A 57,671-nucleotide genomic window follows, 5' to 3' on the forward strand; every position below is an offset into this window, starting at 1 on the left:
GGATGTGTTCGGCCAGGGCATCCAGCATGGCGATGACATCGCGACGGGTGCCGATGTCGAGGCTCGAGGTCGGTTCGTCGAGCAGCAGCAGGGCAGGGGTCATGGCCAGGCCGATGCCGAGGGTCACCCGCCGCTGCTGGCCGCCGGACAAGGTGCGGCCGTCCCGGTCGGCGAACTCCGTCAGCCGAAGCTGTTGCAATACCCGGTCCACCAGTTCGGTGGTGCCCGGCCGCTTGCGCTGCGCGGGGAACATGGCGATCTCCTGCCGCACCGAATCCTTCAGGAACATCTGCTCCGGATGCTGATACAGGTAGCAGACGTGCTCGGCGAGTGCCGCAGGCCGCGCCCGGCGGGTGTCGATGCCGTCGACCTCGACGGTGCCCGATCGGGGCACGACGATCCCGGTGAGCAGCCGCAGCAGCGTCGACTTCCCGGCCCCGTTCGAACCGACCACCGCAATACGTTCCCGTTCTCTCAGGGTCAGGTGCACATCGTCGAGAACGGTCGATACCCGCCCGTGCACATCACGGTAGCCGTGGGTGACGGAGCTGAGCCGTGCGACCGGGACGGTCGGCGAAGCTACCGTACTGTCCAGCCGTAGGCCACCACCCGGGAGCGCAGTCCGGGGCGCTGAACGGGAAGAACCGGACATGGCGCGGGGGCCGGTCGTCGCCGATGAGTCGATCGTGGGATCCGGTGGGGGAGTCGCTGTGGTGCGGTCGAACGTGGGGACCGTATCGATGGCGGTAGCTGCCCGGCCGCCGGACGTTTCCGGGTGCGGTGCTCGCCCGGCGGCGACCAGTGCCTGCCGGGCTTCTGCGACGGTGAGTGGCACCGATGCCGCCGGCGCCAGCCGGGTGACGGCGTCGATGATCTGCGGTGCCGGAATGCCGTGTTCGGCGAGTTCGTTCGTGCGCGCCAACGCTTCCCGAACCGGCAGCTGCCAGCGTGGTGCGCCGTCGGCCATGAGAACCACGCTCCGTGCATAGCGGGCGATGAACTCGGCATGGTGCTCGATCACGACGATGGTGGTGCCGCGCTCGGCATTGATCCGGGCCAGCATCCGGTACGTTTCCTCGGCGCGCGCCGGGTCGAGTTCAGCGACCGGCTCGTCCACCACGATCACCGCCGGATCCATCGCGAGCACCCCGGCCAGTGCGGTCAGATGCTGCTGACCGCCGGACAGTTCCCACACGTACCGCGCGGCCAGGTGATCGATACCGAGCAGGCTCATCGCGTTCTCGGTGCGGTTCCGGTAGTCACGCAGCCCGAAGTTGATCGGCCCGAAGGCGATGTCGTCGCGCACCGTGGGCCGGACCAGCTGGTTGCCGAAATCCTGGTACACGTAGCCGACCCGGTGGGACAATGCCGCCACCGAAGTGTCCAGGGTGTTCAGCCCGTCCACGGTGACCGTTCCGGAGAAGTCGCCGGACCAGAAATGCGGGATCAGCCCGTTGAATGCCTTGCACAGGGTGGTCTTCCCGGAGCCGTTGCTGCCGATGACCGCGACGAAATCACCACGCTCGATACACAGGTCGACATCGTGCAGGCTGTCGGTGTCGGCGCCCGGGTATCGGAACGACAGCCCCTCGACCCGAATGACCTCCGTGGTCATCGGTCGTCCTCCGCATCGGAGGCCGCGCGGCCTTCCCGGGCGACGGCGCGGGCCGCGATCACGATGCCGACGAACACGATCGCCACCGCGGCGACGCTGATCCACAGGAACCCGGGGCCGTAGCGATCGAGGAAATCCGGTTCCCAGACACCGAACTTCACGTCGGCGGCCTCGAGCAGTGCGAACACTGCCGAACCCAGCATCAGGAAGATGCCCAGGCCGATGAAGGCGGCGCTGGGGCGGGCGGCGCCGGCGAGCGGGGTCTGCGGGTCGCGGGGCCGCATCCCCATCAGGGGTTCGATCTTGCCGTGCAGCCGTGGTGCCAGGTAGGCGGCGGGAAGGGCGCCGAACAGGATGCCGCTGATCACGAAGTCCGAGGCGAACGCGAAACCTTCCAGCAGCAGAATGGATTCGGGCAAGCCGTCGACGTACTCGGCGTCCTCCACGCCGACCCACACCTTGGTGATGTCGACCATGCCGCCGATGCCCTTGTCGATCAGCACCGCCACCATGGCGGCCACGGCGACCTGCCACCTGCGGCGCGGATCGCGCACTAGCGAGCCGGCGACGTACAGGCCGAATGCGAGCTGCAGGTACCCCTCGATCTCGCCGATTCCGGAGAAGTCGCCCATCAGCAGATCCACGAAGACGATCTCACCGAGCGGTGCACCCAGTGCGGCGTAGAGCGGGTTGAACAGGCAGACCATCACCACCGGCACGAAGGCCAGATAGGACACCGACAGTTCGACGGGGCCGACGGTGAACTCGGGCAGGACCTCGGTGACGATGTTGGCCAGGCCGAACATCGTCATGGACAGGACGAAGACCATCAGCTTCTGCGCCGAGGTCAGGTCGTTGGGGCGGGGCAGGGTGGTCGTGCTCATGACGAACTTTCTTCAGCAGGGTCGAGCGGACGTGGCGGGAGTCAGGGGATTTCGAAGGCGGCGCGCAGCGCCGCGTGGACAGCGGTCATCGAGTCGGTGAGCAGATCGGGCCGGTCGGCCGTCAGGCCGGCGGTGAGCGCCGCCGGGTCGGTGGCGCCGCCGCGGACGATCACCGCGGTGCCGACACCGGCGGCCCGGGCTGCCGCGACATCGCGCCAGGGTTTGTCACCGACGAACCAGCAGTCGGCGGGGTCGATACCCAGCGCCCGGGTCGCGGCGAGTACCGGAGCGGGATCGGGTTTGCGGTAGCCGACTTCGTCGGAGTACGCGAAAGCGCCGATCAGGTCTCCGACGCCGGCGTCATCGAGGCGGCGGCGGCCGCTGCGCCCGCAGATCGTGTTGGACACGATGGCCACCGGCAATCCCGTGTCCCGGCACCAGTGCAGGAGTTCGCGGACGCCGTCGCGCAATCGGCAGTCACTCTTGGCCCGGGCGTAACCGAAGGTCAACTCGGTCGCCTCGGCCAGTAGCCACGGCGCCGCCGATGCGGGTAGTTCCGGCGCGACGAATTCGCCCCAGAAGCGGTGCGGGGTCACCTCGGGGAAGCGTCCCTGTGGGTGTGGCTCCTTCTTCGACGCCTGATAGGACCCGCGTGCCCGGTCGAGAGCGGTGCGCATGTGCTCGTCGCCGACCTCGTGGCCTGCGGCGCGCAGCCGGGCGGCAACCGTGTCGGCGAAGGTGCGGATCGCCTGTGGCGTCTTCTGCGAGGAGGTGAGAACGCCACCCTGGTCGAGCAGCAGTGCCCGGGGCCGACGGCGCCGGACGCCTGGGCTGCCGGGAACCGATGCCGGCTCGGTCCGCATGCCGGAGGCGGCCGGTTCCGGGGCTTCGGTGGCCGGATGTGCAGCGGTGAGCAGGTCCAGCAGCCCCTCCGGGGTGTCCAGGATTGCGTCCGGACGGTCGCTGACCGGGAAGGGCGGCGAGTCGGTGTGCTTGCTCCGGGTGAGCAGCACGGCGCCGACTCCGGCGCGCCGGCCCGATTGCACGTCGCGGTCCTGTGTGTCGCCGACATACCAGCAATGCTGTGGCGTCGTCGCCAATGCAGCTGCGGCCCGGGCGATCATGTCCGGATGCGGTTTGCGGATACCGGCCTCGTCGGAGTACAGCTGCACATCGACGAGATCGGCCAAGCCGAATTCCCGCAGCAGCGTCCGGTGCGCGAGTCCGGAGTGTGCGTTGCTGACGATGCCCACCCCGATGCCGAGTTCGCGGGCCCCGCGCAGCAATTCCGGGATGCCGGGCCGGACCAGGTGGTCGTTCATGAGCGGGTTGATCGCCGCCATCAACCGCACCGCATCACCGGCGGCGGTCGCGCGGATCGGTTCCGGCTGGTCGGCGAGCAGGAAGTCCTCCCACAGTGCGCGATGGGTGAGCTCGCGGGGAGCGTGGGTGCGGCTCATGGCGTGCTTCCAGTGCTTCAGGGCGATCAGGCCCGCGGCGACCGAGGTGTGCAGCGAGGCCGGGCCGGGCCGATGCCCGGCGCGACCGAGCTCGGCGTGCAGCAGGGCGGCCACCTCGGCGATCCCGTCCTCGCGTTTGCGCGTTTCGAAGACGACCCCGCCGAAGTCCAGCAGCAGTGCCTCGGGCCGCTGGGTCAGCGCGGCGGGCACGTCGTCGAGGACGGTGCCGGTGTGGGGCGGGGCCGAGGTCATGTGATGTCGCTCCTGGGTAGCCGATGCTGGGACGCGACCAGCTTGGGGCGGGGAACTGAACGGTGACCGCTGACTCGGTGGACAGCCGGTGAACCCGGCTGGAACGTTCCAGTCACGGTCGTAAGGTTCCGGACCCCGCCGCGAGACACAGCGGAAGGGGCCCGCAAAGATGGGTGTATGAGTACGCACCGATCGCGGCGCCCCACGATCGTCGATGTCGCGGCCGCCGCCGGGGTATCGAAATCCCTCGTCTCGCTGGCGCTGCGCGGGGACCAAGGCGTCAGCGACGCGACCCGCGACCGGATCCGGCGGGTCGCCGCCGATCTCGGGTACCGGTCCAATGCCCTGGCCCGGGCCCTGGTGCAGGGGCGTACCGGCCAGATCGGGGTGATCGTCACCGATCTGCGCAACCCTTATCACACCAAGGTCGCCCTGGGTGTCGAGACGGCGGCCGAGACCGCGAATCTGCGCACCGTCCTCGGTAACGGCCGCCGGGACCCGCAGCGGCTGGCCGACCATGTCAACGCCATGCTCGGCATGCACGTCGAGGGCATCATCGTCAGTTCCCGGATCGACCCCGCCGCGCTGGCCGCGGCCGCCCGTGAAGTGCCGATGGTGGTGGTCGGCCGGCCGGAGACCATGCCCTCCGGAGTGGATTCGGTGGCCAATGCCGACGAGGCGGGCCTCGGGATGGCCGTCGACCACCTGACAGCGCTGGGGCATCGGCGGATCGCTTTCGTCACGGCCTCGGACCGCCCCGCTGCCCGCGCCCGCCGGCGCGGATACGAGGCCGCCATGGGGCGTGCCGGCCTGGCGCATCGCGATGTGCGGACGATCGGCGACGACGCCGAACGCACCGGAATCATTGATGCCCTCCTGCGTGACGACGTCACCGCAGTCGTCGCCAACAACGACCTGCTGGCCATCGACATTCTGGACCGCGCCCACGATCTGGGCGTCGACGTACCGGGTGAGCTGTCCGTGGTCGGCTACGACAACACCGAACTGTCCGCTCGGGTGCGGCCCCGCCTCACCACGGTCGATCAATGCGGGCCCACCCTCGGCGAAACCGCCGTCGCTCTGCTCACCGAACGAATCGGCGGCCGCACCATCGATCGGCACGAGGTGATCGCGCCGCGCCTCGAAGTGCGCGCCTCCACTGCGGGACCCGCCGGCCCGTCGGCGGCCACGGTCGGCGGTCGAGGGACGGTTGCCGGTGAATCCGGTCTCGCGGCCGCCCGGCGGAGCCGCACAGGCAGTAGCGACCCTTCGAAGGAGGGCTGCGCGTGATCGTCCGGGCGTAGCCCGATGGTTCGCAGTGCCCGCCGCGTGCGCAACGGGTCGAATGTGGGCGTCGCGGAAAGCAACTCCGAAGTCGGCGGCATCGGTGCGGAAGTGTCGACGGTCACCGGTCTGTCGGGTCGCTGTGCCGGAATGGACGGTCGGGTACCTGCATTTTCGTGATCGAGCATTGCCGGTGGGGCCAGGCGGTGCTATCGTCCAGACACCTGTCCAAACGAGTGGACATGCATGTGTATGGCAGTGGTTGAGCCGGGTCCTGTCGACTCCGGTTCAGTCTCGACCTGTTCGGGGCGGACTGCCGACAACGTGGACTGCGAGGTGCGTCATGCGGGTGATCGTCGATCGGGACCTGTGCCAGGGGCATGCGGCATGTCAGGTCGAAGCGCCGGAGGTGTTCACCGTCCCGAAGCGGGGACAGGTCGAGATACTCGCCGAACACCCTGCCGCCGAATACCGGGTGGCCGTGCGGGATGCGGTCGCGTATTGCCCCACTCGGGCGTTGTCGATCGTTCCCGGCGACGGGGGCGAGGACGAAGGAGAAGGACTGTGAGCGGATTCCCGCGGAGCGAGCTGGAAGAGATGGTCGAGCGGTGGCTGGCCGAGAACAAGCGCTGCGAGCGGCTGGGTGACTGGCGCCCACTGGCCGAGATGTACACCGAGGACGCGACCTACGGCTGGAACTACGGTCCCGACCACGAATTCATGGCGGTGGGACGCGACGAGATCCGCGATATCGCGGTCGGTCAGGAAATGGACGGCCTGGACGGGTGGACGTACCCCTATCAGCACGTCGTGATCGACGAGAAGACCGGTGATGTCGTGGGATTCTGGAAGCAGGTGTCCAGCCGGACCCGCGGCGACGGCAGCCACTATTCGGTGCAGGGCATCGGCGGCAGCTGGTTCCGGTACGGCGGCAACTTCCAGTGGAGCTGGCAACGCGACTTCTTCGACTACGGCAATGTGTCCAGCCTGTTTCTCGAGATGATCACGAACAACGCCATGACACCCGGAATGCAGGCCCGGATCGAGAAGGCGACCACGCAGCAGCCGCTGCCGGGCTGGTACCCGATCGGGAAGTCGCCGGTGCCGCTGTGGTGACGAAGGATGCGCAGTCTCCGTTCGCCGCGCTGAGCCGCAGCGATCTGGCTGCGCTGGTTCCGGAACTGCTGCTCTGCGGCCATCTGATCGACCGGGCCGGGATGCCGCATACCATCGGGGCGTTCGGCCGGGCCGGGATGACGGCGGTGGCGATCGAGGAATGGCAGGTGTCCAGCCCGGTCTACACCCGCCGGATGCAGGATGCGCTGGGTTATCGCGGCGACGGCGTCGACACGATCTTCAAGGGCCTGCAACTGGATATCGGCGCACCGCCGCAGTTCCTCGACTTCCGGTTCCGGATCGACGATCACGACCACGGTGAGTTCTGGCTCGACCACTGCGGGGCGCTGGCCGATGTGGAACCGCTCGGCGAGGAGTACGTACGCGCGATGTGTCACGACATCGAGGACCCGACCTTCGATGCCACCGCACTGGCCACGAATCCACATGCCCAGGTCCGGCCGATCCACCGGCCACCCCGGACACCGGCCGACCGGCACCCGGTCTGTGCCTGGCGGGTGACGATCGACCCCGCCCATGAACCGCCGCCGGTCCCGCGCAACGCCGATCGGGTGGCGGCCTCGGCGGCCGCCTCGGTGCGCTTGTCGCCGATCGATCCGGCAGATGCCGGTGCGGCCGACTATTCGGGACCCGTGCTGAGTGACCTCCGGTTCGCCGACTTCTCCCATTCGGCCCTCGTGCGGATCGCGGAGGAAGTGTGCTTGCAGCAGCACCTGCTGGCGGCCGGGTTCCTGATCGCCGTGGGGGAGCGGGCCGACCCGGCGCGGACCGCCGAGATCGGCCGCAAGCAGTTCGCCGGTGTGGCCGGCCTGGCTTCGGAACGAATCCGGAAGGTGCGAGGGCTGAGCGATGATCTCGTGTCCCTGGAAGCCGTCCTGAACCTGCATCCCGCACTGAACCCCCGGCAGTACACCGGCATCCGGATCGAGCGGGCCGACGACGCGGTCACCGTCGGGCTGGATCGCGGCAGCGGCGGCGTCACCGACCGGGTGTGGCCGGGGCTGCTCGACCCGGACCACCTCGAACCCCTCGATGCCCTGGTGCGCGGCGTGAGCCCGTACTACCGGTGCGCGACCGCGACGGCCACCGATGCCGAACTCACGGTGCGGATCACCCGGGGCACCGAGCCGGCCGCGGAGGCCACCGAGGTGGCGCTGACCCGGATCAGCACCGGCGCGAACTTCGCCTTCGCCGATCGCGGAATCCCGCTGCCGCTCACGGTCGTATGACGGCGAACCCGAACTGGATGGAGTGCCCTGTGAACGTCGATATGGAAACGCTGGTGCCGTTCGATCCCTACGACTATTCGTTCCACGAGGATCCGTATCCGACCTACGCGCGGCTGCGCGCCGAGGCTCCGGTCTACCGCAACGCCGGCATGGACTTCTGGGCACTGTCCAGGCATGCGGATGTGCGCACCGCGCTGAAGGACAGTGCCCGCCTGTCCAACAGCTGGGGCGTCTCCATCGACCCGGCCTCCTACGGTCCGGAGGCGCACCGGTCGATGTCGTTCCTCGCCATGGACAACCCCAAGCACGCCCGGATCCGAAAACTCGTCTCCAAGGGGTTCACGCCGCGCCGGGTCCAGGATCTGGCCGGACGGATCACCGAACTGACCCGGCGGCATTGGCAGCAGTGCCTCGCGCGAACGGAGTTCGACTTCATTCGCGACTTCGCCGGGCTGCTGCCGATGGATGTCGTCTCGGAACTGCTCGGTGTCCCGGAATCGGACCGTGCCCACCTGCGGACGCAATCCGATCTGCTGCTGCACCGCGAGGAAGGCGTCCTGGACGTGCCCGAGGGAGCGATCTTCGCCTACCTGGAACTGACCCGCTACTACCGCGAACTCATCGACGAGCGGCGCCGCAACCCGGGCGACGATCTCGTCTCGGTACTGCTCGACGCCGAGATCACCGACGAGACGGCGGGCGTGACCCGCCTGTCGGACGAGGAGATCATCGGGTTCCTGGTGCTGATGGTGGTGGCCGGTAACGAGACCACCACGAAACTGCTCGGCAATGCGATGTACTGGGGGTGGCGATTCCCGGACCAGCTGGTGAAACCACTGCGCGATCCCGCGGCGGTGCCGGACTGGACCGAGGAGACGCTGCGCTACGACAACTCCACCCAGATGCTGCTGCGGCGGGTATTGACCGACACCGAGTACGGCGGCCTGACCATCCCGGCCGGTGATCGCGTGCTGCTGCTCCTGGCGTCCGCCAACCGGGACGAGACGGTGTTCGAGGAGCCGGAGGCATATCGGATCGGGCGGGACAGCTCCCAGACGTTGCTGAGCTTCGGCCTCGGCGTGCACTTCTGCCTCGGTGCACATCTGGCCAGGCTGGAGGCGAATATCGGTCTCGGCGAGATCGTCGGCTCGATCCGCGGGTACGAGATCGACGAAGCATCGGCCGAACGGGTCCACTCGGTGAATGTGCGCGGGTTCGCGAGCCTGCCCATGACGGTTCGTGCGCGGTGACCCCGTGTCCCCGGAAGGAACAGGCTCGGCATGAAGACCAAGGGTGCACTGCTGTGGGACACCGACCGGCCGTGGTCGGTCGAGGAGATCGAGATCGGTGCGCCGCGCCGGCACGAGGTCGCCATCCAGGTCGAAGCGGCGGGTATGTGCCATTCCGACCACCACCTGGTGACCGGCGGGATCCCGATGGCCGGGTTCCCCGTCCTGGGTGGTCATGAAGGGGCCGGGGTGATCGTCGAGATCGGCGACGGGGTGGAGGATCTCGCGGTCGGTGATCATGTCGTCCTGTCGTTCGTCCCGTCCTGCGGCCGATGCCCGTCCTGTCAGGCCGGCCACCGCAACCTGTGCGACCTCGGTGCGTTGCTGCTGGCCGGGGCCTCGGTCGCCGATGGCTCGTTCCGGGTGCGGGCCCAGGGCCGCAACGTGTATCCGATGACGCTGCTCGGCACCTTCGCCCCGTACATGGTGGTGCACGAGAGCTCCGTGGTGAAGATCGATCCGTCGATTCCGTTCGAGGTCGCCTGCCTGGTGGGCTGCGGCGTGACGACCGGGTACGGTTCGGCCACCCGCATCGCCGATGTGCGGCCGGGCGAGGACGTCGCTGTCATCGGCCTCGGCGGAGTCGGCATCTCGGCCCTGCAAGGCGCGGTGAACGCCGGGGCCCGCTACATCTTCGGCGTGGATCCGGTGCCGTGGAAACGCGAACAAGGGCTCGCCTTCGGCGCCACACACGTCTACGCCTCCGTCGAGGAGGCGACTGCCGCCGCCGCGGAGATCACCGCCGGCGCAATGGCGTCGAAGGTGATCGTCGCCGTGGGTGCCGTCGACGGTGCCGAGGTCGACGACTGGCTGGGCATCACCGCCAAAGCGGGGACCTGCGTGCTGGCCGCGATGGGCGACCTGGTCGACACCGGCGCCACCCTGAATCTGGCCATGCTCGCCTTGCTGCAGAAGAATCTCCAGGGCGCGCTGTTCGGTGGCGGCAATCCGCACCACGACATTCCCCGGCTGCTGTCGCTGTACCGCGCGGGCAAACTCGAACTGGACGCCATGGTCACCCGGCAGTACCGCCTCGAGGAGATCAACGACGGCTATCGGGACATGCTGGCGGGTAGGAACATCCGCGGCGTGATTCGCTTCACCGACACCGACCGATGAGGTGACCGATGGTGGATTTCAACTTGTCGAGCGTGTTCGCCACGGTGGCCGAGACGATTCCCGATCGGGAATTCCTCGTCCGTGGCGAGCATCGGGCGACATACACCGAAACGAACGCCCGTAGCACCGGTTTCGCACATTTTCTGGCCGTCCGCGGGCTCGGATGCCGTATCGAACGTTCCGCGCTGTCCGCGCACGAGTCCGGCCAGGACCATGTGGGGATCTACCTGCGCAACCGCCCCGAATACCCCGAGGCCATGATCGGCGCCTTCCGGGCCCGCACCGTGCCCTTCAACATCAACTACCGGTACGTCGAAGCGGAGTTGCGTTATCTGCTCCGGGACGCCGCAGTGAAAGTCCTGGTGTACCAGGCGGAGTTCGCACCCCGCATCGCGGCGGTGCTGCCGGAACTGGGGTGGCCGGTGGTCCTCGTGCAGGTCGCCGACGACAGTGGCCACGCTCTGCTGCCGGGCGCCGTCGACTACGAACAGGCCCTGTCGACCCCGGCGCCGGACGGCGGCTTGCCCGAACCACGGGGTGACGACCTGTACCTGCTCTATACCGGCGGCACCACGGGTATGCCGAAAGGAGTGCTGTGGCGGCAGGACGACATCTATGTCGCCGCCATGGGCGGCACCCGCTTCGGGACCGAGGACCAATTGCGATCCCATACCGAACTCGCGGCCACCGCAGCCGCGACGAGCGGTGCGTACCGGCTCGTCGCCACGGCACCGTTCATGCACGGTGCGGCGCAATGGTTGCTGTTCCAGACGGTCACCAACGGCGGGACGCTGGTGCTGCCCACCGTGACCGACCGCTTCGACGCAGCGTCCGTGCTCGACGCAGTATCCCGCGAGCGAGTGATCGCGCTGCCGCTGGTCGGAGATGCGATGGCCCGCCCGATCGCCGGTGAACTGGAACGCAGGGCCTACGACCTCACCGGACTGGCGGCAGTGCACAACGCGGGCGCACCGCTGACCCCGGCCGTTCGGCAGCGTCTCGTCGCCGCGCTCGGCGGTACGGTCCTGGTCGTCGACTCCGTCGGATCCTCGGAATCCGGGATCCAGATGACCCGGATGTTCGACGCCGCTGCCGGCGGCAGCCACGGCAGTTTCACCCCGCAGAGCAGTGCCACGTCCGTCCTCTCCGACGACCTGACCCGGGTGCTCGACGACCCGGGCTCGTCCGGCTGGCTTGCCCGGACCGGACGGATCCCGCTGGGCTACCTCGGCGACGAGGCCAAAACCGCCCGCACGTTCCCGGTCGTCGACGGCCGGCGCTGGTCGATCGCGGGGGACCGCGCGAAGCTGCTCGTCGACGGCGGGATCGAGTTGCTCGGCAGGGACAACCTCACGATCAACTCCGGCGGGGAGAAGATCTTCGTCGAAGAGGTGGAGCGGGCGGTCGCCGCACATCCCGGTGTTCTCGATGTGGTGGTCGTCGGACGGCCGTCGCAGCGCTGGGGCAGCGAGGTCGTGGCCCTGGTGGTACTGGGTGACGAGGCGGTCACCGATCGCGAACTGCTCGACGAATGCGCGAAACACATCGCCCGATACAAGCGGCCCCGGGTCATCCTCCGTTGTCCGGAGATCCGGCGCTCACCGGCCGGGAAAGCGGACTACCGATGGGCACAGCAGCTGGCCGCCCGACAGTCCGGTGCCGCAGACTTGGCCCCCGGCCCGCTGGACCGGCACAGGAGGTAACCATGACATCGACAGCACTGCCCGCCGGGCTGGATCTCTCCGACCCCGGACTGTGGGCCGACCGCGCGCCGGTCGAGGAATTCGCGATTCTGCGCCGCACGGCACCGGTGTGGTGGAACGGTCAGACAGACGAGATGTGTGCCCCGTACGGTGACGGCGGATTCTGGGCCGTCACCAGGCACGAGGACATCCGGGCGATCTCCCGCAATCCCGAGGACTTCTCGTCGAATGCGAAAGGCGCGGTGTTGCGGTTCCCGGGCGATATCACCGCCGACGCCTTCGAAGTGACGAAGACGATGTTGCTCAATATGGACCCACCCAGGCATACGAAGGTGCGCCGGATCATCTCGCGCGGTTTCACTCCCCGCGCGGTCGAGGCGCTGCGTGGTGCACTGACCGACCGGGCCGGGGCGATCGTGCGGGCGGCGCGGGAGGCCGGCGGCGGTGATTTCGTCGATCAGGTCGCGCGGGAGCTGCCGCTGCAGGCCATCGCCGAACTACTCGGTGTCCCACAGGAGGATCGGCTCCGGCTGTTCGACTGGTCCAACCAGATGCTCAACTTCGACGACCCCGAGTTCGGTGATCCGATCACGGCCACCGCCGAGATTCTCGGCTATGCCTGGCAGATGGCTGAAACGCGGCGCCGCGATCCCGGATCGGACGTGGTCTCGAAACTGGTGAACGCCGATATCGACGGGGAATCATTGACGGCTGACGAGTTCGGCTTCTTCCTGATCCTGTTGACGGTTGCGGGCAACGAGACGACTCGCAACGCGACCACCCAGGGAATGAAAGCCTTCGTGGACCATCCCGAACAGTGGGAGTTGTTCCGCCGGGAACGTCCCCGTACCACGGCCGACGAGATCGTGCGCTGGGCGACACCGGTGATCGCCTTCCAGCGCACCGCCACCCGTGACGTCGAACTGGGCGGGCAGGCGATCCGCCGGGGTGAGCGGGTGGCGATGTTCTACAGCTCGGCCAACTTCGACGAGGAGGCCTTCGACGACCCGTTCACCTTCGACATCCTGCGTGATCCGAATCCGCATCTCGGGTTCGGCGGCACCGGGCCGCACTACTGCATGGGCGCGAACCTCGCGCGATTGCAGCTGGAGCTGATCTTCGACGCCATCGCGGAGACGATGCCGAACCTGCGGCAGGTGGCCGAACCGGTCCGGCTGCGCTCCAGCTTCGGCAACGGCATCAAGCGCTGGCAGGTCCGCTACGAGTAGACCGGGACCACCCGAGGAGAGAGATGGCCATAGTTCGATCGCTACCCGAGACCGCCGACGGGCGGCGCCGACTCGCTCTGTCCGGACCGCTCGACGGGCGACGGGTCGGTGCGATGGTGGTGAGTACGCCGCAGGACGTCGAACAGGCGGTGGCCCGGGCGCGGGCCGCGCAGCCCGGCTGGGCGGAGCTACCGGTGCGGGAGCGAGCCCGGATCGTGCGCGGTGCACTCGATGTGCTGGTCCGGCGGCGCGAAGAGATCATCGACACCGTCCACGCCGAAACCGGCAAGCCGCGGGTCGAGGTGCTGGCCATGGAGATCGTTCCGTCCTGCGACTTCCTGAACTACTGGACAGCACGTGCCGAACGGGCACTGCGCCCGTCCCGCCGGGCGCTGCACGGCTATCTCCGGCCGGTCAAGAAGCTGTTCCTGCATTATCAGCCGCTGGGCGTGGTCGGCGTGATCACGCCCTGGAACGGCCCGTTCGTGCTCTCGCTCAATCCGGTGGTGCAGGCGCTGCTGGCCGGCAACGCCGTGCTCCTGAAACCGTCCGAAGTGACGCCGTTCTCGGGGGAATGGGTGGTTCGCCTACTACACGAGGCGGGTGTGCCCGAGGACATCGTGCAGGTGGTCCACGGTGACGGCGAGACCGGTGCGGCACTGGTCGGCGCCGGGCTGGACAAGATCAGCTTCACGGGTAGCGTCGCCACCGGTCGGAAGATCGGGGCCGTCTGCGGGGAGACACTGACCCCCTGCACCCTCGAACTGGGCGGCAACGACGCCATGATCGTCTGTGCGGATGCAGATCTCGACCGTGCGGCGGCGGGCGCGGTGTACCTGTCGATGTTCAACTGCGGGCAGGTGTGCCTGAGCGTCGAACGGGTCTACGTGGTGGACAGCATCGCCGACGAATTCGTCCGCCGGGTATGCGCACAGGCGGCGCGGATCCGGACCGCGCGCCCGAATCCGAAGCCGGAGCACCGATGGCGGAACCGGGTCGGCCGATTGCGCGCCCGACGCTCCGGTGCCGCCCCGCACCCCACCGAGGGCCCGGACCTCGGGCCGCTGATCCAGGAGGGGCAGCTCGAGGTGGTGCGGCGGCAGCTCGCCGACGCCCGGGCGAAGGGTGCCACCGTTCTGGTGGGCGGGGAGCCGGTCGGCGGCCCGGGACTCGGGTTCCGGCCGACGGTGATCACCGACGTCACCCACGGCATGGAGCTGATGACCGACGAGACCTTCGGCCCGGTGCTCGCGATCATGCGGGTCCGCGACGAGGACGAGGCGATCGCCTGTGCGAACGACAACGCCTACGGGTTGAGCGGTTCGGTGTTCACCGCGGACGCGGCGAAGGCGCGGCGGATTGCGGCGCGCCTGGTCACCGGTTCGGTCGTGCACAACGATGCCGCCGTCATCTACGGGGTGCCGGAGGCACCGTTCGGGGGCCGCAAGAACAGTGGCCTGGGGCGGGTCAACGACGGACCCGAGGGCCTGCGCAGCTACACCCATCCCCAGCCGATTCTGCTCGCCCGGCGCGGCGGGAAGAAGGAATCGGTGTGGTACCCGTACACCGAATCGACCCGGCGTCAGCTGGATCTGCTGGTGCGCTTCGGGTTCGGCCGCCGTGCGGTGCGCCGTCTGCTGTCCTGAGCGCGCCGGCACCACGGCGCGCGTGTCTTCCGAGAGGTAGGAACAATGCCACGATTCGAGCCACATCCACCCGTCCGGCCGACGGTGATCACCGGGGCCTCCTCCGGTATCGGCGCCGCAACGGCGACGGCCCTGGCCGGACTCGGCCATCCCGTGGCGCTGGGCGCTCGGCGGGTGGCGGTGTGCGAGCAGCTGGCCGACACGATCCGGGAACAAGGAGGTACGGCCTTCGCTCACCGACTCGATGTGACCGACTCCGCGTCGGTGGACGAATTCGTCACCGCGGCGGAGAAGGAACTGGGTGATATCGAGATCCTGGTGTCGGCGGCCGGTTCACTGAAGTTCGGCCCGGCCTGCGAGGTGGCGCCGGAGCAGTTCCTGGATCAGCTCGATCTGCATCTGGCCGGCCCGCAACGGATGCTGCACCGGATCGTTCCCGGCATGCTCGAACGGCGCCGCGGCGATGTGGTCCTGATCGGCTCCGACTGCGGTGTCGCACCACGACCCAGGATGGGGGCCTACAACGCGGCCAAGGCGGGACTGGAAGCGTTGTCGCTGCAGTTGCGGATGGAGCTGGAAGGAACGGGCGTCCGGGTGTCGATGGTGCGTCCGGGACCGACGGCCACCGAGATCGGCATGGACGCCTCGATCGACGAGATCGGTCCGTTGCTGGAGGACTGGAAGGTGTGGGGATTCGCTCGGCACGGGTATCTGCTGCGCGCCTCGGATATGGCTGCGGCCGTCACCACCGCGGTGACCACGCCGCGGGGGGCGCACGTGATCGTCAGCGAGGTGCAGCCGGAAGCACCGTTGCGCGGGCCCGGGACGAAGACGCCGGAGTGATTCCGTCCCGCCGAACGGCGGCGGCCGGATCGACCGGATGACGATCGATCCGGCCGCCGCAATCGGGCCGGTCCGGTCGCGTCACCGCCGGCGCCGGTACCGCACGCGGCAGGGCTGCTGCAGCTGGACCACCATCTTCGAGTGATCGTTGCGATACGACTCCGCGGGCTGTGCCGGCTCGAACTCCCAGTCGCGCAACAGGATGGCAAAGATCGCCTTCATCTGCAGGAGTGCGAAGGCGGCACCGACGCAGCGGTGCCGGCCGGCACCGAACGGTATCCAGGTCCACCGGTTGACGATATCGGCCTGCTCGGGGTCTACGTAGCGGCCCGGATCGAAGGTGCCGGGGTCGGGGAAGTCTTCCGGCAGCCGGTTGGAGATCGCGGGGGTGGCTGCCACGAGGTCGCCCGGGGCGATCCGGTGGCCGCAGACCTCGAACTCACCGCGCGCCACCCGCATCAGGATGATCAGCGGCGGATGCAGGCGCAGGGATTCCTTGAGTGCCGCCTCCAGCATCGGGATCCGGCGCAGCGCCCGGAAACTCACTTCGGGATCGTCGGCGAACAGGCTGTCCAGTTCGGTGACGACGGCCTGCATGGTGCCGGGGTGCCGGAGCAGTTCGATCATGGTCCACGCCGAGGTGCCGGAGGTGGTGTGGTGGCCGGCGAACATCATCGAGATGAAGATGCCGGTGACCTCCGATGCGGAGAACCTGGGGTCGCCCGCGTCGTCGCGCACGGACACGAGGACGTCCAGGAGGTCGCGATCGTCCTTGTCCCGCGGCGGATGCGCGATCCGGTCGTCCATGATGTCCTGGACCAGGGCGACCAGCGCCCGGCGCGATTCGTCGCGTTTGCGGAAGCTGTCGATGGGCAGGTAAGGGTCGACGTAGGCCAGTGCGTCGGTGCCGCGTTCGAGGTCGTGGTAGAGGCGGGCGAACCGGCTGTCGAGCTGGTTGCGGAACTTGGTGCCGATGAGGCAGGCCGACGACGTGTAGATCGTCAGCTCGGCGAAGAAGTCGAGCAGGTCGATCTCGCCGGATTCGCCCCAGCCGGCGATCATCCGGTCCACCTCGTGGGAGATCGTCGCGGCGTGGCCGCGCATGTGATCGGCGCGCAGCGCCTGGTTGTGCAGCATCTCCTTGCGTCGTTCCGGGCTGGCATCGAACACGACACCTTCGCCGAAGATCGGCTTCATGAACGGGTATGCAGCCTGCTGGTCGAGGTCGTCGTCGGTGGAGCGGAAGAAGAACTCGTTGGCCTCCGCACCGGACAACAGCACCACGTCCCGGCCCGCCAGTTCGAAGGCGCCGACATCGCCGCACTCGTCGCGCACGCGCTGCATCAGGCCGATGGGGTCGGTCCGGAATTCCGCCAGATGGCCGTGCTCGTCCTCGCCGCCGGACACCCGCCGGGGTTTCAAGAGCGTCATCGAAGACCTCACTATCTTGTATAGACACCTGTCCAGACAGTACTATGGTGCGTCCCGTCGGGCAATGTTTCGCCGGGCTCGAACACGAAAAATCCGCCCCGGTTCCCGGGGCGGATTTTTGTTCGCTGAGGTGTCGTTCTACGCCTTCTGTCGATCGTCCAGAATCAAATGAACGGTGCGTTCGATTCGGTCGGCCATTTCGTCGTACGTGCCGTATCCCATTCCGGCGCGCACCAGTGCCCCGGCGTAGACGATTTCGAATGCCGCCAAGACATCGTCATCCGGGGCGGTGCCCAGCGCCTCGGCGATCCGGTGCCGGATCTCCAGGCCGATCCGGCCCCGCAGATGCGCGACATCGGGATCCTGGCCGAGCAGGGCGCTGGTCACTGCACCGGCGAGTTCCGGTTCACCGCCGACGATCAGGCACACCTGCCGCAGTACCGCCACCACCCGGTCGGTGATCGTCTGCTCGTCGGTGTATTCGAGGCGGGGCGACTGCAGGAGCCGGCGCCAGAACACCTCGGCCACCAGGTGGTCCTTGGACGAGAAATATGTATAGGCCGTCGCAGTGCCGACACCGGCGGCTGCTGCCACCATTCGAACGGTGAGTCCGGCATATCCCTGCTGTTCGAGAACTTCGACCGCGGCCTTTGTCAGCCGGTCGACGGTATCGGCCTGCTTTTCGGTGAGACGCCGCCGAGTGGCCTCGAGGATCACGGAATCGGAATTCGTTTCGGACACCAGTACAGTTTAGTCGGCGGGTTGTTCGGGGTCGAGTTCGACCCGCGGTCGTCCGGCCGCGGCCAAGCCTGCGCGGCGCCCGTAGAAGCTGCCGTCGCCGAGTGAGGCCCCGGAGACATAGCCGCCGGCACAGAGCCCGGCCGTGCAGCGTCCGGCCGCGAAGAGCCCGGGAATCGGGTCGCCGGTCACGTGCAGGACCCGCGAGTTCAGATCGGTCCGCAGCCCACCGAGCGTGAATCCGGCGGTGTGCGAGACCATGTCGAAACCGGCGACCGCGCCCGTGAGGGGCGCGACCCATTCGGGCTTCTTTCCGAGCAGGGGGTCGCTGCTGTGCGCTGCATGGCGGTTGTACACCTCGACGGTCGACTGCAACGCCTGCTCGGGCAGCCCCATATCGGCTTCGAGTTCGGCCACCGATTCGGCCACCCATTTGGGGGACACCCGGAAGAACGGCGTCGAGGTCTCGGTTGCCAGCCCGGCTTCGAGGGATGCTTCGTCGATGATCAGGTACGCCTTGTTCTCGTTGCGCAACAGCACTTCCTGGCCGATCCGCCCAGGGTAGGTGTCCTCGGGGACGAACCGCTGGGCGCGTCCGTTGACCAGGATGCCGCGGGCCAGCAGTTGCGGATCGCCGAAGAAGGCCACCTCCGTCGCATCCATATGCGCCAGATCGGCGCCGAGGGCCTGGGCCAGCCGGATCGCGGCGCCGTCGTGCTCCTCGATCGCGGCACCGGGCCGGCCGATCAGTCGGGGCGCGAAGCTCTCGACCATCGTCGCGTTGTAGGCGAAGCTTCCGGTGGCGAGTACGACGCCGGAGCGCGCCCGGACGGCGAGCGGCTCACCGTAGCGGGTGGCGAGCACACCCACCACCCGGTCACCGTCGACGACCAGCCGCCGGATACGGATGTCGTACTCGGCGCGGACCCCGAGGCCACCTGCGGTGTCGGTGAGGGGTTTCATCAGCATGTAGCCGCCGCCCTTGGCGCCGGTCTGCTTGTTCTGCATCTGCGGCACATGCCCGCGCGGCGCCGGATCGGCGAGCGTGTTGAACGGTGCCGAGTTCTCGCCGCCGGAGTACATCAGCCCCTCGTCGTGTGGAGGCTCCCAGCCGGGCTGATCCCAGAACGCCTCGCGGAACGGCACGCCGCAGTCGACGAGCCAGTCGTAGTGCGCGACGCTGCCGGCGCAGTAGTCGGCGATCTTCGCGCGGTCGGCGCCGGGGCCGAGTGCCGCCACGAGGAATCGCTCCATGTTCTCCGGGGTGTCGTCGAAGCCCAGCGCCCGCTGCAGCGGGGTACCGCCGCCGAGGTAGATGAAGCCACCGGCCTGCGCGGCGGCGCCGCCCCAGCCGCCGGTGCGTTCCAGGACGAGCACATCGGCGCCCGCCCGGGCCGCTTCGATCGCGGCGGCGGCACCGGCGACGCCGTAGCCGGCAACGACCACATCTGCCGTCAGATCCCACTGCGCAACATCGGCGATATCGATCGGCCGGAAGGTCGGAGTATCGGACATCGTGTATTCAGCCTGTCTGGTGGTTCGTTACTTCGGACGCCGCATCTGCGGTTCGCCGCCCTTGCGGGCCCGGTCGACGACGGTACCGATCGCGGTGTCGAGACGGGTGCCGTTCGGCCAGCCCACGTAGTGACACAGGAACAGGGCGATCTCACGCAACTGTTCCTCGGTCAGTTCCTCGTTGTGCAGGGCGGCGTGGATCTGGATCTCGGCGGTCTCCATCCGGCCTTGCGCGGCCAGTACGCCGAGCAGTAGCAGGCGCCGGTCCCGATCGGTGAGGCCGGGCCGGGACCAGATGCCGGCGAAGAGATGATCGACGGTGGTGGCGAAGAAGGCGCCGTCGATCTCCGGGGGCTGCCAGCCGTAGACCTCCTTCATCCGGGCCAGGCCGCGGGTACGGGCATCGTCGCTCATCTGTGGCTCCTGTCGGGTTCGGCAGCGGTGGTCGTGGCGGACGATGGCAGGCCCAGGCCCTCGGCGAGGAGGTCGAGCCCGAGCCGGGTCAGCGGCAGGTCGGCGCCGAGCCGGTCGCCGAGGGCCAGCGCCAGCCCGAGGTCCTTCTCGCCGAGGTCGCGGACATGCGACAGGATCGGCAGCCAGGGATCGTCCGCGGTGAGGAGCGCGGTGGTGTCACGCCAGAGGATGGCGCCGGGCCCGCCGGTCACCGCATCGGAGTGCCGGACGACCTCACCCAGCCGGCGGATGTCGAGTCCGGCCCGTTCGGCCAGCCGGGCGGCCTCGGTGGCGGCGGCGAACGAAACGAAGTGCAGCAGGTTGCGGGCCAGCTTCATCCGGGTGCCGGTGCCGACCGGACCGGCGTGCACGACCAGATCGGCCCACCGCCCGAAGGGCGCACGGACCGCGGCGAACGCGGCGTCGGTGCCGCCCACCATCACCGCCAGACGCCCCTTCGTGGCGCCCGGCGCACCGCCGCTCACCGGTGCGTCCACCAGGTCGACCTCGTGTACCGCACAGGTTTCGGCGAGTTCGGCCGCCGTGGTGTCGGAGATCGTGGAGTGCACTGCGATCACCGTGCCCGGCTGCGCGGTGCACAGGATGCCGTCCGGACCGGCGACGACATCGCGGACCTGGTCGTCGTCGAGGACGACCACGGAGACCACGGTTGCGGTCTCGGCCACTGCGGCCGGGGTCGCCGCGACGGTGGCACCGTCGGCAGCGATCTGTTCCGTGGCGCTGGGCCGCGTATCGCACACCACCAGTCCACCGGGCCAGTCGACGAGACGCTGCGCCATGGGGGCGCCCATCGTGCCCAGGCCGACGAAGCCGACCCGCGGTTCGGTGCCGGTCATGAGCGGATGACCTGTCCGCCGTCGATGTTGAAGATCTGTCCGGTGATCCAGCTCGCCTCGTCGGAGAGCAGGAACAGACACGCACCGACGAGGTCTTGCGGTGTGCCCATCCGCTTCAAAGGCAGTCGCTTCACCATGTCGGCGACGATGATCTCGGGGGTGACGGTCTTGGTCGCCTCGGTGTCGATCGGACCGGGCGCAATGGCGTTGATCCGGATCTTCGAGCCGCCGAGTTCGTGCGCGAGCTGCTGGGTGAGGCCGTTCACGCCCACTTTGGCCAGACCGTAGAAGCCGGAGTAGACCCAGGCGGCGGTCGAGGACTGGTTGACGATCGAACCACCCGCGGCGGACATCGTCGGCCACACGGCGCGGATCATGTTGAGGGCGCCGTCGAAGTTCACGCTCATGAAGCGCTTGTAGTAGTCCCACGGCACCGTCAGCAGCAGATCCAGTTTCATGGTGCCGTAGATCGCGGCGTTGTTCACCAGATGATCGATGCCGCCGAACTTCTCGGCGGTGAAGGCGGCCAGTGCCGCCGCCGATTCCGGGTCGGCTACGTCGACCTCGTGAAAGGCGGCGGTACCGCCTGCGGCAGTGATCTTCTCGGCCACGGCGGCACCGGCGTCGGCGTTGATATCGGCCACCACGACGCGGGCGCCCTCGGCGGCCAGCGCTTCGGCATAGGCGGCGCCGATGCCCTGTGCCGCACCGGTGACGATCGCGGTGCGATCGGTGAATCGGGTCATGGTCGACGTTCTCCTCGAAAGTGTCGTTCGCCGAATCGGTTCGGCGGATTCGGTGGGTCAGGCCGGATAGGCGACGAGCTTCGTCTCCAGGTATTCCTCGAACCCGGCGACGCCCATCTCGCGGCCGATTCCGGATTGCTTGTAACCGCCGAACGGTGCGTCCGCGGCGTACCAGGTGCCGCCGTTCACGCCCAGCGTTCCGGTCCGGATCGCGGAGACGACGCGGTCGATCCGGTCGGGGTCGGTGCCCCACACCGAGCCGGACAGGCCGTACGGCGAAGCATTGGCGATCCGGACGGCATCGGCGTCGTCGTCATAGGGGAGGATCACCAGCACCGGGCCGAAGATCTCCTCCTGCGCCACGGTGGAATCGTTGGATACGCCCGCGATCAGCGTGGGTTCGACGTAGTAGCCGTCGGGAAGCGCAGCGGGGCGGCCGCCACCGACCAGGACTTCGCCGCCTTCCTGTACGGCGAGATCCAGATAACCTTCGACACGCTGCCGTTGTGTCGCCGAGATCAGCGGTCCGCAGACCGTGCGCGGGTCGGCGGGATCGCCCACCCGGACGCTGCCGAGCGCTTTGGTCGTTGCCGCGACTGCTTCGTCGTAGGCGGATCGGGGTACGAGCAGCCGGGTACACAACGCGCAGCCCTGACCGGCATGCACGCACACCGAGAACGCGGCCATCCCGCATGCGGCGGCGATGTCGGCATCGTCGAGCACCACGAACGCCGACTTGCCGCCCAGCTCCAGGAACACCCTCTTCACCGTGTCCGATGCCGCGGCCATGACGGCCTTGCCGGTGCGGGTGGAACCGGTGAACGACACCAGGTCCACGCGTGGATCCGCGCAGAGCAGGGCCCCGATCCGGTGATCGGACGCGGTGACGACGTTGAACACCCCGGCCGGGATATCGGTGTGCTGTGCCGCGAGGGTGCCGAGCGCGGCCGCACACCAGGGTGTGTCGGGTGCCGGCTTGAGGACGACGGTGTTGCCCGCGGCCAGGGCCGGGCCGACCTTGGCGAGGTTGATCTGGTGCGGGAAGTTCCACGGGGTGATCGCGGCGACGACCCCGGTCGCCTCGCGGCGCAACTCGCGCCGGGTCCGCATCCCGAGTGGCTCAGCAATCGGCAGATCGGAACGCCACGAATAGGATTCGGCGAGATCGGCGAAGAAACCCAGATCGGCGACCGGACCCTCGAGGTGGGGGCCGGAGGTCAGCATCCGCGGTGCTCCGGCCTCGGCGATGGTGATTTCGCGCAGCTCGTCGATGTTGTCCCGCATCGCGTCCCGCAGCTGGCGCAGGCAGCGAGCCCGGAACACGGGATCGGTGGACCATTCCGTTTCGTCGAACGCGGTCCGTGCGGCGGTGAGCGCCGCGTCCACATCTGCCGCGCTGGCCTCGGCGGCCCAGCCGAGCCGTGCCCGGGTCGCCGGATTGTGTGTCGCGAAGCGGCCGCCCGATCCTCGCCGCAACTCCCCGTCGATCAGCAAACGGGTGCCGTCGGCGGGCCGCAGGTCACTCATAACCGTGTCTCCCCATTAGTCTGGACAGGTGTCTGGACTATATTTCACCATCGATTCGGAGCGCAAGAGCACAAGAGTTGTCGGTGGTACTGTCCGGACAGATGTCCAATCGAGTGTTCGGATTTTCCGGCGCCGGACGTGGAAAGGGTGAGCGATGAAGACCAGGCTGAGATGTCCGTGCGGGGACCTGATCACCGGTGTGGACGAGGACGATCTCGTCGAACGGGCCCGCGCCCACCTGGCGGCCGATCATCCCGGTCACGACTACACCCGCGAGGAGATCCTGCTGTTCGCCTATTGACTGCGGGTCGGGTCCGTCCCTGTGTGCCGGCCGGTCGGCGTCGCACCGTTAGAGTGAAGAGAATTCGAACAGTCGTACACGGGACCGGGGCACCGCAGCGATCGCCGGTGGATCGTGGCCCGGCGTGGAGGTTGACAGTGCGGGAAGAGGCCGGCAGGCATCTGCAGATCGGCGAAGTCGCGCTGCGCACCGAGTTGTCGATCCGCACCCTGCGGCACTACCACGAGGTCGGCCTGGTCACGCCGTCTGCTCGGTCGGCGGGCGGCTTTCGGCTCTACACCGAAGGTGATGTCGAGCGCCTGATTGTCGTACGCCGGATGAAGCCGCTGGGATTCACGCTCGCCGAGATGAAGGGTCTCCTGGAAGCGCTGGAGGTACTCGACGCCGAGGATGCGTCCGAGTCGGCTCGGCGGCAGGCGGCCGAGTTTCTCGGCGTATGCCGGGACAAGGCGATCGAGAGCAGTGTGCGGTTACGTCGGCAGCTAGCCTATGCCGAGGAATTGACCGGCCTGCTGACCGAGCGCGCCGCGCCATCCGTTCGCTGATCCCGCAGCGAGGTATCCGTCGGATCGGGTGGCTGCATGCGGCCGTTGCCGCTGATGAGATGTCGGCCACGTTCGCCGTCCGGGTCTTGTAACTCTACCCGTACTGGAGGGTAGAGTTCTGGCCAGCTGAGTGTCAGCTGGAACAGGACGCTGGGCAATGCCGCCCCATGTTTCCCGCCGATGCCGCATCCGGCGGCCGCTCATCTCCCGAGATCTTCTCACCGTCGCACGCACCCGGTTCGGCAGAAACCGCGAGTGCGCTGACCAAGGATTGGAGCCGCCGTGGGGACCGCCGTGTCTGCGGAACGAGAAACCGAAGGGTCGGTTATCGCTGCGCTGCGCAGCCCGAAACTGCTGCGTACCGAGGTGCTGGCCGGCTTGGTCGTCGCATTGGCGCTGATCCCGGAGGCGATCTCGTTCTCGATCATCGCCGGAGTCGATCCACGGGTGGGTCTGTTCGCTTCGTTCACCATGGCGGTGACGATCGCGATCACCGGCGGACGCCCGGCCATGATCTCGGCTGCCACCGGTGCTGTGGCCTTGGTGATCGCCCCGCTGGTGAAGGAGCACGGCCTGGACTATCTCATCGCGGCGGTCCTGCTGGCCGGTGTGCTGCAGGTGCTGTTCAGCGTGCTCGGCGTCGCGAAACTGATGCGGTTCATCCCGCGCAGCGTGATGGTCGGGTTCGTGAATGCCCTGGCCATCCTGATCTTCATGTCCCAGGTGCCGCACCTGCTCGGCGTGCCGTGGCTGGTGTACCCCATGGTCGGCGTGGGCCTGCTGATCATGGTCTTCCTGCCCAAACTGACCAATGTCGTGCCCGCCCCGCTGGTGGCGATCGTGCTGCTCACCGCGGCCACCATCGCCTTCGCGTTGAATGTGCCGGATGTCGGTGACGAGGGTGAGTTGCCGTCGAGCCTGCCGTCGCTGTTCATCCCCGACGTCCCTGTCACCTTCGAGACCCTGGGCATCATCGCCCCGTACGCCCTCGCCATGGCGCTGGTCGGCCTGCTCGAATCCCTGATGACGGCCAAGCTGGTCGACGACATCACCGACACCCACTCCGACAAGACCAGGGAGGGCTGGGGCCAGGGCATCGCCAATATCGTCACCGGTGTCTTCGGCGGCATGGGCGGCTGCGCGATGATCGGCCAGACCATGATCAACGTGAAGTCGTCGGGGGCTCGTACCCGCCTCTCGACTTTCCTCGCGGGCATCTTCCTGCTGATTCTCGTGGTCGGCCTCGGTGGCCTGGTGGCGCAGATTCCGATGGCAGCGCTGGTCGCGGTGATGATCATGGTGTCGGTCGGCACCATGGACTGGCACTCGATCGCGCCGAAGACGCTGCGCCGGATGCCGATCGCGGAGACCACCGTGATGCTGGTCACCGTCGTGGTCACCGTGTTCACCCACAACCTCGCCTACGGCGTCCTCGTCGGTGTCCTGACGGCCATGGTGGCGTTCGCGCATCGGGTCGCGCACTTCACCGAGGTGATCAAGGTGCACGAGGCCGATACGAACCACGACGGGGACGTCGACACCCGGGTCTACAAGGTGCAGGGCGAACTCTTCTTCGCCTCCAGCAACGACCTGGTCTACCAGTTCGACTATGTCGGCGATCCGCACAACGTGATCATCGATATGTCCGAGGCACACATCTGGGACGCCTCGACCGTCGCCGCATTGGACGGCATCACCCAGAAGTACGAGGCCAAGGGCAAGCATGTCGAGATCATCGGCATGAACGCGGCGTCCGAGAAGCGGCACGGGCAGTTGTCCGGGCATCTCGCCGGCGCGCACTGAGCGGGCCACGCCCAGAAGTACGGCAACCGGCACCGACCGCCGCGGCATCCGCCGGGGCCGGGATGCGCGCCGGTTTCCGCGTACGGTGCGATGGTGATGTCACGATGAGTGCGCGATTCGAAGAACTGGGCTGGCGGCAGACGCCGATGGGGGAGTTCAGCCTCCGGCGGCGATTCGACCCGGTTGCGCGAGCCGACGTCTATGAGGTGAAACTCGACGACGAATACCTGATGTCGAGCCTGTTCACGGTGGCCGAGCGGGAACTGGCCCGTTCGGGCCTCGCCCGTACTCCGGGAAACGACCTGGATATCGTGGTCGGGGGCCTGGGGCTCGGATACACCGCGGTGGAAGCGCTCACCGACCCGCGGGTGCGTACTCTCCGCGTGATCGAGTACTCGGACGCGGTCATCGAATGGCATGCGCGCGGATTGCTGCCCGAGGCTGCCGGCCTGTCCGCGGATGCTCGCGTCGACCTCGTATGCGCCGACTTCTTCGCCGCCGCGACCGCGCCGGCCGGGTTCGACGCCGACAGCCCGGGGCGGACATTCGATGCGGTGCTGCTCGATATCGACCACACTCCGCAGCACGTCCTGCACGACTCGCACGCGGGGTTCTACACCGCCGACGGCCTGCGGTCGCTGTCGCGACTTCTGGTGCCCGGCGGCACTTTTGCCATGTGGGCCGATGGGCTCCCGGACGACAGCTTCGGCAAGCTGCTGGAAGAGGTCTTCGTCGATGTCGAAGGCAAGGCCGTGTCCTTCGGCAATCCGCTGACTCGCGAAACATCGACGAGCACCGTCTACCTCGCGACCCGGCCGGACTACTCTGCCCTTGCGTAAGGGGTCTACCTGCTCGACCGGTAATCCGAACCGGGTGTGCACCTCCGGGGCGATGCGGCGCCGGAGGTCCTGCCGGACTTCCTCGGGCTCATCGGCCCGTGGCCGACCCGGCGTTCCGGGGCATCGACGTCACCTTCGACGGGATCTGATCGCGGGTCCGGCTGAGCCGGTGCGCCGTGACCCGACTCGGCTGCTGGATGCTATTCGCTCCGGCGGGATGGTCCACGGGATATCCTCGTCCCGTGCCGCAGGGTCGGCAGTGTTCGAAGCGTGTTTCCGAGGGGGCCGTCGGAGTATGGGACTGGAACTGGCGTTGGAACTTTCGTCGGCGACGGGTCGTGGCGAGGAATACGATCGGTGGCAGGCTCTGATGGCGGAGACGTACAACGTGCCGCTCTCGGTGGAGACATATGCCGAGCGGCCGTTCCACGGCCGGGTGTCGGGCGGGGCACTGACGGGGGCCGAAGGTATCATATCGACGACTCTTGCCGGTGTGAATCAACGGTTTCGACGATCTCGTCGCCACATCAGTCGCTCGGCCGAGGAGTACCTGATGGCAGTTGTTCCTGCCGAAGGGCAGCTACGCCTGATCCAGGCCGGTCGAACTGCGGTGATCGGACCGGGGGAGATGATTTTTTTCGATACCTCGCAGCCGTACTACTGGCCGTACGCATCGAGGTTCGAAATGGTGACGGTGCAGGTGCCGATTCGGATGCTTCGGGAACAGCCGGGACTGAACCGAATGGATTGGCCCGTGGCGGTGCGATTGCCGGCCATCGGTGCGGCGGGCGTGGTTGCCGAGTTCTTCCGCAACCTCGCCCGGGTGCGGCAGGAGTCGCCGGCGCAGGCGGATGTGCTGGCGTCGGGGGCCTTGGATCTGTTCGGATCGGCGGTTCTGCTGGCGGCGGGGGAGCGCGCTGTCGATGCGCCCGGCGAACGGCTGCGGCATGAGCAGGCGCTGGACGTCATGCGCCGCCGATGTACGGATCCCCAGTTGACGGTGGACGAAATCGCCGCCGCATGCAATGTATCGCGCCGCACACTGTTCCGGATCTTCGAGGAGTCCGGCTGCGGCTTCTCTGCGAGTTTGCGCAGAATGCGCGTGCGGCACGGGCAGCGACTACTGCTGCAGGATCGATCGATCTCCCCGATGCTGGTCGCATATGCGTCGGGCTTCGCCTCCGATCGCACGTTCTATCGGGCGTTCCTGGAGGAGACCGGGATGACGCCGGGTGACTACCGGGCTGCCCACAGCCGCTGACCCGAACGGCCCGGACGCGCTGCAGTTCGGACGCGTTGCGGTTCGGCAGGTCCGGACCCGCGGTGTGGCAGGGCACCGCCGGTGCGTCGGAGACGAATCCGGGTGCCGACGGTGCCCGACCCAGTCGAACGGTCCGGCTGTGCCGGGTCAACCGGCGGTGACGTGTGGCGTTTCGGGTGGCGGTCCGGTGCCTTCGTGGGCGGCTGGCCACTTGCTCAGGCGGATGGTTCCGCTGCGGCGATCATGGTCTGGGTCCGGAGAAGCGCTGTGCCGTCGTCGATCGGAGCGCAGGCATGGGTGTGGCTTCACTGGTGTGGTGGGTGTCATCGAGGCGCGCGGGCACCGAGGAACGCCAGTAGCGCGCCCGCCGCGAGGATTCCGGCGACGGCAGTGAAAACGGTCGTCAGGCCGCCCGAAACGGGGCCGATCATGGCGGGTCCGGCGGAGGCGCCGAGGAACAGGGCGCAGGTGTAGAGAGCGACGGCCGCGCCGCGGGCCTGCCCGGCCCGGGTGCCGATCGCTTCCACCAGTGCCGGTGCGGCCACCGCGATCGCTGCGGCGAAGACGAACAGCAGCACTCCGAGCGAAACCCCTCCGGGTCCGGTGCCGCCTGACACCACCGCACCGGTCAGGGCCGTGCCACCGGCCAGTAGCAGTGCCGCGACCACCCGATGGCCGGCGCCGAGGCGGCCGAGCCACGGCGCGAGGAGTGGGACGAGTACGAGTGCCGGGAGCGAACCGGCGCGCAAGGCGAGCATGGCCTCGGGGTCGTCGGTCAGCGATTCGGGTCCGGTGACCTCGAGGCCGGTGTAGACGGCGACGAAACCGCAGAGCAGCGTGGTGGCAGACAGCAGGAGCAGCACCAGCGCAGGGTTGGTCAGCAGCAGGCCCATCGCCCGGAACGCGCCGCCGATCGAGCCGGTGGCATTGCTCCGGTCCGGCTCGAGCACGACACCGAGCAGTACTGCGCCGCCTCCTGCTGCCGCAGCACAGATCAGGAAGACCGACCGCCAGCCGGCAGCTTCGGCCAGCCACTGCGCGAACACCTGTCCGAGGACGCCTGCGGCCAGGAAGGAACTCGTCAGCCAGGTCATTGCGGTGACTCGGCGTTGCGGTTCGATGCGCTCGGCGATATAGGCGAAGGCGGCCGGGGCGAAGGTGGCCGCGCACAATCCCTGCACGAGGCGGAGCCCGCACCCGGTACCCAGGTCGTTCGCCGCCGCCACGGCTGCGGTGGCGAGGGCGGTGAGGGCGAGGCCGCCGACGATGAGCCGGCGCCGGCCGAACCGGTCCGACAGCGGGCCCGAGATCAGGAAGCCGCCCGCGTACCCGATGCCGAAGGCGGTGGCGGTCCAGCCTGCGCCGCCGGTACCGGTCGACCAGGAGTCCGCGATCCGGTCCAGCATCGGCAGCACCGTGTAGAGCTGGCCCACCACCAGGACGCCCAGGGCACAAAGCGCCGGCACGGTGCGCGCGAAAGGGGCGTACGAGGGCGGGGGTGAGGCCGATCCGGCCCGGTCCGGGGTGCGCAGCGGTGGAGTCATGCGACCATCGTGTGTAACCAACTAGTTAGTTGTCAACCCTCGGCGCGTGGACCTGGGCAGAGTACGCGCGGGTAACCGTGCCTGGTGGCGACACTGGTGGGTGGGATGGCGCAGACTGTCCGGGATCGCTACGCAATCTGCCCGATCGGGGCCATCGCACAGGAATGGAAGGAGTCGGCGAGTGTTCAGGCGCATCGCCATCGTCAACCGGGGTGAAGCCGCAATGCGGCTCATCCATGCCGTGCGTGATCTGGCAGCGGAGACCGGGCTACCGGTAGAAACGGTCGCCCTCTACACCGATGTCGACCGAAACGCCACGTTCGTCCACGAGGCCGACGTCACCTACGACCTCGGCCCGGCCTCCGCGCGCCCGTACCTGGATCCGAAGGCCCTGGAACAGGCCCTCGTCGCGACGAAGGCCGACGCCGCCTGGGTCGGCTGGGGCTTCGTGGCCGAGGATCCCGCCTTCGCGGAGCTGTGTCAGCAGATCGGGGTGACCTTCATCGGTCCCGATCCGGAGGCCATGCGCAAGCTCGGCGACAAGATCGGCGCCAAGCTGATCGCCGAAGAGGTCGGCGTCCCGGTGGCACCGTGGAGCCACGGCTCGGTCGAGACGGTGGAGGCGGCAGTCGAGGCCGCCGCCGAGATCGGCTACCCGCTGATGCTGAAGGCCACCGCGGGTGGTGGCGGTCGCGGCATCCGCAAGGTCAGCGACGAATCCGAACTCGTCGACGCCTACGAACGCACCAGCCAGGAGGCAGCGCGCGCGTTCGGCAGCGGCATCGTGTTCCTGGAGCGCCTGGTCACCGGTGCCCGGCACGTCGAGGTTCAGGTGATCGCCGACGGACAAGGCACCGCCTGGGCGCTCGGTGTGCGCGACTGTTCGGTGCAGCGGCGCAATCAGAAGGTCATCGAGGAGTCGGCGTCGCCGGTGCTGCGACCGGAGCAGGCCGCCGAGCTGAAGGCGTCGGCCGAACGACTCGCTCTCGCCGTCGGCTACCGCGGCGCGGCCACCGTCGAATTCCTGTACCACCCCGGCGACGAGCTGTTCGCCTTCCTCGAGGTCAACACCCGGCTGCAGGTGGAACACCCGATCACCGAATGCACCACCGGCTTCGACCTGGTCCGGGCGCAGTTGCAGGTGGCCGCCGGCGGCAAGCTCGAAGGCGAGCCCCCGGCCGAACGCGGACATGCCATCGAGGCCCGGCTCAACGCCGAGGACCCGGATCGCGACTTCGCCCCCGCTCCCGGCCGGATCGTGCGGCTCAACCTGCCCGCCGGCCCGGGGATCCGGGTCGACACCGGCGTCAGCGAGGGGGACACGATCCCCGCCGACTTCGACTCGATGATCGCCAAGATCATCGCCTACGGCCGCAATCGCGACGAAGCGCTCGGCCGGCTGCGCCGGGCCGTGGCCGAAACGAAGGTGGTGATCGAGGGCGGCGCGACCAACAAGAGCTTCGTCCTGGACCTGCTCGACCAGCCCGAGGTGATCGACGGCAGCGCGGACACCGGATGGATCGACCGGGTCCGCGGCGAGGGACGCCTGGTCGCCGACCGGCACGGCGCGATCGCGCTCGCGGTGGCGGCCATCGACGCCTACGAGGAAGACGAACGAGTCGAGCGACACCGGCTGCTGTCCACGGCGGCGGGCGGCCGACCGCAGGTGCAGCACCAGAGCGGGCGCCCCTACGACCTCAAGCTGCGCGGTGCCGGGTACCGGGTGCAGGTGGCACGGGTCGGTGCACACCGGTTCCGCGTCGGCATCGATTCCGGTGGCCGCCTGCACACCGCCGACGTCGACCTGGAGCGTTTCGACGCGCACGCCGGGCAGATCACAGTCAACGGCGCCCGCTTCCGGATGATCACCGGCACGCACGGGCCCATCCACCTGGTCGAACTCGACGGAGTCACGCACCGGATCAGCCGCGACGAGGGCGGTGTCGTCCGATCGCCCGCGCCCGCACTGGTCGTCGCCACACCGGTCCAGGTCGGCGACGAGGTCGAAGCGGATGCTCCGGTGCTGGTGCTGGAGAGCATGAAGATGGAGACGGTGCTGCGGGCACCGTTCCGGGCCCGGCTGAAGGAATGCCCCGTCTCGGTCGGTACCCAGGTGGAAACCGGTGCGCCGTTGCTGCGCCTGGAGCCCCTGGGCGATGACGGGGACCAGGCCGAGGCCGGTGCGGCCGGGGCGGCCGACCTGGACCTGCCCGAGGCAGCCATGCCGGTGCAGCCCGAGGTGCGGCTGGCACGCTGCCTGCAGGACCTGCGCAGCCTGCTGCTGGGCTTCGACGTCGATCCGCACGACGAGCGCCGGGCGATCGACGACTACCTCGCCGTACGCGGGCCCGCGGTCGCCGACAATCAGCGGCCGCTCGCCGAGGAACTCGACCTGCTGCAGGTGTTCGCCGACCTCGCCGAACTGAGCAGCAACCGGTCGGCCGACGACGGCGGCCACGGCCATGTGCACAGCGCGCGCGAGTACCTGCACACCTACCTGCAGAGCCTGGATGCCGACCGTGCTGGGTTGCCGGATTCCTACCGCGCCAGGCTCGCCCAGGCACTCGGCCACTACGGGATCACCGAGCTGGACCGGACCCCCGAGCTCGAAGCCGCGGTGTTCCGGATCTTCCTCGCCCAGCAGCGGCCCGCCGACACCGTCACGGTCGTCACCACCCTGCTGCGGGAGTGGCTGCGGGAGCCGGTGCCGGATCAGGTGCTGCGGGAGCCGGTCGGGCTGATGCTGGAGCGCCTGGTCGCCGCCACCCAGGTGCGATTCCCGGTGATCGCCGATCTGGCTCGCGGCGTAGTGTACGCATGGTTCGGCCTGCCGCTGCTGCGGCGCAATCGAGCCCGCGTGTACACCGACGTCCGCAAGCAGCTCAGCCATCTCGACGCGCACCCGGACACCCCGGACCGCGCCGACCGCATCGCGGAGATGGTGCGCAGCACCGAACCGCTGGTGAAACTGCTCGGCCAGCGTCTCGTGCGCGGCAGCGCCGACAACACCGCGATGCTGGAAGTGCTCACCCGCCGCTACTACGGCAACAAGGACCTCGCCGGCGTGCGCGCCGCGGAGTTCGGCGGCTGCGGTTTCGTCGTCGCCGAGCGGCGGGGGCTGACCCTGGTCTCGGCCGCGGTCGGTTTCGAGGCGCTCGACACTGCGTTGCAGGGGCTGTCCCGGCTGGCCGCCGGTGCCGCCTCCATCGAGGCCGACATCTACCTCAGCTGGGAGAAGCAGCCCGAGGACTTCGACGCCATGGCGGCCGACCTGCAGGAGAAGCTGGCCGCGCAGCCGCTGCCGAGCCAGGTGCACCGGGTGACCATGACCGTCGCGGGCAGCGGCGGCGGGGTCATGCACCACCACTTCACCTTCCGTCCGTCGGCGGTCGGGATGGCCGAGGAGCGGCTCATCCGTGGCCTGCACCCGTTCATCGCCCAGCGGATGCAGATGACCCGGCTGCGCAAGTTCGACCTGACCCGGTTGCCTGCCTCCGACAACGACGAGGTGTACCTGTTCCGCGCGGTCGCCAAGGAGAATCCGGCCGACCAGCGCCTGGTCGCCTTCGCCCAGGTCCGCGACCTGGCGGCACTGCGCGACCACGACGGCCGGCTGCTGGCGCTGCCGTCCGCCGAGATCGCCATCGCCACCTGCCTCGACTCGATCCGCCGGGCCGCGTCGCAGCGGTCGTCGGCCGCGAAGCGCTTCAACACCAACCGCATCGTGCTCTACATCTGGCCGCCGATCGATGTGGCCCGCGACGAGCTGGAAAAGGTCATCGGCGGCCACGTACTGCCGCTGACGGTCGGGGCGGGTCTCGAGGAGATCCTGCTCATCGCCCGGCAGCGGGACCCGCAGTCCGGCGAACTGACCAAGGTGGCCGTCCGGATCTCGTTCGACGCCACCGGGAGCCCCGTGGTGCGGGTCGGCGAACGCCACGACGAGGCGGTCGAGCCGATCGACGAGTACCGGCAGAAGGTGCTGCGCGCGGCGAGCCGCAACACCGTGTACCCGTACGAACTGACCGGGCTGCTCGGTGAGTTCAGCGAGTACGACCTCGACGCGGACCACAAGCTGGTACCGGTCGACCGGCCCAAGGGCCGCAACACGGCGGCGATCGTCGCCGGTGTGGTCACCAGCCGGACCGAACGGCATCCGCAGGGCATCACCCGGGTGGTACTGCTGGGTGATCCGACGAAATCGCTGGGCGCGCTGTCGGAACCGGAATGCCGCCGGGTGATCGCGGCGCTCGACCTGGCCGAGCGGATGCAGGTGCCCGTCGAATGGTTCGCACTGTCCTCGGGCGCCCGGATCTCGATGACCTCGGGCACGGAGAACATGGACTGGGTGGCGGCCGCGCTCAAGCGGATCGTCGAGTTCACCCAGGACGGCGGTGAGATCAACATCGTGGTCTCGGGTATCAACGTCGGCGCGCAGCCGTACTGGAACGCCGAGGCGACCATGCTCATGCACACCAAGGGCATTCTCGTGATGACCCCGGATTCGGCGATGGTGCTCACCGGTAAGCAGGCGCTCGACTTCTCGGGTGGTGTCTCCGCGGAGGACAACTTCGGTATCGGCGGCTACGACCGGGTGATGGGTCCCAACGGCCAGGCCCAGTACTGGGCGCCGGATCTGAATGCGGCACGCGCCATCCTGATGTCGCACTACGACCACACCTATGTGGCGCCCGGCGACCGGACGCCGCGGCGGGCGGAGACCGGCGACCCGGTCGACCGGGACGTCTCCGACTTCCCGCACCCGACCGACAACAGCGATTTCACCACCGTCGGCGAGATCTTCTCCGCCACGGCGAATCCGGATCGGAAGAAGCCCTTCGACATCCGCACCGTGATGCGGGCCCTGGCCGACCAGGACCACCCGGTGCTGGAACGCTGGGCCGGGATGGCCGACGCCGACACCGCGGTCGTGCAGGATGCCCGCCTCGCGGGTATCCCGGTCTGCCTGCTCGGTATCGAGTCCCGCGGGGTGCCGCGGCGCGGGTTCCCCGCCACCGACGGACCCGACACGTACACGGCCGGAACGCTGTTCCCGCAGTCGTCGAAGAAGGCGGCGCGGGCGATCAACGCCGCCAGCGGCAACCGGCCGCTGGTCGTGCTGGCGAACCTGTCCGGCTTCGACGGCTCGCCGGAGTCGATGCGCAAGGTGCAGCTCGAGTACGGTGCCGAGATCGGCCGGGCCATCGTGAACTTCGACGGGCCCATCGTGTTCTGCGTGATCTCGCGCTATCACGGTGGCGCTTTCGTCGTGTTCTCCAAGGCGTTGAACCCGAATATGACGGTCCTCGCCATCGAGGGTTCCTATGCCTCGGTGCTCGGCGGAGCACCGGCCGCCGCGGTGGTGTTCTCCGGCGACGTGGATGCCCGGACCGCCGCCGATCCGCGCGTGCAGGAACTGCAGGAGCGGGCCGCCGCCGCCTCCGGTGCCGAACGCGCCGCCCTCACCGCCGAATTCGAGGAAACCCGGGCATCGGTCCGGGCCGAGAAGCTCGGTGAGGTCGCCGCCGAATTCGACGGTGTGCACAACGTGCAGCGTGCCGTCGACGTCGGCTCGGTGGATGCGATCATTCGCGCTGCCGAACTGCGCCCGCGGATCATCGACGCCATCGAGGCGGGCCTGGCCCGCTGAGCGTGTCCCCGGTGGGGCGAGGACGAATCGTCCTCGCCCCACCGGTCTTTCCGGGGCTCTGCTCGGCAGTCGGCTTGTAGCATCCGGATGCCGACCGGTAGCTGCTGGTTTCGAGATGGACACGCCCCCGGTGGTTCCGGGTGGCGAACTTCATGTGTACAGATGTTGAACTACCCCGCGATTCGCGTCGCCGGGGCGGCCCGCGTGGGGTACGGTCGCTGGCGTTTGCTGATCGGTATCTGTACGAAAGGATTCGGGAATGGCGTTCGAAGTCAAGGGAGCAATCGGCGACCACTACAACGGGGCCGGTGGCGCGTCGAGTCCGCTAGGGGAGCCGACCTCGGACGAGTTGGACGCCCCCAACGGCGGCAAGTACCAGGAGTTCACCGGCGGCGTCATCTACTTCACCGTCCCGACAGGTGCGAAGACGGTGTACGGCGCCATCCGGCAGGCCTGGGAGGGCGAAGGCGGTGCCGGTGGCCGGCTGGGCTACCCCACCTCCGACGAGCAGGACATCGAGGGCGGCAAGATCAGCCACTTCGAGAACGGGTCGATCAGCTACTCGTTCGCCGATGACGCGGTGACGGTCAACGCGGGCTGACACGTCGGGCCATCGAAACGGCGGGCACCGATCCTCGGATCGGTGCCCGCCGTGCTGTGTGAACGAAGACCGTCAGCCGACCGGCAGTACGCCCAGAATCGGGTCGTAGGCCCAGTTCAGGAGCCGCTCGGCGTCCTCCTTGGCGGCCCGGCTGCTGTGCGCGGAACTGTGCAGCACCACACCGACCAACGGGATGCCCGCCCGCACCGTCGCGAACAGCAGGCAGTGCCCGGCAGCGTTGGTGTTGCCGGTCTTGATGCCGATGGTGCCGGGGTATTCGCGCAACAGCCGGTTCGTGGTCTCCCAACGGTGTTCGCGGTTCTGCGGGCCCGCCGGCACGTAATGGTCGAGCGCGCCGACGATCTCACGGAACACCGGCCGCCACATGGCGCGAGCCCCGAGAGACACCAGATTCGCGGGGGTGGAGTGGGTGGAATCGTCGGTGGGATTCGGCAGGCCGCTGGGGTCGGTGAATCGGGTACCCGCCAGGCCCATCCGGTGTGCGGTCGCATTCATCTTGTCGAGGAAGCCCGCCTGCCCGGGGCCGAACGATTCGGCGAGCGCATAGGCGGCGTCGCATCCGGAGGGCAGCAGCAGTCCGTACAGGATCTGACGGGCGCTGAGTACCTCACCGGCGGCGAGACCCGCGGTGCTGCCGTTGTGCTGGGCGCAGTATCCGGCTGCTTCCGCAGGAACGGTCACCGGCCGCTCGAGGTCCCCGCTGTCGATAACGACCACCGCGGTCATCACTTTCGCGAGACTGGCCATCGGGACCGGTCGGTGCGCCTGCCGCGCCCACAACACCGTCCCGGTGACACCGTCCGCCACCGCCGCCCCGGCCGCTTGCAGCCCGGCCGGGCCCGCCGCGGGCCACGGCCCGTCGGCGCTGCCGGTGGGACCGGCATCCGCCGCCCCGTGTCCGACGGCGATGACCACCGCAGCGGCGACGGTCGCGTGCAACACTCTGGCAAAGGTGCGCATCGGCACATTCTTACCGACTGTCGGACCGATCCGTGGGATTTGCGCTGCTCGCGAGCCGCACCTCGCGCCTGGCAGGCGCAGCGAGGTGGCGAACGGTTTGCCTCAACGAATGGCCGACGTGCCCGCAATGCTCAGGTACATGACCATGGTGACGAAAAGGAACCAGCCGGCTCCCTGCCACACCATCCAGCCTTCGCCGCGGTGCCAGGCACGATAGGCCAGCACGAAGGCTCCGATACCGCCGACCGTCAAAGGGACGGCCGGGACGAAGACGAGCGTGACTGCGGCGGTCGTCTCGCATTCCGTACCGGCCGCGTCGCAGAACACCCGGTCACCAGCCCATGCATAGATGACAGCGAAAGCGAGCACGGCGGCGAGAACGGCCGCACCGCCGTACAGGACGGCCCGGCGATAGGTGCGATCGCTGTGGCCGCGGGGACGGCCCGGATTGCCACGTTCCGACATAGTCACCTCGAGTTGTCGAGTCCAAGGTCGAGCGGGCGGGAGTCCAGGGTAAACCCATCGCCTGTCGGGCCGTTGATGTGCCGTGTGCCGCAGCCGCCCGGCCGAACGCAAACGGACCATCCCCCGGAGGGGGACGGTCCGTTCGTGGCTTGCGCGTATCGGCGCGACGGGAGCGTGCGGCGGGCGCCGGGCAGCGCTCAGAGCGGCAGCAGGTGGTGCTTCCGCGGATACCGGACGACCTTCTTGTCCCGCAGCAGGTGCAGGGCACGGCGGAGTTCCAGACGGGTGGCGGACGGCTCGATCACCGCATCGATGTAGCCGCGTTCCGCGGCGATCCACGGGGTGGCGATGGTGGCGTTGTAGAAGTCGATCATCTGCCGGCGAATCGTTTCGCGCTGGTCCTCGGGGGCGGCGTCGAGCACCTTGCGCTGGGTGAGGCCGACGGCGCTCTCGGCGCCCATCACGGCGATCCGGGCGGTCGGCCAGGCGAGGTAGGTGTCGCAGCCGAGGGCCTTGGCGCCCATCACGGCCCAGCCGCCGCCGTACGCCTTGCGGATCACCACGGTGACCTTGGGGACCGTTGCCTCCACGTAGGCGAACAGGAACCGGCCGCCGCGCTTGATGACGCCGGCCTTCTCCTGTTCCACGCCCGGCAGGAAGCCGGGGGTGTCCACCACGAGCACGAGTGGAATCTCGAAGGCATTGCAGATGTGGATGAAGTGCGCGGCCTTGTCGCTGGCCTTGGCGTCCAGCGCGCCGGCGAGGACGGTCGGCTGATTGGCGACGACGCCCACCGGGCGGCCGTCGACGCGGGCGAAGCCGGTGATCAGGTTGTGGGTCGCCGATGCACCGATCTCGTGGAATTCGCCGTCGTCGAAGATCCGCAGCAGCACATCGTGCATATCGTAGATCGCGTTGTCCGAATCCGGGACGAGGCTGTTCAGGCTCAGATCGGAGTCGGTGACCTCCGGTTCCAGCCCCGGGTTGATCACCGGCGGCAGTTCCGTGGAGCTGGAGGGCAGGTAGCTCAGGTAGTTGCGGACCCAGGCGAACGCGGCCGCCTCGTCCTCGGCGACGTGGTGGATATTGCCGTAGGCGGCCTGGTTGTAGGCGCCACCCAGCTCCTCCATGTCGACCTTCTCGCCGAGCGCGTCCTCGATGACCTTGGGGCCGGTCACGAACATGTGCGCGCTGCGGGTGGCGACGACGACATCGGTGCAGATCGGCTGATACACCGCACCCGCCGCGCAGTTGCCCAGGATCAGCGACACCATCGGTACCGCACCCGAGAGCGGCTCCATCTTGGTGGCCAGCTCGCCGTACCAGCGCAGCGACGTCACCGCCTCCTGGACCCGCGCGCCGCCGGAGTCGTTGATCCCGACCAGCGGGCAGCCCATCTTGCCCGCCAGGTCCATGATCGCGGCGACCTTGCGGCCGAACATCTCGCCGATGGTGCCGCCGTACACGGTCTGGTCGTGCGAGAACACGGCGACCGGCCGCCCGTCGACGAGGCCGTGCCCGGTGACCACGCCGTCGCCGTAGAGGGCGTCCTTGTCGCTGGGGTTGCGCACCAGGGCGCCGATCTCGACGAACGTCCCCGGGTCCATCAGCATTTCGATGCGCTGCCGAGCCGACGGGATACCTTTGCGTGCTCTCTTGGCGGCTCCCGCCTCTCCGGCCGGTTCCTGCGCGATCTCGAGTTTCTTACGCAGGTCGGCGAGCTTGTCGGCAGTAGCACTCATCAATAACTTCCAGATCTGTCTGCAGGCGAACACCGCGCGGTGAGCGGGGCGGATCTCACAGTACCGCGCGTACACCACATGGTCGGCTGCCCGGGTTTGTGACCTTGCCCAGATCGGTCCCGGGCACCGATGTGGTGACCGGCGGCCACCTCGGCCGGCGGCCCGCCTACATCCCGAGCAGGCCCTTGGCGATGTGGGTGACCTGGATTTCGTTGCTGCCCGCGTAGATCATCAGCGACTTCGCGTCGCGCGCCAGCTGCTCGACCTTGTACTCGGCCATGTAGCCATTGCCGCCGAACAGCTGAACCGCTTCCATGGCCACCTCGGTAGCGGCGCGGGAGGAGTAGAGCTTCATCGCCGAGGCCTCGGCGAGGGACACCTTCTCGCCCGCCGCGGTGCGCTCGATCGCATTGAAGACCATGTTCTGCACGTTGATGCGGGCGATCTCCATCTCGGCCAGCTTGAGCTGGATCAGCTGGAACCGGCCGATCTCGTTGCCCCACAGCTTCCGGGACTTCGCGTAGTCGATGCACAGCCGGTGGCATTCGTTGATGATGCCGAGGGCGAGGGAGGCGATGCCGATCCGTTCGGCAGCGAACGACTCCCGGGCGCTGTCCTTACCGTCGCCGGTGGCGGGGTTCTCGGACTCGCCGAGCAGCCGATCCGGGGTGATCCGCACATTGTCGAAGAACAGTTCACCGGTGGGCGAGGAGTTCATCCCCATCTTCTTGAACGGTGGGCTCTGTAGGAATCCCGGCATGCCCTTGTCCAGGACGAAGGTCAGCACCTTGCGGTCGCGGCGATCGGTGTCGTCGCCCTCGTCGAGCTTGGCGTAGACCACGGTCACATCCGCGTATGGGCCGTTCGTGATGAACGTCTTGCGGCCGTTGAGGATGTAGTCTTCGCCGTCGCGGCGGACATAGGACTTCATGCCGCCGAAGGCGTCCGAGCCGGAGTCGGGTTCGGTGATGGCCCAGGCGCCGACCTTGTCCATCGTCACCAGGTCCGGCAACCAGCGCTTCTTCTGTGCGAGGGTGCCCCGGCTGCGGATGGTGCCGACGGCGAGCCCCAGGCTGACGCCCAGGGAGGCGACCAGGCCGAGGCTGACGCCGGCGAGCTCACTGTTGAGGATCACCCCCATACTGCCCGCCCCGCTGAACCCGTTGCCGGACTTCTCGGTCGTTCCGGACTCCTCGCGGGCGAGGGCCTTCGCCAGCCCGTCGCGCGCCAGCTCGTCCAGCCCGAACGTCGAGTACAGCTTGCGGATGATCTCGAACGGGGGGAGTGCACCACTTTCCAGCTCGTCGATGTGCGGCTGGATCTCCTTGTCGATGAAGGCGCGCAGTGCGTCGCGGAACATCAGGTCTTCGTCGGACCACTGGTACATGTCGTGAACTCCGAGGGTTGCCGGTACGGTCTACCTCGAATATAGAACACGTTCTAATGCTCCGGTGTGGTCGATCCGGGAACCCGAAACGGATCGAGTGGCAGTGCGGAGCCGGAATCGTGCTCCGGCCCCGCATCGCCGGGTCAGGGCAGGACCTGCGGGATCACCTGCGGCGCCACGGCGCCGACCAGAGCGCCGATGGCCGCGCCGATGAGCGCATTGGGGCCGCCGACCAATGCCACACAGGGCAGATACAGGATCATCGTGGTGATCGCCGGAATACAGACGACAGCGCCGATGACCGCGCCCACCCCGGCGCCGATGGCGGCGCCGTTGAGGGCCGGATTCGGGTACTGGGCCGCCGGATTCGTGGCAACGGCTTTCAACTCTGCTTCGGCGGCCTGCCCGACCTCGGGGGTCATCGTCAGGGTGCGGCCGTCGTCGGCAACGGTCGGGGCGAGGTCGATGCTGTTGCCGCCGGCCGTGGCCAGGCTCGTCGGGAGCTGGTGCACCGGGGTGCCGTCGGCCTTCGTCACGGTGACGCTCGACGCGTCGTCGGCGAGCACGAAGCGGCCGTTGTCGATGTCGGCCGTGATCGTGCTCAGGTCGGGGGCCACGCTGGTCCGGTACCCGACGCCGTCGGCGGCGAACGATGCCGACAGGCCCTCGGCCAGCCGGGCCTGCTGTTCGCCGTCGGCGGTCGCCGATGCGGTACCGGCGGTCACCATGGTGGCGGCGACGGCGAACGGTAGTGCGCCGACCAGTACCTGGCGCCCGGCGCGGGCAAGAGTGCGATGGACCATGGGTGTGGATCTCCCCTCCGGCGCCTCCGGGGGTGCGATACGCCCGGAAGGCTCGAAACAGTGCTGTCGATGGACCGAGGGAATTCGTTGCCGCCGAGGCCGGAGATGGGTTCCGGGGTGTGCTCGGCCGCGGGCATCGACCTGACTGTGGTGCTGCTGGCCTACCGCCGCGATCGGAACCCGTTACGCCGAACCGGCTGGATCGAGTGGAACCCCACCACCGGGAGGCTTACCACCGGATATCAATGACGTATAGGTCCGGACCGGCAGTCGGCCTAGAGTCGGTCGGCCGCGGCCCCGACCGCCGAACGCATCTGTTCATGCGCTCGGTCTGTGCTGGTGTCGGGATCGATCACCAGCAATCTGAGGCGCCGATCGTGAGGTCCTGATACATACATCACCTGGGGCGGTTGGTCCGGAAGCGCCCCGGTGACGTCGATCCCGTCGGGAGCGTCGATGTTCCGTTGCGACCGGCTGAGACGATTCCAGTCGAAGCTGATCCGGGTGGTCTCGCCGAGTCGCGTGGTGAGGGCACTGACCAGGTCGTGCAGTTCTGCGGTGAGGTTGTCGGTTCTCGGCCACCACACGCCGTCGACATCGCGGGCACCCGGTTCCCGGTCACTCAGTAGCAGTCGTGGAGTGCGGGTCGGTGCGAGGAACGGTTGTCCACCATCTGCGGTTGGCTCGAACCGGCCGAGACCACGGTCGGTGCCACCACCCCGGCTATGTTTCGGATTCTGTGTCATGTCCTGCCTCGCGTAGGTTCCACCGCGCTGTGGCCGCCGTCGTCGTCCCAGCGGCGCAACGCGGCTGCGTTCTGGATGTGATCGAGCCCGATGCGGATGTCTGCGGCGATGAGTTCGTCGGAGGTGAGCACATTGCCCTGCCGGGCTGCGGCCCGAAGCAATGTTCGGGCGGTGACTTCCCTGGTTTCCGGGGGAATGACCAGCAGTACGAAGCGGGCACCGTCGAGCCCCACCACACAGAGCGTATGACCGGGCAGATGTCGGTACCCGTCCAGGTGAACCGAACGCCCGCCGATGGTTGTGCGCCTCGGTGCGGGCGACCAGGAGTCCAGGTTGTACATGATTCGGTGGCGCGCCCGGCCAGCAATGCCTCGAGATCGGCGGCTTCGGCGACCAGGGTGTTCGTGCGTGGCCACCAGGCTCCGTCCACAGCTCCGGGTCGGTGTGCGCGCGGTGGCCGCGGCTGCCCTGAGCCGGGAGGTTCGGCGCCACGCAGAGCGAAGCGGACCTGGTGCTCCACCAGCATCGGCTCGTGTTGTAGCGTCATCACGACGCTCCTGACCGGACCGCATGACGGTCCCTGACGTTTTCGCCGGGTACGACGAGACCACGGCGGTGAGTGCGGGCAAATCCCCGCAAGACCATCCTACCCGCTGGTCCTTCCGGCAGGGTGTTGCAGGATCGAGGGGTGAACTCCGCAAATTTGACCCGTTCCGAGACCACTGCGCGATCTGCTGCGGTCGAGGTCCGTGCCTATCGAGTCGAACTCGACCTGTCGGGGGCGCCCGACCGGGGAGAGGCCGGGTTCGCGACGACCACGACGGTCGAGTTCGCCGCGAGCGTCGACCGGACCTGGCTCGACTTCATCGGCCCCTCCGTCGAGTCGGTGCGCGTGAACGGGCGGGACGTGCCGGTCGAATACGACGGCGCCCGGATCGAAATCGGTGGCCTGATGGAGTCGAACGTGGTCGTCGTCCGGGCGACGGGCGCATACAGCCGCTCCGGGGAAGGCTTGCATCGGTTCTCCGATCCGGCCGACGGTGCTACCTATCTGTACACCCAGTACGAGCCGGCGGACGCGCGGCGGGTCTTCGCCTGCTTCGAACAGCCGGATATGAAGGCGCCGTTCACCTTTACCGTCACCGCGCCGTCCGATTGGCAGGTGGCCTCGAATCAGTCGGCCGCGCGAACCGAGACGTCCGACGGTCGCCGGACGGTGGAATTCGCGCCGACGCTGCCGATATCCACCTACATCACGGCGGTCGCTGCGGGGCCGTACCACCGGGTCGAATCCTCGTGGTCGCGGGACGATCTCACGGTGCCACTGGCAATCATGTGCCGCGCCTCACTGGCCCGGTACCTGGACTCGGACACCCTCTTCGAGGTGACCACACAGGGCCTGGACTTCTTCGCCGAACAATTCGACTACCCGTACCCGTGGGGCAAATACGACCAGGTGTTCGTTCCCGAATACAACCTGGGTGCCATGGAGAATCCCGGCCTGGTCACCTTCACCGAGTCCTATCTCTTCCGCGGCGCCGCGACTGCCGCCCAGTACGAAGGCCGGGCCAATACGATCCTGCACGAGATGGCGCACATGTGGTTCGGCGACCTGGTCACGATGGCGTGGTGGGACGATCTGTGGCTCAAGGAGTCCTTCGCCGACTACATGGGTGCGCTCGCGAGCAGTGAGGCCACCGAATGGACCGACGCGTGGGTGGCCTTCGCCAACCGACGCAAGGCCTGGGCCTATTCGCAGGACCAGCTGCCGACGACGCACCCGATCGTCGCCGACATCGTCGATCTCGAGGCCGCCAAGCTCAATTTCGACGGCATCACCTACGCCAAGGGCGCCGCGGTGCTGAAACAGCTGGTCGCCTACGTCGGCCGGGAGGCGTTCTTCGCCGGCGCGCGCCGCTACTTCCGGGCGAATGCGTTCGGCAACACCACCCTGGCCGACCTGCTCACCGAATTGTCCGCCGAATCCGGCCGCGATCTGGCGCGCTGGGCGAAGGCGTGGCTGCAGACATCCGGAATGTCCACGCTGACGCTCGAAGACGGCGCGATCGTGCAGACCGATCCGCGTCCGCATCGGCTGGCCGTCGGACTCTACGATTTCGACACCACCGGCGACCTGGTGTGCCGCGACCGAGTGGAACTGGACCTCGTTGCCGAACGCACCCCGGTCGAGCTACCGCCCGCGCCGCTGCGGCTGCTCAACGACGGCGACCTCACCTACGCAAAGGTCCGCCTGGACGCGGAATCGCTGACCACCGTGGCGCGTTCCCTGGACCGGGTCACGGACCCCCTGGCACGGGGGCTGATCTGGTCGGCCCTGTGGAATGCGGTGCGCGACGGCGAGCTCGACCCGCAGCAGTACCTGACGATGGCGCGCGATTTCGCACCGGCCGAAACGAATACGGCGCTGCTCACTGCCGTCCTCGCGAACGCGTCGTTCGCCATCGGTCACTACCTGTCCGATGCGGTGCAGCAGCGGTGGCGCGCCGACTGGCTGGACGCATGCTGGACGGCCATGTCCGCCGCCGAGGCGGGCTCCGGTGCCCAACTGGCCTGGGCGCGGGCGACAGCGAACGCGGCCACAGTCGAGGGCCGGCGCGCTGCCGACATCCGGGCGATACTGGACGGCCGGGTGGCCGCCCCGGAAGGCCTGGCCTTGGACCCCGACCTGCGTTGGGCGCTGTGGACCGCGGTCGCCGCAACCGGTGCCGCCACCGCCGCCGACCTGGATGCCGAACTCGACCGCGACGACACCGCCTCCGGACGCACCGCCCGGTTGCGCGCGCTCGCCGCCCGGCCGACCGCCGAGGTCAAGGCCGAAGCGTGGGTGGCGGCCCTTGACGACACCGCCTTGACCAACGACCACCTGGACGCCGTCATCACCGGATTCCGGGCCGGTCGGCGCCGCGACCTCCTCGCCCCGTACGACACCGAGTACTTCCGGCGTCTGACCGGGGTGTGGGAACAGCGAAGCATCGAGATCGCGCGCCGGATCGTGGTCGGCCTGTTCCCCGCCACCGAGTCACTCGACCTTGTCGATGCCTGGCTCGGGGCGCATCCGGGTGCGCCGGGCGCGCTGCGCCGGCTGGTTCTCGAACAGCGCGATCACCTGGCGCGCGACCTGCGGGTACGCGGCCGTCGTTGAGCGACGCCCAGCGGTGCGGTGCGCCGCCGGGCACGGGTGACCGAGCCCGGCGGGCATGGGGAACGGTGAATGCTCTCGACGGTGGCGCGTGGATGCTACTGCCGAGGCGTGGCGGACGGAAGCCACCCGAAGCACACGGCGCGTCGTGACCCCGAGTGGTGTGAAATGCGTAGATTCGTCGGTGTCGCCGACACGGCGAAATGTAATAGCGATACCACATATCGTGAGGTAGTCGCGTTGTGAACCGGTCGGAGACTGGCGTAACCAACCGGTAATTGCAGAACACGCCGACCGTAACGAACGGTTTCCACCATCTAGCCGCATGACAGCCAGAACGATCATGCGGCACCGGGCCGCAACACCCGGAACCAGCGCCGGGCGGCGCAGCGCACCCGCCCGCCGCATCAGGGACATTCTGCGGGCCCGCATCCGCAGCGGGGTCTACGGCACCCGCCCACTGCCGTCCGAAGCGCAGCTCACCGCCGATTTCGGCGTCAGCCGGAACGCGGTTCGTGATGCCCTCGCGCTGCTCCGTGACGAAGGCCTCGTCGATCGAGTCCCGGGTGCCGGGACCTTCGTGGTCGCCGAAAAGGCCGTTCAGGGACTGGACCGGTTGCGCGGCCTGGCCGAGACTTTCGAGACCGGCAGCGGTCGAATCGTCAACCAGGTGCTGTTGGCCGAGGTGGTACCGGCCACCCCGATCGTTGCCGAGCGACTGGAACTGCAGCCGCGTGCGCCGGTGGTCTCGCTGGAACGCATCCGATGTCTGGACGGCGTTCCACTGTCCCTGGATGCGAGCTATCTTGCCGCAGATATCGGCGCGCCGCTGCTCGAGATGGACCTGGCCGGATGCGATGTGTTCCGCCTCGTCGAGTCCGAGCTGGGGTTGCCGCTGGAGTCCGCCGCGGTCTCCATCGAGGCGGTGGCCGCCGATCCGACCGTCGCGGGACTGCTCGCCGTGCGACCCGGGTCACCACTACTACTGCTGGAGCGGCTCACCTATGCCGATTCCGGCCGTCCGGTCGATCTGGAATACCTCAGATTTCGTGGCGACCGATTCTCGCTGTCCGGCCTGTTGAATCGCGTTCCGGTGACGCCGGACCAGCACCGGACCACACCGACCGAAGGAGCCGAAGCACTATGACGATGGAAATCCCACCCCTGGCCCCGCGCCGCGAGCTCAGCTGTGACGTGTTGATCGTCGGCGGCGGAACCGCCGGAACCATGGCAGCGCTCACGGCTGCCCGCAACGGTGCGAATGTTCTGCTCTTGGAAAAGGCGCACGTACGGCATTCCGGGGCGCTGGCCATGGGAATGGACGGGGTGAACAACGCTGTCGTACCGGGTAAGGCCACCCCGGAGGACTACGTCGCCGACATCACTGTCGCCAACGACGGCATCGTCAATCAGCGCACCGTATATCAGACCGCGACCCGCGGGTTCGAGATGGTGCAGCGCCTGGAGGCGTACGGGGTCAAATTCGAGAAGGACGAACACGGCGAATACGCCGTGCGCAAAGTGCACCGGTCCGGCAGCTACGTACTGCCGATGCCGGAAGGGCGCGATGTGAAGAAGGTGCTGTATCGCACCCTCCGGGCCCGGGATGTCCGTGCCAAGGTCACCATCGACAACCGGGTGATGCCGGTCCGAGTGCTCACCCGGGGCGGTGTGGCGGTCGGCGCCGCCGGGTTCGACACGCGGACCGGCGAGTTCGTCACCGTCTCGGCCGGCGCGGTGATTCTCGCGACCGGTGCCTGCGGCCGGTTGGGGCTGCCGGCGAGCGGGTACCTGTACGGCACCTACGAGAATCCGACCAATGCCGGAGACGGCTACGCAATGGCATATCACGCCGGAGCCGAACTGTCCGGGATCGAATGTTTCCAGATCAATCCGCTGATCAAGGACTACAACGGCCCGGCCTGCGCGTATGTTGCCAATCCGTTCGGCGGCTACCAGGTCAATGCCGAAGGTAACCGGTTCGTCGATGTCGACTACTGGTCGGGCCGGATGATGGCCGAGGTCAAACGGGAACTGGACAGCGCCAGGGGGCCGATCTACCTCAAACTCAGTCACCTTCCGGACGCGACGATCGGCGAGATCGAGGGCATCCTGCACACCACCGAGCGGCCCACGCGGGGTACGTTCCACGCCGGCCGCGGAACCGACTACCGGACGCGCGATATCGAAATGCACATCTCGGAAGTCGGGTTGTGCAGCGGCCATTCGGCCTCCGGCGTCTGGGTCGACGAAAACGCGGCGACCACGGTGCCCGGACTGTACGCGGCCGGTGATATGGCGCTGGTCCCGCACAACTATATGATCGGCGCCTTCGTCTACGGCGATATCGCCGGGGAACAAGCCGCCGGATATGCGCGCGCCACGGACCGGCTACCGCTACCGGCCGACCAGATCGAAGCCGCGCACGACCTCGTGTACCGCCCGCTCCGCCATCCCGACGGTCCGCCCCAGCAACAGGTCGAGTACAAGTTGCGCCGGTTCGTGAACGACTACCTGCAGCCACCGAAGACACAGAGCTATCTGACTCTCGGTGTGGAGGCGTTCGAGCGGATGCGCGGCGAGATCGACCGGATGGGCGGGCGGACCCCGCACGAGCTGATGCGCTGCGCCGAAGTCACCTTCATCCGGGACTGCGCCGAGATGGCCGCCCGGGCCTCGCTGCGGCGTACCGAAAGCCGCTGGGGCCTCTACCATCAGCGGGCCGACCATCCGGATGCCGACGATGCCGACTGGTTCTGTCATCTCAACCTGTTCCGTGGCGAGACCGGTGAGATGCTCTTCCGGACCAGGCCGGTCGCACCGTACATCGTGCCGGTCCCCGGCTTCGACCGGCCGGACGGCGTAGCCGACGAACCGGCGCCGGAGCCGCCCGGCTCCGGGTGGGAGGAGCACCGGGCCGCGGATCGGCAGCCCTCCGCAGTATCGGGGGTGTCTCGATGAGCGTCCGCCTGCTCGAGCTGATGGAGCTCGCCGAGGAATGCCCCGACCTGGACGAACTGCGGCCCTTCCTGACCGACCCGGATGCCGAAGTGCGGCGGACCGCGTTGTCGGTGCTCAGTGAGACCACGGAGGAGTGGACCGAATCCGCGCCGGTCTTCGCCGTCGCGCTGGCCGATTCTGCTGCCGCGGTGCGCGACACTGCGGTGGGCCTGCTCACCGAACTGGTCGAGGTGCTGGTCCCGGGACCCGAATTCGAGTCCGCGCTGCGCGCCGGCGCCGCCGCACCCGAACCCTCGGTGCGAGCGGCCGCGATCGAGGCGTTGTGGCGGCATCGCAGAACCACCGCCGCCGAACTGTTCGGTTGGTTCGACGATTCGGATCCCGACGTCCGCCGGGCCGTCGTCGCCGGACTGACCTCGGTGGACGCACTGCCCGAACTCGATACGGCGGCCGCCGACGCGGAACCACGAGTGCGGATCGCAGCGGCCAAAGGCATCGCGGCCGTCGGCGATCCACGGGGTGCGGCCACGCTGACCCGGCTGATCGGTGATCCGGACCCGTTGGTCCGGGCCGCCGCACTGACCGGTCTCGCCGCCACCGGGTGCGGCACCGAGCCCGCGGCCATGGCGGCCGCCGCGCTCGGTGACCCGGCGTGGCAGGTCCGCCAGGGCGCCGCAATTGCACTCGCCGTCGTCGATTCGGAATTCGCGGTGCAACACCTCATTCCGGCCATCGGAGACGACAACCTGGACGTTCGCAAAGCCGTCGTCCGAGGCCTGGCGGAGCACATCGCCGAACGACCCGAGATCACCACAGCCCTGCATGCGGCACTCGAGGACCCGGACGCCGACGTCCGGGCCGTCGCCCGCATCGGAATCACCAACGCTCGAAAGGACAACTGATGGCTCAGGCCGAAAACCGTGTCGACGTCCCGGTCACGATCGACGAATCGAAATGCATCGTCGGCTGCACCCTGTGTGTCGACATGTGCCCGCTGGATTCCCTGGCGATCCATCCCGATACCGGCAAGGCGTACATGCACGTCGACGAGTGCTGGTACTGCGGCCCCTGCGCCGCGCGGTGCCCCGTGGACGCGGTGACCGTCGACATCCCACTGCTGCTGCGCTGACGCCGGCAGCCATCGAGAGGTGCACGATGAAATCGAAAACACTCGCCGCCGCGACCTTCGCGGTAGCCCTCGCGGCCGCCGGATGCGGCGCCGGCGGTGAATCGGACGGCGACACCGTGGAGGTGGCCATCGGCTACCAGTCGAAAACCATCAACACGGTGACGGCCGGAACCCTGATGCGTGAACTCGGCCTGCTGGAAGAGGAACTGGCGGCGATCGGCGCCGCCGAGGGAAAGACCTACCGGGTGTCCTGGCACGATTTCGCTTCCGGCCCGCCTCTGACCGCCGAGATGATCGCGGGCAAAGTACATATCGGGTCGATGGGCGACTACCCGCTGTCGGTGAACGGGGCAAAGACGGCTCAGCTCGGGGACGTGAAGACCCGCTGGGTCTCGACCACCGGCTACAACCTGCTCGGCACCCTCAACCAGATCGTGGTCCCGGAAACCTCGGACGCGGAGACGCTGTCCGATCTGCGCGGGGAGGTCGTGTCGACGAGCCTCGGTTCGACTGCGCACGGCAATCTGGTGAGTGCACTGGACTCCGCCGGGATGTCACCCGACGATGTCCAGGTACTCGGTCAGGATCCTCCGGTCGGGGTGACCGCCCTGGAATCCGGGCAGGTGGCCGCGTTGGCGCAGTTCGTCCCGTTCCCGCAGCGCGTCATCTTCTCCGGCGCCGGCCGGCTGCTGCACGACGGGAACACCGGGGTGCCCACCTTTCACGGTGTCGTGGCGAACGAGCAGTACACGAACGCCCATCCGGAAGTCCTGCAGGCATTCCTGACCGCGCAGCGGGAGGCGACCGAGTACCTGTACGAGAACCCACTCCGAGCGGCGCAGCAGGTGGCCGAGGCAACGGGAATTCCGCCCGAAGTGGTCTACCTGTACAACGGGCCGAACGGCGTCGTCACCTTCGACCCGACGATCAAGGACGAACTGATCGGTGCCGTCGAGACCGGGCTGCCGTTCCTGAAAGACCTCGGCGCATTGGAAGAGCTCGATGTCGAATCGTTCGTCGACACTGCGCCGCTCCGGGAGATCTACGGCGCCGACTACGAGCAGGCGGCCGCAGCACTGTCGAATCCGGCGACCCTGACCGGGCACGACGCGGTCTGCGATGTCGATGTCTCGGATCCGGCCACGGCCTCGGAAGCGTGGCCGGCGGACTCCGACACGACCCGGGTCGCCGCGACGCCGACCTGCCTACTGCGGCTGGTGGCGCAGGGTGGGGAATTCCGTGCCCTGTACGTGCCGGACACGGAGTCGGGGACCAGGATCTTCGGGCACGCGGCGACCTGGGTGTACGACGATTCCGCCGCGCCGGACTCCGTGATGCTGCCGTTCGGCTCGGTCGACGGCGCGCAACGATATGTGCGCGACCATCCGGACTCGGTGCTACTGGACTACGCCACGGCCCTGACGGAGGTGCAGTCATGACAACGACCGAAACCTATCCGCTTCCCGGTGTCGCGCTGCCGGCCGAACCGGCTGCCCGCCAGGCCCGTCGCGCGCTGCCGCGAGCCTTCCGCAGTGTGCTGAGACGCCTGCTACCGGTGCTGCCGGTCGGATTCGTGGTACTGGTCTGGTACCTACTGACGGCGAACGATGTCATCGCCTGGCTGCGATTCGACAAGATCCCCGGTCCCGGAGATGTGGCCACAGCATTGCAGGCCCAGCTCGCCAGCGGGGTGTTCTACGAGCACATCGTGGCGAGCCTGCGCCGGATCCTGTCCGGTTTCGCCATCGCCGCGTCCGTGGGCGTGCTCGTCGGCATCGCCGTCGGCAGGTCGAAGGTCGCGGCCGCGCTGATCCGGCCGCTGATCGAGGTGGCCCGGCCGATTCCGGCGATCGCGCTGGTGCCGATCGCCATCCTGCTGTTTCCCACCAGTGAGCAGGGGATCGTGTTCATCACCTTTTTCGCGGCTTTCTTCCCGGTGACCGTGGCCGTCGTGCACGCCATGAAAGCCATGCCGACCGTGTGGACGGATGCGGCGCGCACCCTCGGCGCCTCCCGGTGGCAGGTGCTGGTCCACGTGGTCCTGCCCGGTGCGATGCCGGCCATCTTCTCCGGGCTGTCGGTGAGTATGGGCGTGGCCTGGATCTGTGTGATCAGCGCCGAGATGATCTCCGGGCAATTCGGGGTCGGTTACTGGACCTGGATGTCGTACTCGCTGCTGGACTACGCGGGTGTGGTCACCGGAATGCTGACCATCGGCGTACTGGGATTCGGAACCGCCTGGGCAGTGGAACTGATCGGACGGCGTGTGAACCGATGGCTGCCGGGTGAAGCGCGATGAGCACACTCGAAACTTCCGGCGCCACAGTAGATATCCGGGACATGCAGGTCGATTACCCCGACGGACCGGCGGCGCGGCTCGACCTCCGGGTCGCGGCGGGGGAAGTGGTGGTCCTGCTCGGGCCATCGGGGTGCGGCAAGTCGACCGTGCTGCGGGCGCTGGCCGGACTGCTGCCGATGGCGGCGGGCGGGGCCGAGGTGGACGGCGAGCCGATCGGTTCGTCCGGCAGGCAGTGCGCCATGGTGTTCCAGGAGGATGCGTTGCTGCCGTGGCGAAACACCCGCCGCAACGTCGAGTTCGCCCTGTCGCTGCGGGGTGTGAAGCGAGGGGAGCGACGGGCCGTCGCGGACGACCTGCTGAAGCAGGTGGGCTTGCACGGATTCGAGGACCATCTGCCGGGTCGGCTGTCCGGTGGGATGCGCCAGCGGGTACAACTCGCCCGGACACTGGCTGCCGAGCCCCGGGTGATGCTGATGGACGAACCGTTCGGAGCGTTGGATGCCCAGACCCGAACGGATATGCAGCAGTTGCTGATCTCGGTGTGGCAACGCCACCGCACCACGGTGCTGTTCGTCACCCACGATGTCGACGAGGCCTTGTTGCTGGCCGACCGGATCGTGTTGCTGAGCCCGCGTCCGGCCGGCATCCGGCGCATCGTCACCATCGCCGATCCGCGTAGCCCCGGTGCCCGGTTCGAACCCGAGTTCGCCCGGCTGCGATACGAGATCCTGGCCGCGCTCGGGGAGAACTCCGAGCCGGTCCCGGAACTCGCCACCGACAACAGCAGAGGAGAAGACTCATGACATTCGTGATCGGCGAAGCCTGCGTCGACGTGATGGACCGGGCATGCGTGACCGAATGCCCGGTCGACTGCATCTACACCGGCGGCCGGATGGCCTATATCCATCCCACCGAATGTGTCGACTGCGGTGCCTGCGAGCCGGTATGCCCGGTCGAGGCCATCCACATCGCCGACGATGTACCCGAGGGGCAGGAGGAGTTCGTGGCCGAGAACGCGAAATTCTTCGACGAGCCGCTTCCGGGCCGTCCTGCACCACTCGGATCACCCGGCGGCGCAGCCAATGTCGGTGATCTCGGGGTGGACACCGAATTCGTGGCGGAGTTCCGCCGATGAATACCGTGGACCGTGCCCTCCGGGTCGCGATCATCGGGTCCGGGCCGGCGGGAATCTACGCCGCCGATGCGCTGATGAAATCCGGTACCAGCGTGAGCATCGACCTGCTGGAACGCATGCCTGCACCCTTTGGGCTCATCCGGTACGGCGTCGCCCCCGATCATCCGCGGATCAAAGGGATCGTCACCGCACTGCACAAGGTGCTGGACAAACCGGACGTGCGGTGGCTCGGCAACGTCGGGTACGGAACGGATCTGTCGATGGCCGAGCTGCGCCGGTTCTACGACGCAGTGATCATCGCGACCGGCGCCGCCGCCGACCGGGCGCTGGATATCCCGGGCATCGGGCTCATGGGCTCCTTCGGGGCAGCCGATTTCGTATCCTGGTACGACGGACATCCGGATGCGGCCCGCACCTGGCCTTTGCATGCGAAACAGGTCGCCGTGCTCGGCGTCGGCAATGTCGCGCTGGATGTGGCGAGGGTCCTGGCCAAGACCGCCGACGAATTGCTGCCCACCGAGATCCCGCCGAATGTCCACTCCGGACTGCAGGACAATCAGGCGGTCGAAGTACACGTCTTCGGGCGCCGCGGACCCGCCCAGGCCAAATTCACGCCGTTGGAACTGCGCGAGCTCGACCATTCCCCGAATGTCGAGGTGATCGTCGACCCGGCGGATATCGAGTACGACGCAGGATCGGCCGCGGCGCGCCGGAACTCCAAACAGGTCGACATGATCTGCACCACCCTGGAGCAGTGGGCCATCCGGGACCGTACCGATCGGCCGCATCGGCTCCACCTGCACTTCTTCGAGAATCCGATCGAGGTGCTCGGCGAGGACGGCGCGGTCACGGGCCTGCGGACCGAACGAACCGCACTGGACGGCAGCGGCAACTGCAGCCCGACCGGGAGAACCACCGATTGGGACGTGCAGGCCGTCTACCGGGCGGTCGGCTACCGCTCGGAACGCCTGCCCCTGCTGCCCTTCGACGAAGGCACCGGCACGATTCCCCACGAAGCTGGACGGGTGGTCACCACCGCCCCCGCCGGGGAATCGGGCCACCACCTGCCCGGCGTCTACGTGACGGGATGGATCAAGCGTGGTCCGGTCGGTCTCATCGGGCACACCAAGGGAGACGCCAACGAGACCGTCGCCTGTCTGCTCGCCGATATGGCGGATCTGGTTCCGGCTGCCGAGCCGGAACCAGATGCCGTCACCGCCTTCCTGTCCCGCCAGGGAGTGTCCTACACCACATGGTCCGACTGGTACCGCCTCGACGCCTACGAGAGGTCGTTGGGCGAAGCGGAGGGCCGGGAACGGGTCAAGGTGGTCGATCGCGAAGACATGCTCCGCGCCTGCGGATCGCTCGACCCCAGGTGAACCACGATCGAAGGAGACCCATGGTGTCCGATGCTGCACCGTCCCAGCTCGAGCGTGCCCACGTCACGGAGGCACTGAACTCTGTCCACGACCCCGAAATTCAGCGACCGATCACCGAACTGGGCATGGTCGAGCGGATCGATATCGACTCCGCGCACACCGTGACCGTGGCCGTCCTGCTCACCGTCGGTGCTTGTCCGCTACGTGAGCGGATCCGAGACGACGTCTGCTCGGCAGTGCGGGCCGTTCCCGGAGTTTCCGGTGTCGCCGTCGAGTTCGGTGTCATGTCGGATGCTCAACGCACCGAACTGCGGCAGCGTCTCCGTGGTGACGAACCGGCGATCCCCTTTGCACAGCCGGAGTCGCTCACCCGGGTGTACTGCATCGCCTCCGGAAAAGGTGGTGTCGGGAAGTCCAGCGTCACGGTGAATCTCGCCGTCGCGATGGCCGACCAGGGGCTCCGGGTGGGGGTGCTGGACGCCGACATCCACGGGCATTCGATTCCGGCCATGCTCGGCTGCACAGCCGGACCCACCCAGGTGGAACGGATGCTGATGCCGCCAGCCGCGCACGGGGTGAAGCTCATGTCCATTGCGATGTTCGTCGACGGCAACGAACCGGTGGTGTGGCGTGGCCCGATGCTGCATCGGGCCCTGCACCAGTTCCTGGCCGACGTCTACTGGGGAGATCTCGATGTCCTCCTGATCGACCTGCCGCCCGGAACCGGTGACATCGCCATCTCGCTCGCCCAGCTCGTCCCCACCGCAGAGCTCCTGGTGGTGACCACGCCGCAGCGCACCGCCGCGGCAATTGCCGAACGGGCCGGGCTCGTCGCAGTCAAGACCGGGCAACGGGTGGTGGGTGTGCTGGAGAACATGTCCGGGTTCGACACCCCCGAGGGAGTCCATCTGACCCCGTTCGGCAGCGGTGGCGGTGACATCGTCGGTGACCGGCTCGGCGCCGCCCTGGGCAGGCCCTGTCCGGTGCTGGGGCGTATCCCCTTCGACCCGGCCGTGGGCGCGACGGGCGACGCCGGGACCCCGATCGTCCTGGCCGGGGAGCCGACCGCTGCCGCTGCGGCGTTTCGCGCCGTCACCGAACGGCTCACTTCGCGGCCGCGAGGGTTGGCCGGGCGCCGGCTGTCGGTCGCCACGTCGTAGAACCGGCATCATGAAGCGACCCCGGCACCCGGAAGGGGCGCGGCAGCCCGGCGATGTCGCGCCCCTTGCCACTGCGCCGGCGGGGGAGCAGGGTAAGAGGCACCGGTGGCGCCACCGGGCGCTGCCCCGAGCAGAGAGGGGGTGGATCGTGTTCGCGCGATCTACCACTATTCAGGCGCAACCCTCCGCTATCGACGCCGGGATTGCGCATGTTCGCGATGTGGTGTTGCCCGCGCTGCGGGAGATACCCGGATGTACCGGGCTGTCGCTCCTGGTCGATCGGTCCACCGGTCACTGCATCGCCACCAGTGCCTGGGAGTCCGAGGGCGAGATGCACGACAGCATGGAACTCGTCGGACCGCTACGGGACCGTGCGCTCGCGGTGTTCGGTGGTGGTGCACAGCTGGAGGAATGGGAGATCGCCTGCCTGCATCGCGCCCACCATGCGAGTGACGGTGCGTGTGCGCGGGTGACCTGGGTGAAGACCGACCCCAGCCGGATCGACTCGGCCGTCGAGATCTACAAGGTCGCGACCTTGCCGGCGATCGAGGAACTGGACGGGTTCTGCAGCGCCAGCCTGATGGTCAACCGGAAGTCCGGGCGGGCCGTGTCCTGCACCACCTACGACAGTGCCGAAGCGATGCGGGCGAACCGCGAGCAGTCGGCGGCGCTGCGGGTCGACGCGGCGCGGCAGACCGGAGTCGAAGCCCTGGACGTGCGGGAATTCGAGCTTGCCCTGGCCCACCTACGGGTCCCGGAGCTGGCCTGACCGCTGCTCGGTGTTGAGCCGGGCGGCGTGGCGCACCAGGTGATCGCGTTCGGCGAGGCTGGGCGCCTGCCGGGCGGCCTCGGCGTAGAGGCGTGCCGCGGTCGCCGGATCCCCGTTGCGTTCGTGGAGGTGGGCTGCGACGGCGGTGTACCGGGGGAGCCGAGGATCGAGTTCCGCCAGCGCGGCGAGACCGGCCGGTGCGCCATCGGCCTCGCCGACCGCCACCGCCCGGTTGAGGCGCACCACCGGGCTGTCGGTGAGCCGGACGAGTTCGTCGTACCATTCGACGATCTGCACCCAATCGGTCTCCGCAGCGGTGCGGGCATCGGCGTGCAGGGCGGCGACGGCGGCTTGTGCCTGGTATTCACCGAGCCGGTCGCGCGCGAGCGCGGTCTGGAGGATGCGCACGCCCTCGGCGATCATGCGGGTATCCCATCGGCTGCGGTCCTGTTCGGCGAGGGGGACCAGGCTGCCGTCCGGACGGGTGCGGGCCGCCCGCCGGGCATGGTGCAGCAGCATGAGCGCCAGCAGGCCCGCTGCCTCTTCGTCGTCGGTCCGGGAGACGAGCTGGCCGGCCAGCCGGATCGCCTCGGCAGCGAGATCGACATCGCCGGAGTATCCCTCGTTGAACACCAGGTACAGCACCCGCAGTACCCGGCCGAGATCGCCCGGCCGGTCGAAACGTTGCTGCGATACGGTCCGTTTGGCCCGGCTGATCCGCTGGGCCATGGTGGCCTCCGGGACAAGATAGGCGTCGGCGATCTGTCGGGTGGTGAGGCCGCCGACGGCACGCAGGGTGAGCGCGACGGCGGACGCCGGGGACAACGCGGGATGTGCACACAGGAAATAGAGCTGGAGGGTGTCGTCCACCGTCGGTCCCGGGCCCGGTGCGGGTTCGGCATCGACCCGCACCTCACGCTGCCGGCGGGCCGATTCCGACCGGGCGGCGTCCAGGTACTTCCGCCAGGCCACGGTGACCAGCCAGCCCTGCGGGTCGCTCGGCGTCTCGTCCGGCCATACCCGCAGCGCCTCGATCAGGCCCTCCTGCACGGCATCCTCTGCCGCCGCGAACTCGCCGCCACGGCGGCAGAGGATGCCGATCACCCTGGGTGTGAGGGTGCGCAACAGGACTTCGTCCAGCACGCTCATTCGCTGATCGTCGGCGGCGCGGTGAGTAGTGGGCGCAGCTCGAGCCATTCGTGGATCGGCTTCCCGCCTGCACCTGGGGCGGCGGACAGCTCACCGGCCAGCTCCAGTGCCCGGTCGTAGCTGTCGACGTCGATCACCATCCAGCCGGCGATCAGGTCCTTGGTTTCGGCGAACGGGCCGTCGGTCACCGGGGGCTTGCCTTCGCCGTCGTAGCGGACGAAGGTGCCCTCCGGTGCGAGGGCCCGGGTGTCGACGAACTCGCCCGTTTGCTCCAGGCGCTTCGCGAAATCCTGCATGTACTGCACATGTGCGGCGACTTCCTCGGGTGTCCACTTGTCCATCGGCACGTCGTTGATCGACGCCGGGGCACCCCGGTAGTGCTTGAGCAGCAGGTACTTGGCCATGGTGTCCTCCTCGGTGCGGTACGGCCCATTCTGGCCGTTTTCACTCCGGGGACGGAGCAGCACACGGGTTCTCGACATCGCGCCGAAAGAAATTTGCGGCGCGGCTACTTCGGTGCCGAGAGCCCCGCTTCGGGCGAGGTGTGGACGACTGGGCAGCCGCCGCGGGGGAAGGTGCCGAGTTCTTCGATCCGGTAGCCGTCGGGGTAGGAGCGGATGAATCCGGTGTCCTCCGTCGGCTGCGGCTTACGCCGCGGCGGAAGCAGGCGGACCAGCTTGCCGCGAAGCGTCAGGCCGAGGGCGACGAGCCGCTTCTCCAGGGCAGTCGGGTGCCGGTAGTGCAGTGCGTCGAGAAGTCGGTCGTCCATCAGGCACCGCGCCAGGCGATGGCTGAGCGACGCGGGGAGCAGATTGAAGGGCGAGTAGGTGGCCATCACCTGCAGCGTTGCCTCGGCCACGGCGTGGCCGCCCGCGCTGTAGCCGAACCGCGCGGCTTCGTAGTCG

Annotated in this window: 47 protein-coding genes and 2 pseudogenes (2 of these 49 only partly in view); 28 read left to right on the plus strand and 21 right to left on the minus strand. The window is 68.3% G+C overall.

Translation table 11 applies throughout. The annotated features are described in order from the left end of the window. The 3 genes in view from AC1HFH_RS14350 to AC1HFH_RS14360 are tightly spaced (at most 41 nt apart) and all read right to left on the minus strand, a layout consistent with a single transcriptional unit that may run on beyond the window. Positions 1–1,615: the 5' portion of an ABC transporter ATP-binding protein gene (locus AC1HFH_RS14350; protein ID WP_480243275.1), read on the minus strand. It extends 263 nt beyond the left edge of the window; only the first 1,615 of its 1,878 coding nucleotides appear in the window; it begins with the start codon at positions 1,613–1,615; its stop codon lies beyond the left edge, outside the window. Continuing rightward, entirely contained in the window at positions 1,612–2,499 is an 888-nt protein-coding gene (locus tag AC1HFH_RS14355; protein ID WP_480243276.1) for a DUF8171 family membrane protein, read from the minus strand. Before AC1HFH_RS14355 ends, AC1HFH_RS14350 begins: the two co-directional genes overlap by 4 nt. 41 nt (positions 2,500–2,540) lie before the next feature. Further along, complete coding sequence (locus AC1HFH_RS14360) at positions 2,541–4,211, minus strand: HAD-IA family hydrolase (protein ID WP_480243277.1); 1,671 nt, start codon at positions 4,209–4,211, stop codon at positions 2,541–2,543. A 177-nt stretch (positions 4,212–4,388) separates the two neighbouring features. On the opposite strand from AC1HFH_RS14360, the gene AC1HFH_RS14365 reads away from it, so the two are divergent. The 10 genes from AC1HFH_RS14365 to AC1HFH_RS14410 all read left to right on the plus strand — a co-directional run bounded on the left by AC1HFH_RS14365 (position 4,389) and on the right by AC1HFH_RS14410 (position 15,690). Next, positions 4,389–5,501 (plus strand): LacI family DNA-binding transcriptional regulator, encoded by a 1,113-nt coding sequence (locus AC1HFH_RS14365; protein ID WP_480243278.1) that lies wholly within the window; start codon positions 4,389–4,391, stop codon positions 5,499–5,501. A 337-nt stretch (positions 5,502–5,838) separates the two neighbouring features. Next, a complete protein-coding gene (locus AC1HFH_RS14370) occupies positions 5,839–6,063 on the plus strand; it encodes a ferredoxin (protein WP_480243279.1) in 225 nt (74 codons plus the stop codon). A 29-nt stretch (positions 6,064–6,092) separates the two neighbouring features. After that, positions 6,093–6,611 (plus strand): nuclear transport factor 2 family protein, encoded by a 519-nt coding sequence (locus tag AC1HFH_RS14375; RefSeq protein ID WP_480247848.1) that lies wholly within the window; start codon positions 6,093–6,095, stop codon positions 6,609–6,611. Beyond that, positions 6,605–7,861: a hypothetical protein gene (locus tag AC1HFH_RS14380; protein ID WP_480243280.1), complete on the plus strand. Its 1,257-nt coding sequence runs from the start codon at positions 6,605–6,607 to the stop codon at positions 7,859–7,861. The genes AC1HFH_RS14375 and AC1HFH_RS14380 overlap by 7 nt, the downstream gene beginning before the upstream one ends. A 41-nt stretch (positions 7,862–7,902) precedes the next feature. Next, positions 7,903–9,111: a cytochrome P450 gene (locus AC1HFH_RS14385; RefSeq protein WP_480247849.1), complete on the plus strand. Its 1,209-nt coding sequence runs from the start codon at positions 7,903–7,905 to the stop codon at positions 9,109–9,111. A 30-nt stretch (positions 9,112–9,141) separates the two neighbouring features. Further along, positions 9,142–10,269 (plus strand): NDMA-dependent alcohol dehydrogenase, encoded by a 1,128-nt coding sequence (locus AC1HFH_RS14390; protein WP_480243281.1) that lies wholly within the window; start codon positions 9,142–9,144, stop codon positions 10,267–10,269. Positions 10,270–10,277: 8 nt separating this feature from the next. Then, positions 10,278–11,972 (plus strand): acyl-CoA synthetase, encoded by a 1,695-nt coding sequence (locus tag AC1HFH_RS14395; protein ID WP_480243282.1) that lies wholly within the window; start codon positions 10,278–10,280, stop codon positions 11,970–11,972. Positions 11,973–11,974: 2 nt separating this feature from the next. Next, the gene (locus AC1HFH_RS14400; protein ID WP_480243283.1) at positions 11,975–13,201 is read left to right on the plus strand and encodes a cytochrome P450; all 1,227 of its coding nucleotides are present in this window, start codon (positions 11,975–11,977) and stop codon (positions 13,199–13,201) included. Positions 13,202–13,224: 23 nt separating this feature from the next. After that, a complete protein-coding gene (locus tag AC1HFH_RS14405) occupies positions 13,225–14,847 on the plus strand; it encodes an aldehyde dehydrogenase family protein (protein ID WP_480243284.1) in 1,623 nt (540 codons plus the stop codon). 45 nt (positions 14,848–14,892) lie between these two features. Then, positions 14,893–15,690 (plus strand): SDR family oxidoreductase, encoded by a 798-nt coding sequence (locus AC1HFH_RS14410; protein WP_480243285.1) that lies wholly within the window; start codon positions 14,893–14,895, stop codon positions 15,688–15,690. 81 nt (positions 15,691–15,771) lie between these two features. Here the strand turns inward: AC1HFH_RS14410 and AC1HFH_RS14415 are convergent, their stop codons facing one another. The 7 genes from AC1HFH_RS14415 to AC1HFH_RS14445 form a co-directional block, all read right to left on the minus strand. Further along, positions 15,772–17,121 (minus strand): cytochrome P450, encoded by a 1,350-nt coding sequence (locus AC1HFH_RS14415; RefSeq protein WP_480243286.1) that lies wholly within the window; start codon positions 17,119–17,121, stop codon positions 15,772–15,774. Positions 17,122–17,259: 138 nt separating this feature from the next. Further along, positions 17,260–17,838 (minus strand): TetR/AcrR family transcriptional regulator, encoded by a 579-nt coding sequence (locus AC1HFH_RS14420; RefSeq protein WP_480247850.1) that lies wholly within the window; start codon positions 17,836–17,838, stop codon positions 17,260–17,262. Between the two features lie 33 nt (positions 17,839–17,871). Continuing rightward, positions 17,872–19,374, minus strand: a complete 1,503-nt coding sequence (locus AC1HFH_RS14425; protein ID WP_480243287.1) for an FAD-dependent oxidoreductase — start codon at positions 19,372–19,374, stop codon at positions 17,872–17,874. Between the two features lie 27 nt (positions 19,375–19,401). Continuing rightward, positions 19,402–19,788: a carboxymuconolactone decarboxylase family protein gene (locus tag AC1HFH_RS14430; RefSeq protein WP_480243288.1), complete on the minus strand. Its 387-nt coding sequence runs from the start codon at positions 19,786–19,788 to the stop codon at positions 19,402–19,404. Further along, a complete protein-coding gene (locus AC1HFH_RS14435; protein ID WP_480243289.1) occupies positions 19,785–20,684 on the minus strand; it encodes an NAD(P)-dependent oxidoreductase in 900 nt (299 codons plus the stop codon). The genes AC1HFH_RS14430 and AC1HFH_RS14435 overlap by 4 nt, the downstream gene beginning before the upstream one ends. Further along, entirely contained in the window at positions 20,681–21,430 is a 750-nt protein-coding gene (locus tag AC1HFH_RS14440; protein WP_480243290.1) for an SDR family oxidoreductase, read from the minus strand. Before AC1HFH_RS14440 ends, AC1HFH_RS14435 begins: the two co-directional genes overlap by 4 nt. Positions 21,431–21,487: 57 nt before the next feature. Beyond that, positions 21,488–22,957 carry an aldehyde dehydrogenase gene (locus tag AC1HFH_RS14445; RefSeq protein WP_480243291.1) on the minus strand — a complete coding sequence of 490 codons (1,470 nt, stop codon included), beginning with the start codon at positions 22,955–22,957 and terminating at the stop codon, positions 21,488–21,490. Between the two features lie 154 nt (positions 22,958–23,111). On the opposite strand from AC1HFH_RS14445, the gene AC1HFH_RS14450 reads away from it, so the two are divergent. The 5 genes from AC1HFH_RS14450 to AC1HFH_RS14470 all read left to right on the plus strand — a co-directional run bounded on the left by AC1HFH_RS14450 (position 23,112) and on the right by AC1HFH_RS14470 (position 27,706). Next, complete coding sequence (locus tag AC1HFH_RS14450) at positions 23,112–23,258, plus strand: DUF1059 domain-containing protein (RefSeq protein WP_480243292.1); 147 nt, start codon at positions 23,112–23,114, stop codon at positions 23,256–23,258. Between the two features lie 131 nt (positions 23,259–23,389). Further along, positions 23,390–23,803, plus strand: coding sequence for a MerR family transcriptional regulator (locus AC1HFH_RS14455; RefSeq protein ID WP_480247851.1), 414 nt, complete (start codon positions 23,390–23,392; stop codon positions 23,801–23,803). 294 nt (positions 23,804–24,097) lie between these two features. Then, entirely contained in the window at positions 24,098–25,606 is a 1,509-nt protein-coding gene (locus tag AC1HFH_RS14460; protein ID WP_480243293.1) for a SulP family inorganic anion transporter, read from the plus strand. A gap of 104 nt (positions 25,607–25,710) precedes the next feature. Next, positions 25,711–26,445 (plus strand): polyamine aminopropyltransferase, encoded by a 735-nt coding sequence (locus tag AC1HFH_RS14465; protein WP_480243294.1) that lies wholly within the window; start codon positions 25,711–25,713, stop codon positions 26,443–26,445. 295 nt (positions 26,446–26,740) lie between these two features. Further along, positions 26,741–27,706 carry a helix-turn-helix domain-containing protein gene (locus tag AC1HFH_RS14470; protein ID WP_480243295.1) on the plus strand — a complete coding sequence of 322 codons (966 nt, stop codon included), beginning with the start codon at positions 26,741–26,743 and terminating at the stop codon, positions 27,704–27,706. Positions 27,707–28,029: 323 nt separating this feature from the next. On the opposite strand, the gene AC1HFH_RS14475 is transcribed toward AC1HFH_RS14470, so the two are convergent. Continuing rightward, positions 28,030–29,172, minus strand: a complete 1,143-nt coding sequence (locus AC1HFH_RS14475) for an MFS transporter (protein ID WP_480243296.1) — start codon at positions 29,170–29,172, stop codon at positions 28,030–28,032. A 259-nt stretch (positions 29,173–29,431) separates the two neighbouring features. Here AC1HFH_RS14475 and AC1HFH_RS14480 point away from each other — a divergent pair, with 259 nt between their 5' ends. Both AC1HFH_RS14480 and AC1HFH_RS14485 read left to right on the plus strand, forming a co-directional pair. After that, positions 29,432–34,900 (plus strand): ATP-binding protein, encoded by a 5,469-nt coding sequence (locus AC1HFH_RS14480; protein WP_480243297.1) that lies wholly within the window; start codon positions 29,432–29,434, stop codon positions 34,898–34,900. A gap of 259 nt (positions 34,901–35,159) precedes the next feature. After that, positions 35,160–35,501 carry an LGFP repeat-containing protein gene (locus AC1HFH_RS14485; RefSeq protein ID WP_480243298.1) on the plus strand — a complete coding sequence of 114 codons (342 nt, stop codon included), beginning with the start codon at positions 35,160–35,162 and terminating at the stop codon, positions 35,499–35,501. Positions 35,502–35,573: 72 nt separating this feature from the next. Here AC1HFH_RS14485 and AC1HFH_RS14490 read toward each other — a convergent pair whose 3' ends face one another. From AC1HFH_RS14490 to AC1HFH_RS14520, 7 genes and pseudogenes are all read right to left on the minus strand, one after another. Continuing rightward, positions 35,574–36,482 (minus strand): D-alanyl-D-alanine carboxypeptidase family protein, encoded by a 909-nt coding sequence (locus tag AC1HFH_RS14490; RefSeq protein ID WP_480243299.1) that lies wholly within the window; start codon positions 36,480–36,482, stop codon positions 35,574–35,576. A gap of 102 nt (positions 36,483–36,584) precedes the next feature. Next, positions 36,585–36,947: a hypothetical protein gene (locus AC1HFH_RS14495; RefSeq protein WP_480243300.1), complete on the minus strand. Its 363-nt coding sequence runs from the start codon at positions 36,945–36,947 to the stop codon at positions 36,585–36,587. A 197-nt stretch (positions 36,948–37,144) separates the two neighbouring features. Next, positions 37,145–38,689 carry an acyl-CoA carboxylase subunit beta gene (locus AC1HFH_RS14500; protein WP_480243301.1) on the minus strand — a complete coding sequence of 515 codons (1,545 nt, stop codon included), beginning with the start codon at positions 38,687–38,689 and terminating at the stop codon, positions 37,145–37,147. 166 nt (positions 38,690–38,855) lie between these two features. Further along, a complete protein-coding gene (locus AC1HFH_RS14505; RefSeq protein ID WP_480243302.1) occupies positions 38,856–40,076 on the minus strand; it encodes an acyl-CoA dehydrogenase family protein in 1,221 nt (406 codons plus the stop codon). Positions 40,077–40,219: 143 nt separating this feature from the next. Continuing rightward, on the minus strand, positions 40,220–40,879 hold the full coding sequence (locus AC1HFH_RS14510; RefSeq protein ID WP_480243303.1) for a DUF8020 domain-containing protein: 660 nt from the start codon (positions 40,877–40,879) through the stop codon (positions 40,220–40,222). A gap of 275 nt (positions 40,880–41,154) precedes the next feature. Further along, the gene (locus AC1HFH_RS14515) at positions 41,155–41,625 is read right to left on the minus strand and encodes a DUF5994 family protein (RefSeq protein ID WP_480243304.1); all 471 of its coding nucleotides are present in this window, start codon (positions 41,623–41,625) and stop codon (positions 41,155–41,157) included. After that, positions 41,622–42,172: pseudogene (locus AC1HFH_RS14520) on the minus strand (DUF5994 family protein). Before AC1HFH_RS14520 ends, AC1HFH_RS14515 begins: the two are co-directional and overlap by 4 nt. Positions 42,173–42,313: 141 nt before the next feature. Between AC1HFH_RS14520 and pepN the strand changes: the two are divergent. The 11 genes and pseudogenes from pepN to AC1HFH_RS14575 all read left to right on the plus strand — a co-directional run bounded on the left by pepN (position 42,314) and on the right by AC1HFH_RS14575 (position 55,617). After that, positions 42,314–44,788, plus strand: coding sequence for an aminopeptidase N (pepN, locus tag AC1HFH_RS14525; protein ID WP_480243305.1), 2,475 nt, complete (start codon positions 42,314–42,316; stop codon positions 44,786–44,788). A 322-nt stretch (positions 44,789–45,110) separates the two neighbouring features. Further along, a complete protein-coding gene (locus tag AC1HFH_RS14530) occupies positions 45,111–45,932 on the plus strand; it encodes a GntR family transcriptional regulator (RefSeq protein ID WP_480243306.1) in 822 nt (273 codons plus the stop codon). Positions 45,933–45,934: 2 nt separating this feature from the next. Next, positions 45,935–48,648 (plus strand): annotated as a pseudogene (locus AC1HFH_RS14535) (fumarate reductase/succinate dehydrogenase flavoprotein subunit). After that, positions 48,648–48,875, plus strand: coding sequence for a 4Fe-4S dicluster domain-containing protein (locus AC1HFH_RS14540; protein ID WP_480243307.1), 228 nt, complete (start codon positions 48,648–48,650; stop codon positions 48,873–48,875). The pseudogene AC1HFH_RS14535 and the gene AC1HFH_RS14540 overlap by 1 nt, the downstream one beginning before the upstream one ends. 26 nt (positions 48,876–48,901) lie before the next feature. Next, entirely contained in the window at positions 48,902–50,314 is a 1,413-nt protein-coding gene (locus AC1HFH_RS14545; RefSeq protein ID WP_480243308.1) for an ABC transporter substrate-binding protein, read from the plus strand. Continuing rightward, a complete protein-coding gene (locus AC1HFH_RS14550; RefSeq protein WP_480243309.1) occupies positions 50,311–51,174 on the plus strand; it encodes an ABC transporter permease in 864 nt (287 codons plus the stop codon). The genes AC1HFH_RS14545 and AC1HFH_RS14550 overlap by 4 nt, the downstream gene beginning before the upstream one ends. Next, positions 51,171–51,977 (plus strand): ABC transporter ATP-binding protein, encoded by an 807-nt coding sequence (locus AC1HFH_RS14555; RefSeq protein ID WP_480243310.1) that lies wholly within the window; start codon positions 51,171–51,173, stop codon positions 51,975–51,977. The genes AC1HFH_RS14550 and AC1HFH_RS14555 overlap by 4 nt, the downstream gene beginning before the upstream one ends. Next, complete coding sequence (gene fdxA / locus AC1HFH_RS14560; protein WP_480243311.1) at positions 51,974–52,309, plus strand: ferredoxin; 336 nt, start codon at positions 51,974–51,976, stop codon at positions 52,307–52,309. Before AC1HFH_RS14555 ends, fdxA begins: the two co-directional genes overlap by 4 nt. Further along, a complete protein-coding gene (locus tag AC1HFH_RS14565) occupies positions 52,306–53,688 on the plus strand; it encodes an FAD-dependent oxidoreductase (RefSeq protein ID WP_480243312.1) in 1,383 nt (460 codons plus the stop codon). The genes fdxA and AC1HFH_RS14565 overlap by 4 nt, the downstream gene beginning before the upstream one ends. A gap of 20 nt (positions 53,689–53,708) precedes the next feature. Then, positions 53,709–54,848 carry an Mrp/NBP35 family ATP-binding protein gene (locus tag AC1HFH_RS14570; protein ID WP_480243313.1) on the plus strand — a complete coding sequence of 380 codons (1,140 nt, stop codon included), beginning with the start codon at positions 53,709–53,711 and terminating at the stop codon, positions 54,846–54,848. 148 nt (positions 54,849–54,996) lie between these two features. Beyond that, positions 54,997–55,617, plus strand: a complete 621-nt coding sequence (locus AC1HFH_RS14575; protein ID WP_480243314.1) for a hypothetical protein — start codon at positions 54,997–54,999, stop codon at positions 55,615–55,617. On the opposite strand, the gene AC1HFH_RS14580 is transcribed toward AC1HFH_RS14575, so the two are convergent. The 3 genes from AC1HFH_RS14580 to AC1HFH_RS14590 all read right to left on the minus strand — a co-directional run. Further along, the gene (locus AC1HFH_RS14580; protein WP_480247852.1) at positions 55,594–56,757 is read right to left on the minus strand and encodes an RNA polymerase sigma factor; all 1,164 of its coding nucleotides are present in this window, start codon (positions 56,755–56,757) and stop codon (positions 55,594–55,596) included. The two genes, AC1HFH_RS14575 and AC1HFH_RS14580, sit on opposite strands and share 24 nt — an antisense overlap. 5 nt (positions 56,758–56,762) lie before the next feature. Beyond that, entirely contained in the window at positions 56,763–57,170 is a 408-nt protein-coding gene (locus AC1HFH_RS14585) for a YciI family protein (protein ID WP_480243315.1), read from the minus strand. A gap of 104 nt (positions 57,171–57,274) precedes the next feature. Further along, on the minus strand, positions 57,275–57,671 hold the 3' end of the coding sequence (locus AC1HFH_RS14590) for an oxygenase MpaB family protein (protein WP_480243316.1). 518 nt of this gene lie beyond the right edge of the window; only the last 397 of its 915 coding nucleotides appear in the window; its start codon lies beyond the right edge, outside the window; its stop codon occupies positions 57,275–57,277.

The organism is Nocardia sp. KT25-26, assembly GCF_056627695.1.

Coding starts and splice junctions, on each gene's coding strand:
- AC1HFH_RS14355 (WP_480243276.1), bottom strand. CDS start 2,499: ATGAGCACGACCACCCTGCCCCGCCCCAACGACCTGACCTCGGCGCAG.
- AC1HFH_RS14360 (WP_480243277.1), bottom strand. CDS start 4,211: ATGACCTCGGCCCCGCCCCACACCGGCACCGTCCTCGACGACGTGCCC.
- AC1HFH_RS14365 (WP_480243278.1), top strand. CDS start 4,389: ATGAGTACGCACCGATCGCGGCGCCCCACGATCGTCGATGTCGCGGCC.
- AC1HFH_RS14370 (WP_480243279.1), top strand. CDS start 5,839: ATGCGGGTGATCGTCGATCGGGACCTGTGCCAGGGGCATGCGGCATGT.
- AC1HFH_RS14375 (WP_480247848.1), top strand. CDS start 6,093: ATGGTCGAGCGGTGGCTGGCCGAGAACAAGCGCTGCGAGCGGCTGGGT.
- AC1HFH_RS14385 (WP_480247849.1), top strand. CDS start 7,903: ATGGAAACGCTGGTGCCGTTCGATCCCTACGACTATTCGTTCCACGAG.
- AC1HFH_RS14390 (WP_480243281.1), top strand. CDS start 9,142: ATGAAGACCAAGGGTGCACTGCTGTGGGACACCGACCGGCCGTGGTCG.
- AC1HFH_RS14395 (WP_480243282.1), top strand. CDS start 10,278: ATGGTGGATTTCAACTTGTCGAGCGTGTTCGCCACGGTGGCCGAGACG.
- AC1HFH_RS14400 (WP_480243283.1), top strand. CDS start 11,975: ATGACATCGACAGCACTGCCCGCCGGGCTGGATCTCTCCGACCCCGGA.
- AC1HFH_RS14405 (WP_480243284.1), top strand. CDS start 13,225: ATGGCCATAGTTCGATCGCTACCCGAGACCGCCGACGGGCGGCGCCGA.
- AC1HFH_RS14410 (WP_480243285.1), top strand. CDS start 14,893: ATGCCACGATTCGAGCCACATCCACCCGTCCGGCCGACGGTGATCACC.
- AC1HFH_RS14415 (WP_480243286.1), bottom strand. CDS start 17,121: ATGACGCTCTTGAAACCCCGGCGGGTGTCCGGCGGCGAGGACGAGCAC.
- AC1HFH_RS14425 (WP_480243287.1), bottom strand. CDS start 19,374: ATGTCCGATACTCCGACCTTCCGGCCGATCGATATCGCCGATGTTGCG.
- AC1HFH_RS14430 (WP_480243288.1), bottom strand. CDS start 19,788: ATGAGCGACGATGCCCGTACCCGCGGCCTGGCCCGGATGAAGGAGGTC.
- AC1HFH_RS14435 (WP_480243289.1), bottom strand. CDS start 20,684: ATGACCGGCACCGAACCGCGGGTCGGCTTCGTCGGCCTGGGCACGATG.
- AC1HFH_RS14440 (WP_480243290.1), bottom strand. CDS start 21,430: ATGACCCGATTCACCGATCGCACCGCGATCGTCACCGGTGCGGCACAG.
- AC1HFH_RS14445 (WP_480243291.1), bottom strand. CDS start 22,957: ATGAGTGACCTGCGGCCCGCCGACGGCACCCGTTTGCTGATCGACGGG.
- AC1HFH_RS14450 (WP_480243292.1), top strand. CDS start 23,112: ATGAAGACCAGGCTGAGATGTCCGTGCGGGGACCTGATCACCGGTGTG.
- AC1HFH_RS14465 (WP_480243294.1), top strand. CDS start 25,711: ATGAGTGCGCGATTCGAAGAACTGGGCTGGCGGCAGACGCCGATGGGG.
- AC1HFH_RS14470 (WP_480243295.1), top strand. CDS start 26,741: ATGGGACTGGAACTGGCGTTGGAACTTTCGTCGGCGACGGGTCGTGGC.
- AC1HFH_RS14485 (WP_480243298.1), top strand. CDS start 35,160: ATGGCGTTCGAAGTCAAGGGAGCAATCGGCGACCACTACAACGGGGCC.
- AC1HFH_RS14490 (WP_480243299.1), bottom strand. CDS start 36,482: ATGCGCACCTTTGCCAGAGTGTTGCACGCGACCGTCGCCGCTGCGGTG.
- AC1HFH_RS14495 (WP_480243300.1), bottom strand. CDS start 36,947: ATGTCGGAACGTGGCAATCCGGGCCGTCCCCGCGGCCACAGCGATCGC.
- AC1HFH_RS14500 (WP_480243301.1), bottom strand. CDS start 38,689: ATGAGTGCTACTGCCGACAAGCTCGCCGACCTGCGTAAGAAACTCGAG.
- AC1HFH_RS14505 (WP_480243302.1), bottom strand. CDS start 40,076: ATGTACCAGTGGTCCGACGAAGACCTGATGTTCCGCGACGCACTGCGC.
- AC1HFH_RS14510 (WP_480243303.1), bottom strand. CDS start 40,879: ATGGTCCATCGCACTCTTGCCCGCGCCGGGCGCCAGGTACTGGTCGGC.
- AC1HFH_RS14515 (WP_480243304.1), bottom strand. CDS start 41,625: ATGACACAGAATCCGAAACATAGCCGGGGTGGTGGCACCGACCGTGGT.
- AC1HFH_RS14530 (WP_480243306.1), top strand. CDS start 45,111: ATGACAGCCAGAACGATCATGCGGCACCGGGCCGCAACACCCGGAACC.
- AC1HFH_RS14540 (WP_480243307.1), top strand. CDS start 48,648: ATGGCTCAGGCCGAAAACCGTGTCGACGTCCCGGTCACGATCGACGAA.
- AC1HFH_RS14545 (WP_480243308.1), top strand. CDS start 48,902: ATGAAATCGAAAACACTCGCCGCCGCGACCTTCGCGGTAGCCCTCGCG.
- AC1HFH_RS14550 (WP_480243309.1), top strand. CDS start 50,311: ATGACAACGACCGAAACCTATCCGCTTCCCGGTGTCGCGCTGCCGGCC.
- AC1HFH_RS14555 (WP_480243310.1), top strand. CDS start 51,171: ATGAGCACACTCGAAACTTCCGGCGCCACAGTAGATATCCGGGACATG.
- fdxA (WP_480243311.1), top strand. CDS start 51,974: ATGACATTCGTGATCGGCGAAGCCTGCGTCGACGTGATGGACCGGGCA.
- AC1HFH_RS14565 (WP_480243312.1), top strand. CDS start 52,306: ATGAATACCGTGGACCGTGCCCTCCGGGTCGCGATCATCGGGTCCGGG.
- AC1HFH_RS14570 (WP_480243313.1), top strand. CDS start 53,709: ATGGTGTCCGATGCTGCACCGTCCCAGCTCGAGCGTGCCCACGTCACG.
- AC1HFH_RS14585 (WP_480243315.1), bottom strand. CDS start 57,170: ATGGCCAAGTACCTGCTGCTCAAGCACTACCGGGGTGCCCCGGCGTCG.